General features: G+C 68.6%; 55 protein-coding genes and 2 pseudogenes (1 of these 57 only partly in view). 35 read left to right on the top strand and 22 right to left on the bottom strand.

Annotated elements, in window-relative coordinates; translation table 11 throughout:
* On the top strand, positions 1-190 hold the end of the coding sequence (locus ABD225_RS08080) for a thermonuclease family protein (protein ID WP_344083305.1). It extends 905 nt beyond the left edge of the window; 190 of the gene's 1,095 nt are visible here — the last part of the coding sequence; its start codon lies beyond the left edge, outside the window; it ends in the stop codon at positions 188-190.
* Between the two features lie 45 nt (positions 191-235).
* Here ABD225_RS08080 and ABD225_RS08075 read toward each other — a convergent pair whose 3' ends face one another.
* Positions 236-862 carry a hypothetical protein gene (locus ABD225_RS08075; RefSeq protein WP_344083303.1) on the bottom strand — a complete coding sequence of 209 codons (627 nt, stop codon included), beginning with the start codon at positions 860-862 and terminating at the stop codon, positions 236-238.
* Positions 863-1,058: 196 nt separating this feature from the next.
* On the opposite strand from ABD225_RS08075, the gene ABD225_RS08070 reads away from it, so the two are divergent.
* The 3 genes from ABD225_RS08070 (at position 1,059) to ABD225_RS08060 (ending at position 2,900) form a co-directional block, all read left to right on the top strand.
* On the top strand, positions 1,059-1,613 hold the full coding sequence (locus tag ABD225_RS08070; RefSeq protein ID WP_344083345.1) for a DUF6318 family protein: 555 nt from the start codon (positions 1,059-1,061) through the stop codon (positions 1,611-1,613).
* A 406-nt stretch (positions 1,614-2,019) separates the two neighbouring features.
* The gene (locus tag ABD225_RS08065; protein ID WP_344083301.1) at positions 2,020-2,487 is read left to right on the top strand and encodes a hypothetical protein; all 468 of its coding nucleotides are present in this window, start codon (positions 2,020-2,022) and stop codon (positions 2,485-2,487) included.
* 74 nt (positions 2,488-2,561) lie between these two features.
* Complete coding sequence (locus tag ABD225_RS08060; RefSeq protein ID WP_344083299.1) at positions 2,562-2,900, top strand: thioredoxin family protein; 339 nt, start codon at positions 2,562-2,564, stop codon at positions 2,898-2,900.
* Between the two features lie 22 nt (positions 2,901-2,922).
* On the opposite strand, the gene ABD225_RS08055 is transcribed toward ABD225_RS08060, so the two are convergent.
* From ABD225_RS08055 to ABD225_RS08045, 3 genes are all read right to left on the bottom strand, one after another.
* Positions 2,923-4,503: an LLM class flavin-dependent oxidoreductase gene (locus ABD225_RS08055; protein ID WP_344083297.1), complete on the bottom strand. Its 1,581-nt coding sequence runs from the start codon at positions 4,501-4,503 to the stop codon at positions 2,923-2,925.
* A gap of 69 nt (positions 4,504-4,572) precedes the next feature.
* Positions 4,573-5,049: an SRPBCC domain-containing protein gene (locus ABD225_RS08050; protein WP_344083295.1), complete on the bottom strand. Its 477-nt coding sequence runs from the start codon at positions 5,047-5,049 to the stop codon at positions 4,573-4,575.
* Positions 5,046-5,405, bottom strand: a complete 360-nt coding sequence (locus ABD225_RS08045) for an ArsR/SmtB family transcription factor (RefSeq protein WP_344083293.1) — start codon at positions 5,403-5,405, stop codon at positions 5,046-5,048. Before ABD225_RS08045 ends, ABD225_RS08050 begins: the two co-directional genes overlap by 4 nt.
* A gap of 159 nt (positions 5,406-5,564) precedes the next feature.
* Between ABD225_RS08045 and ABD225_RS08040 the strand changes: the two genes are divergently transcribed.
* The 4 genes from ABD225_RS08040 (at position 5,565) to ABD225_RS08025 (ending at position 8,148) form a co-directional block, all read left to right on the top strand.
* Positions 5,565-5,990, top strand: coding sequence for a VOC family protein (locus tag ABD225_RS08040; protein WP_344083291.1), 426 nt, complete (start codon positions 5,565-5,567; stop codon positions 5,988-5,990).
* A gap of 65 nt (positions 5,991-6,055) precedes the next feature.
* Complete coding sequence (locus ABD225_RS08035) at positions 6,056-6,961, top strand: hypothetical protein (RefSeq protein WP_344083289.1); 906 nt, start codon at positions 6,056-6,058, stop codon at positions 6,959-6,961.
* 184 nt (positions 6,962-7,145) lie between these two features.
* Positions 7,146-7,505: a DsrE family protein gene (locus ABD225_RS08030; RefSeq protein WP_344083287.1), complete on the top strand. Its 360-nt coding sequence runs from the start codon at positions 7,146-7,148 to the stop codon at positions 7,503-7,505.
* A 10-nt stretch (positions 7,506-7,515) separates the two neighbouring features.
* Positions 7,516-8,148 (top strand): carboxymuconolactone decarboxylase family protein, encoded by a 633-nt coding sequence (locus ABD225_RS08025; protein WP_344083285.1) that lies wholly within the window; start codon positions 7,516-7,518, stop codon positions 8,146-8,148.
* 86 nt (positions 8,149-8,234) lie between these two features.
* Here ABD225_RS08025 and ABD225_RS08020 read toward each other — a convergent pair whose 3' ends face one another.
* The 5 genes from ABD225_RS08020 to ABD225_RS08000 form a co-directional block, all read right to left on the bottom strand.
* On the bottom strand, positions 8,235-10,046 hold the full coding sequence (locus tag ABD225_RS08020) for a DUF2207 domain-containing protein (protein WP_344083283.1): 1,812 nt from the start codon (positions 10,044-10,046) through the stop codon (positions 8,235-8,237).
* 258 nt (positions 10,047-10,304) lie between these two features.
* A complete protein-coding gene (locus ABD225_RS08015) occupies positions 10,305-11,669 on the bottom strand; it encodes a M20/M25/M40 family metallo-hydrolase (RefSeq protein WP_344083281.1) in 1,365 nt (454 codons plus the stop codon).
* Between the two features lie 11 nt (positions 11,670-11,680).
* Positions 11,681-12,826, bottom strand: a complete 1,146-nt coding sequence (locus tag ABD225_RS08010; protein ID WP_344083279.1) for an alpha/beta hydrolase-fold protein — start codon at positions 12,824-12,826, stop codon at positions 11,681-11,683.
* Positions 12,823-13,764, bottom strand: coding sequence for a hypothetical protein (locus tag ABD225_RS08005; RefSeq protein ID WP_344083277.1), 942 nt, complete (start codon positions 13,762-13,764; stop codon positions 12,823-12,825). The genes ABD225_RS08010 and ABD225_RS08005 overlap by 4 nt, the downstream gene beginning before the upstream one ends.
* 9 nt (positions 13,765-13,773) lie before the next feature.
* Positions 13,774-14,997, bottom strand: coding sequence for an ATP-grasp domain-containing protein (locus ABD225_RS08000; RefSeq protein ID WP_344083275.1), 1,224 nt, complete (start codon positions 14,995-14,997; stop codon positions 13,774-13,776).
* A 158-nt stretch (positions 14,998-15,155) separates the two neighbouring features.
* On the opposite strand from ABD225_RS08000, the gene ABD225_RS07995 reads away from it, so the two are divergent.
* The 3 genes from ABD225_RS07995 (at position 15,156) to ABD225_RS07985 (ending at position 20,274) form a co-directional block, all read left to right on the top strand.
* A complete protein-coding gene (locus ABD225_RS07995; RefSeq protein WP_344083273.1) occupies positions 15,156-18,248 on the top strand; it encodes a hypothetical protein in 3,093 nt (1,030 codons plus the stop codon).
* Positions 18,249-18,316: 68 nt separating this feature from the next.
* Positions 18,317-19,219 (top strand): ABC transporter ATP-binding protein, encoded by a 903-nt coding sequence (locus ABD225_RS07990; protein WP_344083271.1) that lies wholly within the window; start codon positions 18,317-18,319, stop codon positions 19,217-19,219.
* Positions 19,216-20,274 (top strand): ABC transporter permease, encoded by a 1,059-nt coding sequence (locus ABD225_RS07985; RefSeq protein WP_344083269.1) that lies wholly within the window; start codon positions 19,216-19,218, stop codon positions 20,272-20,274. The genes ABD225_RS07990 and ABD225_RS07985 overlap by 4 nt, the downstream gene beginning before the upstream one ends.
* A gap of 18 nt (positions 20,275-20,292) precedes the next feature.
* Here ABD225_RS07985 and ABD225_RS07980 read toward each other — a convergent pair whose 3' ends face one another.
* On the bottom strand, positions 20,293-21,303 hold the full coding sequence (locus ABD225_RS07980) for a lactonase family protein (RefSeq protein WP_344083267.1): 1,011 nt from the start codon (positions 21,301-21,303) through the stop codon (positions 20,293-20,295).
* A gap of 93 nt (positions 21,304-21,396) precedes the next feature.
* Between ABD225_RS07980 and ABD225_RS07975 the strand changes: the two genes are divergently transcribed.
* From ABD225_RS07975 to ABD225_RS07930, 10 genes are all read left to right on the top strand, one after another.
* Entirely contained in the window at positions 21,397-22,371 is a 975-nt protein-coding gene (locus ABD225_RS07975; RefSeq protein ID WP_344083265.1) for an FHA domain-containing protein, read from the top strand.
* Positions 22,372-22,379: 8 nt separating this feature from the next.
* Positions 22,380-22,847 carry an FHA domain-containing protein FhaB/FipA gene (locus tag ABD225_RS07970; protein ID WP_344083263.1) on the top strand — a complete coding sequence of 156 codons (468 nt, stop codon included), beginning with the start codon at positions 22,380-22,382 and terminating at the stop codon, positions 22,845-22,847.
* Positions 22,848-22,849: 2 nt separating this feature from the next.
* Positions 22,850-24,241, top strand: a complete 1,392-nt coding sequence (locus ABD225_RS07965; protein WP_344083261.1) for a Stp1/IreP family PP2C-type Ser/Thr phosphatase — start codon at positions 22,850-22,852, stop codon at positions 24,239-24,241.
* Positions 24,238-25,608 (top strand): FtsW/RodA/SpoVE family cell cycle protein, encoded by a 1,371-nt coding sequence (locus tag ABD225_RS07960; RefSeq protein WP_344083259.1) that lies wholly within the window; start codon positions 24,238-24,240, stop codon positions 25,606-25,608. Before ABD225_RS07965 ends, ABD225_RS07960 begins: the two co-directional genes overlap by 4 nt.
* Positions 25,605-27,062, top strand: a complete 1,458-nt coding sequence (locus ABD225_RS07955; RefSeq protein ID WP_344083257.1) for a peptidoglycan D,D-transpeptidase FtsI family protein — start codon at positions 25,605-25,607, stop codon at positions 27,060-27,062. Before ABD225_RS07960 ends, ABD225_RS07955 begins: the two co-directional genes overlap by 4 nt.
* A gap of 31 nt (positions 27,063-27,093) precedes the next feature.
* Complete coding sequence (pknB, locus tag ABD225_RS07950) at positions 27,094-28,977, top strand: Stk1 family PASTA domain-containing Ser/Thr kinase (RefSeq protein ID WP_344083255.1); 1,884 nt, start codon at positions 27,094-27,096, stop codon at positions 28,975-28,977.
* Positions 28,978-28,980: 3 nt separating this feature from the next.
* Entirely contained in the window at positions 28,981-29,136 is a 156-nt protein-coding gene (locus ABD225_RS07945) for a hypothetical protein (RefSeq protein WP_344083253.1), read from the top strand.
* A gap of 58 nt (positions 29,137-29,194) precedes the next feature.
* Complete coding sequence (locus ABD225_RS07940) at positions 29,195-29,851, top strand: aminodeoxychorismate/anthranilate synthase component II (protein ID WP_344083251.1); 657 nt, start codon at positions 29,195-29,197, stop codon at positions 29,849-29,851.
* 16 nt (positions 29,852-29,867) lie between these two features.
* The gene (locus ABD225_RS07935; RefSeq protein WP_344083249.1) at positions 29,868-30,653 is read left to right on the top strand and encodes a DUF881 domain-containing protein; all 786 of its coding nucleotides are present in this window, start codon (positions 29,868-29,870) and stop codon (positions 30,651-30,653) included.
* A gap of 95 nt (positions 30,654-30,748) precedes the next feature.
* The gene (locus tag ABD225_RS07930) at positions 30,749-31,003 is read left to right on the top strand and encodes a cell division protein CrgA (RefSeq protein WP_344083247.1); all 255 of its coding nucleotides are present in this window, start codon (positions 30,749-30,751) and stop codon (positions 31,001-31,003) included.
* 168 nt (positions 31,004-31,171) lie between these two features.
* Here the strand turns inward: ABD225_RS07930 and ABD225_RS07925 are convergent, their stop codons facing one another.
* Positions 31,172-31,864 carry a rhomboid family intramembrane serine protease gene (locus ABD225_RS07925; protein WP_344083245.1) on the bottom strand — a complete coding sequence of 231 codons (693 nt, stop codon included), beginning with the start codon at positions 31,862-31,864 and terminating at the stop codon, positions 31,172-31,174.
* Between the two features lie 204 nt (positions 31,865-32,068).
* Positions 32,069-32,584: a peptidylprolyl isomerase gene (locus ABD225_RS07920; RefSeq protein ID WP_344083243.1), complete on the bottom strand. Its 516-nt coding sequence runs from the start codon at positions 32,582-32,584 to the stop codon at positions 32,069-32,071.
* A gap of 120 nt (positions 32,585-32,704) precedes the next feature.
* Here ABD225_RS07920 and ABD225_RS07915 point away from each other — a divergent pair, with 120 nt between their 5' ends.
* Entirely contained in the window at positions 32,705-33,679 is a 975-nt protein-coding gene (locus tag ABD225_RS07915) for a hypothetical protein (protein WP_344083241.1), read from the top strand.
* A 207-nt stretch (positions 33,680-33,886) separates the two neighbouring features.
* Here ABD225_RS07915 and ABD225_RS07910 read toward each other — a convergent pair whose 3' ends face one another.
* Both ABD225_RS07910 and ABD225_RS07905 read right to left on the bottom strand, forming a co-directional pair.
* Positions 33,887-34,828: a TIGR01777 family oxidoreductase gene (locus ABD225_RS07910; protein ID WP_344083239.1), complete on the bottom strand. Its 942-nt coding sequence runs from the start codon at positions 34,826-34,828 to the stop codon at positions 33,887-33,889.
* Positions 34,825-35,496, bottom strand: a complete 672-nt coding sequence (locus tag ABD225_RS07905) for a TetR/AcrR family transcriptional regulator (RefSeq protein ID WP_344083237.1) — start codon at positions 35,494-35,496, stop codon at positions 34,825-34,827. The genes ABD225_RS07910 and ABD225_RS07905 overlap by 4 nt, the downstream gene beginning before the upstream one ends.
* Before the next feature lie 148 nt (positions 35,497-35,644).
* Here ABD225_RS07905 and ABD225_RS07900 point away from each other — a divergent pair, with 148 nt between their 5' ends.
* The gene (locus ABD225_RS07900; protein WP_344083235.1) at positions 35,645-36,196 is read left to right on the top strand and encodes a PspC domain-containing protein; all 552 of its coding nucleotides are present in this window, start codon (positions 35,645-35,647) and stop codon (positions 36,194-36,196) included.
* Positions 36,197-36,362: 166 nt separating this feature from the next.
* Here ABD225_RS07900 and icmF read toward each other — a convergent pair whose 3' ends face one another.
* A complete protein-coding gene (gene icmF, locus ABD225_RS07895; RefSeq protein WP_344083233.1) occupies positions 36,363-39,593 on the bottom strand; it encodes a fused isobutyryl-CoA mutase/GTPase IcmF in 3,231 nt (1,076 codons plus the stop codon).
* Between the two features lie 130 nt (positions 39,594-39,723).
* Between icmF and ABD225_RS07890 the strand changes: the two genes are divergently transcribed.
* Both ABD225_RS07890 and ABD225_RS07885 read left to right on the top strand, forming a co-directional pair.
* Positions 39,724-40,206: a MarR family winged helix-turn-helix transcriptional regulator gene (locus ABD225_RS07890; RefSeq protein ID WP_344083231.1), complete on the top strand. Its 483-nt coding sequence runs from the start codon at positions 39,724-39,726 to the stop codon at positions 40,204-40,206.
* A 48-nt stretch (positions 40,207-40,254) separates the two neighbouring features.
* Positions 40,255-40,854: a DinB family protein gene (locus tag ABD225_RS07885; RefSeq protein WP_344083229.1), complete on the top strand. Its 600-nt coding sequence runs from the start codon at positions 40,255-40,257 to the stop codon at positions 40,852-40,854.
* A gap of 59 nt (positions 40,855-40,913) precedes the next feature.
* Here the strand turns inward: ABD225_RS07885 and ABD225_RS07880 are convergent, their stop codons facing one another.
* The 4 genes from ABD225_RS07880 to ABD225_RS07865 form a co-directional block, all read right to left on the bottom strand.
* On the bottom strand, positions 40,914-41,366 hold the full coding sequence (locus tag ABD225_RS07880) for a hypothetical protein (protein WP_344083227.1): 453 nt from the start codon (positions 41,364-41,366) through the stop codon (positions 40,914-40,916).
* Between the two features lie 104 nt (positions 41,367-41,470).
* Complete coding sequence (locus tag ABD225_RS07875) at positions 41,471-41,959, bottom strand: hypothetical protein (RefSeq protein WP_344083225.1); 489 nt, start codon at positions 41,957-41,959, stop codon at positions 41,471-41,473.
* Positions 41,925-42,536 (bottom strand): RNA polymerase sigma factor, encoded by a 612-nt coding sequence (locus ABD225_RS07870; RefSeq protein ID WP_344083223.1) that lies wholly within the window; start codon positions 42,534-42,536, stop codon positions 41,925-41,927. Before ABD225_RS07870 ends, ABD225_RS07875 begins: the two co-directional genes overlap by 35 nt.
* Before the next feature lie 288 nt (positions 42,537-42,824).
* Positions 42,825-44,252, bottom strand: coding sequence for a S8 family peptidase (locus ABD225_RS07865; protein WP_344083221.1), 1,428 nt, complete (start codon positions 44,250-44,252; stop codon positions 42,825-42,827).
* 30 nt (positions 44,253-44,282) lie between these two features.
* On the opposite strand from ABD225_RS07865, the gene ABD225_RS07860 reads away from it, so the two are divergent.
* Positions 44,283-47,045, top strand: a complete 2,763-nt coding sequence (locus ABD225_RS07860) for a CHAT domain-containing protein (protein WP_344083219.1) — start codon at positions 44,283-44,285, stop codon at positions 47,043-47,045.
* A 389-nt stretch (positions 47,046-47,434) separates the two neighbouring features.
* On the opposite strand, the gene ABD225_RS18830 is transcribed toward ABD225_RS07860, so the two are convergent.
* On the bottom strand, positions 47,435-47,638 hold the full coding sequence (locus ABD225_RS18830; RefSeq protein ID WP_486348474.1) for a VapC50 family PIN domain-containing toxin: 204 nt from the start codon (positions 47,636-47,638) through the stop codon (positions 47,435-47,437).
* Between ABD225_RS18830 and ABD225_RS07850 the strand changes: the two genes are divergently transcribed.
* From ABD225_RS07850 to ABD225_RS07830, 5 genes are all read left to right on the top strand, one after another.
* A complete protein-coding gene (locus ABD225_RS07850) occupies positions 47,579-47,734 on the top strand; it encodes a hypothetical protein (protein WP_344083216.1) in 156 nt (51 codons plus the stop codon). The two genes, ABD225_RS18830 and ABD225_RS07850, sit on opposite strands and share 60 nt — an antisense overlap.
* 302 nt (positions 47,735-48,036) lie before the next feature.
* Positions 48,037-48,780, top strand: coding sequence for an IclR family transcriptional regulator (locus ABD225_RS07845; RefSeq protein ID WP_344083214.1), 744 nt, complete (start codon positions 48,037-48,039; stop codon positions 48,778-48,780).
* A 78-nt stretch (positions 48,781-48,858) separates the two neighbouring features.
* Entirely contained in the window at positions 48,859-49,845 is a 987-nt protein-coding gene (locus tag ABD225_RS07840) for a thiamine pyrophosphate-dependent dehydrogenase E1 component subunit alpha (protein ID WP_344083212.1), read from the top strand.
* Positions 49,846-49,862: 17 nt separating this feature from the next.
* Positions 49,863-50,945 carry an alpha-ketoacid dehydrogenase subunit beta gene (locus tag ABD225_RS07835; protein WP_344083210.1) on the top strand — a complete coding sequence of 361 codons (1,083 nt, stop codon included), beginning with the start codon at positions 49,863-49,865 and terminating at the stop codon, positions 50,943-50,945.
* The gene (locus tag ABD225_RS07830) at positions 50,942-51,175 is read left to right on the top strand and encodes a lipoyl domain-containing protein (RefSeq protein WP_344083208.1); all 234 of its coding nucleotides are present in this window, start codon (positions 50,942-50,944) and stop codon (positions 51,173-51,175) included. Before ABD225_RS07835 ends, ABD225_RS07830 begins: the two co-directional genes overlap by 4 nt.
* 67 nt (positions 51,176-51,242) lie before the next feature.
* Here ABD225_RS07830 and ABD225_RS07825 read toward each other — a convergent pair whose 3' ends face one another.
* Positions 51,243-51,401: a hypothetical protein gene (locus tag ABD225_RS07825; protein WP_344083206.1), complete on the bottom strand. Its 159-nt coding sequence runs from the start codon at positions 51,399-51,401 to the stop codon at positions 51,243-51,245.
* A 47-nt stretch (positions 51,402-51,448) separates the two neighbouring features.
* A pseudogene (locus ABD225_RS18695) lies at positions 51,449-51,703 on the bottom strand (hypothetical protein); the annotation flags it as partial.
* Positions 51,704-52,026: 323 nt separating this feature from the next.
* Between ABD225_RS18695 and ABD225_RS07820 the strand changes: the two are divergent.
* From ABD225_RS07820 to ABD225_RS07805, 4 genes and pseudogenes are all read left to right on the top strand, one after another.
* Complete coding sequence (locus tag ABD225_RS07820) at positions 52,027-52,764, top strand: hypothetical protein (protein WP_344083204.1); 738 nt, start codon at positions 52,027-52,029, stop codon at positions 52,762-52,764.
* 4 nt (positions 52,765-52,768) lie between these two features.
* Positions 52,769-54,460 (top strand): sensor histidine kinase, encoded by a 1,692-nt coding sequence (locus ABD225_RS07815; protein WP_344083202.1) that lies wholly within the window; start codon positions 52,769-52,771, stop codon positions 54,458-54,460.
* Entirely contained in the window at positions 54,457-55,107 is a 651-nt protein-coding gene (locus ABD225_RS07810) for a response regulator (protein ID WP_344083200.1), read from the top strand. Before ABD225_RS07815 ends, ABD225_RS07810 begins: the two co-directional genes overlap by 4 nt.
* A 159-nt stretch (positions 55,108-55,266) precedes the next feature.
* A pseudogene (locus tag ABD225_RS07805) lies at positions 55,267-56,448 on the top strand (IS256 family transposase); the annotation flags it as partial.

The following is a 56,448-nucleotide window of genomic DNA, read 5'->3' as shown; positions in this document are numbered from 1 at the left end:
GACGACGCCGCAACCGAAGTCGAACACCTGCAATATCAAGGGCAATATCGCCAGGGACGGCGAGAAGATCTATCACGTTCCAGGACAGCGCTATTACGACGATGCGGAGATCGACCCGAGCAAGGGCGAGCGGTGGTTCTGCTCCGAATCCGAGGCCGTCGCGGCCGGGTGGCGCAAGGCGAAGGTGTAGCGCGGCATACGCACCCGCGGGGGGCTTGGTCAGCAGACCCCGTCGTCAGCTGCGACGGACGCTGCGGATGAAGGCGACGACGAAGACCAGAGCGATGGCGAGCGCCGAGATGGCGACGGTTCGGGGAGCGTCGGTTCGGCCATACTCGAAGGCCGGGCGCGGCATCAGGTGGGTCGGGTCGGCGGGGTCGTAGACGAAGGGCGCACCGACCGTCGCGACGACGCCCGGCGAGTTGGCGCCGGCATAGCGCGCGGTGATCCGCTCGCCGCCGACCTCGATCGTGACGCGTTGATAGCAGCCACGGCCCGAGCACGGGACGAACCCGACCGCCGCCGCCTCCGCGGGCCGATCCGGGAGGCTGTGCGCCCCGAGCGCGGCCGCGCCGGCGATGCTGCCGAGGGCGCCGGCGATGAGGAGGATGACGATGCTGAGGGCGACGAGCAGCATATTGTGCGTCGGCTCGCCGTTCGCCAGGCTTCCGCGGGCCCAGATCGGGGGGCGCCACCAGAGGTATGCCAGCAGCGCCACCCCCGGCGCCACGCCGACATATGCCGGTATGGTCTTGTCCGCCCACGGCGGGACGATCCTGGTCGTGTAGGCGAGCGCTGCCAGCGTCCCGAGGGCGGCATAGCCCACCGCGGCCCCGCGTCCGAGGCGGTCCGAGCGTCGCATGGGGCGATCCTGTCAGGCCCGGCCTGTGGATAAGTCGTCCTTCCGGTGGCGGAAACGCGCGTTGTCGGTGAAGGTGTAGGTCGAACGTTGCGTGGCGGGCCCGGGAGCCCGCGACTCGGAGGGACCCTTGATGATGCGTATGACGCCCACCCCCCCGGCCCGTGCGGCCGCCGTGGCCGCGCTCGCTGCCGGCCTGGTGGCCGGCTGCAATAGCAGCGACGATCCCAGCACGACCACGTCCCCCTCGAGTTCGACGACGTCGTCGACAACCAGCAGCACTACGTCGTCGTCCAGCAGCACGTCGTCGTCCAGCTCCACCACGTCCGCGTACGTCCCCGTCAAGCCCACCTTCCCGCCTGCGGCGAAGAAGCAAACGGACGCCGGGGCGGTGGCCTTCGTCGAGTACTACTGGGCGGCGACCAACTACGCCCTGACAAAGCCTGATCCCGACCTGCTGGTCGGACTGTCAGCCCCGTCGTGCGATGCGTGTGAAGCGACCGTGACCGGTGCGCGCGAGCTCGTTGCCGATAACCACAGGTATACGAACAGCACCTTGACCGTAGAAAGTACGGAGTTCATTTTCAACAGCAAGGGAAGCGCTGCAATTCTCACTCGCGTGGACTTCCTCCCCACAACTGTCGTGGACGAGAAGGGCAAGGTGCTGCAGTCCCTGCCGCGGGAGTTGGCGACGCGCGTAGTCAACCTCAAGTGGACCGACCAGTGGCAGGTAGATTCCGTTGCGGCGGGCTAGCGGAGTTTTCGCGGCTTGGGTGATCTTCGTTCTTGGCGTCGTCATTCCTGAAACGGCACGGGCTGAGGATTGCCTTCCGCCGCGTTGCACCGAGACCGACACCGGGGCGATCACAGCGACTGCCCTGATTTCGATGGGCAGCGGCGGCGGGGGTGTTCAAGGAGCAGCGCCCGGTGTCCGTTACGAATATGAGACGTCGACACACTGCCCTGGCACTAACGCGCATCAGGTCGACCAAGATCAACTTTGCACTAGGGCCCTTACCATGTGCGCTGCAAACTCCCCAGAAAACGGGCTAGGTCCAGCAACGTATGTTTTTCGGCGAATTCGCTCAACATCGATGCCTTGGGACAATATTGGTTGGACGTGTTGGCCACGATTGGTTCCAGGCCCCAGGACACCAACAATGGACATGATCGAAGCGGCCTTTCACCGGACCCCGTTCGCCGAACCGGGGGTGAGCGTTCAACCGGTGAATGGCCGCACCCTGATCAGGCTCGACAACTGGTTCGCGATGGCCTGGAGCGAGGCGGGCTACGAGCCGGAGGAGATCGACACGCTCAACCCGGCAAACTGGTTCGACCTCGAGGTCCGCATCAAGCCGCTCTTCGACTCGGTCACCTACGACTTCGGCGATGGCACCAGCATGGGACCTACCACCAGCCTGGGCGGCACCTACCCCACCGGCGACATCGTCAAGGCCTACACAACATCCGGCACCTACGGTGTCCACGCCGAAACCGTGCTCAAGGGTCAGGTGTCGATCCAAGGATCGGAATGGATCGACATACCCGGACAAGCCGACCTCACCGGACCCACCACCGACCTCGCCGTCCTCACCGCCAAGAACGAGCTGTACCTCCCCGGCAACTGACACCGATTCCCCCGTTCCTCGGCGACAGACCCCCCCGGCCCGGAATCCAGCTGCTGGTCAGGCATGCTCGGGCGATGGGCGAGTACTTGGAGCAGCAGCCGAGCCGCGACGAGATCGACGCGCTGGCCGGGCCGGCCGTGGTGGCCTTCGGCACGAACTGGTGCGGCTCCTGCCTGGGTGCCGAGCGCCATATCAAGCCCGCCCTCGCCGAACACCCCGAGCTCCCGGTCATCTGGGACGAGGACGGCCCAGGTCGCCCGCTGGGCCGGTCGTTCCGCGTGAAGCTGTGGCCCACGCTGATCTTCCTGCGCGACGGGCAGGAACTCGCCCGCGTCGTGCGCCCGACCAACCGGGCGACTCTGGACGACGCGCTTGCCACCATCACCACGCCGACCGCGGACCCGCCCGACTGAACAGCCGCGCCCGCTGGCGCTGTCAGCCGAACCCGTGCTCGGCGAGGGGCGCGAGGAGCTGGCGCTCCTCATACGACAAGTGCGACAGCAGCGCGTCAGTCAGCAGGTCCAGCGCGGCGCTCAGATCGTCCAAGGCCGTGGTGTCGCCGTCTGCGGTGACCACGCACACCAACGCCTCGTCCAGCCGATCAAGCAGGTCGTGGATCACCACGTGCTCCTCCTCCAGCCGGTCGATCACAGGCGCCAGCTCCGGCTCAGCGCGCCGCAGGTGCGGGAAAATGCCGCGGTCCTCCAGCGTGTGGTGGCCGGTCAGGACCCGGCAGTAGGCCGCGCAATAGGCTCCCAGCGTCCAGTTGTTCTGCCGCATCGTCATCGTGTTGATCGCCGACCGGGCCGACCCGACGGTCATCGACCCGCGCCGCACCTGCGCGACGATGTCGCGCACCTGGGTCAGCTCCGCGCGCAGGTGGTCGTGCACGTCGACAAGGTGCTGCGCGGTCGCCTCCTCGTGCGCGGTGTAGTCGCGTTTGCGCATCGCGTATACCGGCCGGTCCCCCTCCTCCCACGCCCGCTCGCTCGCGAGCCGCTCGCCCGAGTCGGGCGTTGCCGCCACTCGGAGACCGGTATGCCGCCCGCCTACCCCCTCCTGCTCGCTCGCGGACGGCGCCGAATCGACTTGTGTGACAACGCTTTCGGGAGTGACGGCCGCGGTAGGAGCAGACTGCATACGGGTGCGCTCGGCCGCCACCAACTCACGCACCCTCGGCGCGACCTCCTGGGCGAACGAGGCGAGCGCCTGGGGATCGTCGCTGCCGAGGAGATAGGTCGACATCCCTTGGGAGAGAGTGAGTTCGGCCAGTTGCTCGGCCCAGTCGGTGGGACTGCCGCGCAGGAAATCCCTTGAGCTGCCGAACGATCCGACGATGTTGTAGGCGCGCCGCACCGACTCCGGCGCCCGGCCGGCGGCGATCGCCGCCTCGTCGATGGCGGCATTCATGGCGGGGAGGGCGGGCGGATCGGCATACCCCATGCTCGGGATCCACACATCGGCGAGGCGGGCGGTGACGCGGAGCATGCGCGGCTTGTAGGCACCGAGCCAGATCGGAATGTCATGTGCTGGAACGGGACCCGCGCGCAAGCCCTGCACTGGATAGTGCTCGCCGGTATGCCGCACCGAACCGCCCCGCCAGAACGCCCTGATCACCTCGATCGCCTCGATGAGTGCGTCGACGGCTTCCTTCGGCGCGCGCCGCGGCCCACCAGCAGCGGCAATGCCGTCCCAGAAGGCGCCCGCGCCGAGACCGAGTTCGGTCCGGCCGTTGGTGAGCAGATCGAGGGTCGCAGCGGCCTTGGCGAGCACGACCGGCGGACGCAGTGGCAGGCTGGTGACATTGGGGCACAAGCGAATCGACGTCGTCCGCGCGCCGATGACCGACAGGAGGGTCCACATATCGGCCTGCTGCGCGGCATACGGGTGATCCTGGATCGTCACCAGCTCGAGCCCGAGCACGTCGGCGAGTTGCGCGTTCTCCAGGAGCTGATCCAGGTGCGCGGCATCGGGCGTCAGGAACGCCCCGAACTCCAGCTCGTGCCCATAATCCATGCTCCCATCATTCCCGCTCCCCGCCGCGCCAGGCGACGACGGCGCCCGCCGATAGGGAGGGTTGTAACCTCAGACCTTTCCGTCCGCCAAGAGGTCGTCGAGGGCGGCATACCCATCGTTGACGCCGGTCTCCATGCCGGAGGCGAGCCAGGCGTCGCGGCCCTCGAACGAGTCGACGAGGGACCAGGCGTGCAGGCGCGTCATACCGTCGCCGAGGTCCTCGAAGACCATGGTCTCCAGCGCGACCTCCTCGGGCATGCCCTCGAAGGTGAAGGTCTGCACGATCCGGGACTCGCTGATCTCGTGGAAGCAGCCGTGGAAGCCGAGTTCGACGCCGTCGGTGCGATCGACATACCGCCAGTTGCCGCCGCTGCGGGCATCCCAGTAGTCGACCTCCATCGTCCGCCGCGCCGGGCCCATCCACAGCGGCACGAGCTCGGGGTCGGTGTGGGCGCGCACGAGTTGCGCGGGGGTGGCGCGGAAGTCGCGGTAGATGTGGATGGCCGGGATGGTGGGGTCGGCTTCGATGCGGGCGGGCTCGCTCATGATGATTTCTCCTGGGGTTGGGGTATGACGTTTCCGTCCTGATCCAGTTGCTCCAGCAAGGCGTCGAGCCGCTGATAGCGCTCCTCCGCCTGCTGCTGATACTTCTCAATCCACTTCGTCATCAGGTCGAAGACCTCCGCTTCGAGGTGCACCGTACGGCGCTGTGCCGCAGCAGTTTTGGTCACCAGGCCGGCGCCCTCGAGCACCTTGAGGTGCTTCGAGATCGCCTGCACGGAGATGTCGTATGGCGCAGCCAGCTCGCCCACCGTCGCGTCACCGACCGCGAGGCGCGCCACGATGTCGCGTCGCGTCGGGTCGGCCAGCGCGCCGAAGACGAGCGTCAGGTGATCCGCCATTTCTCCTCCTCAACCACGTGGTTGATTAACCATGCCACGAGGCTGGCGGGCTTGTCAACCATTCGGTTGATTAAATGGCGTAGGGGCGTTGTCGGTGGGGCGGCATACGCTGCGATGAGCGGCCCCGACAGCGGACCCACAACGCGAAGGAGCGCGACGATGACCGTCTCCGTCAACCCCTACCTGAACTTCGCCGGCAACAGCCGCGAGGCAATGGAGTACTACCAGTCGATCTTCGGCGGCGAGCTGCGAGTCCTGAGCTTCGCCGACTTCGGCATGACCGACATGCCCGCCGACGGCACGATGCATGCCGCCCTCATCGGCCCGCACATCACGATCATGGCCAGCGACGCCATGCCCGGAGCCGAGGCGACGTGGAATGGCACCCGCAACTACATCGCGTTCATGGGCGACGAGCTCGACCTGATGACGGGCTGGTACGACAAGCTCGCCGCGGACGGCAGGGGCGGTCAGCCGCTGGCGGCCCAGGCGTGGGGCGACATCTATGGGGATGTGAAGGACAAGTTCGGCATTGAGTGGATGTTCAACATCAGCCAGAACACCGGCGGCGACCTGCCGAGCTGAGGGGCTGTCGGTGGGCCCTGCAAGGCTTGGTCACATCCCGTTTTCCGAGCCGAGGAGGTCCCCCGATGAGGACGTATGACGTGTGCTTCCCCACCGCGGCTGGCTCGCCGACAGGCGGCGGGCCGGCGCAGGTGGCGGACGGGCCGGCAGTTAGCGGGCCGGCGCGAGCGGCAAATGAGGCGGTGGAGCAGTCCGCCGGTGAGAGCGAGCAGGTGCCGCTCGATGCGGCGGCACTCGGCGACTTCCTGCTCGCCTGGCAGACGCTGATCTATCGCGTAACGCGGGAGGCCGCTGATCTCGCGGACCTCGGCCGGATGGTCCGGCCGATCGAGGCGCTGAGTCAGGTCCGGGCCACGTGGCACTGGCCGGGCGAGATGTGGCTGCACGTCGGTGACCCGACGACTTTGCCGATCGATCCGCTTGAGGGCAAGGTCGATCGCACTATGGCCGGCATCATCGCGGGCCTCGCCGCGAATCGCCGGCCGACGGGAATCACCAACCCCATCGCCGACGCCGTCGACAACCTGATCCGGACGCTGACGCGGCTGGCCCCGGAGGTCATCATCGGATTGCCGGACGGCTCGGCCGCGCGACTGCGGACTTCCCACCTCAGTCGTGAGCCGTGGCGCCAAAGCCGCACCGAACCGGTGCGGACAGCGCTCGTCACGGGTCGGCTGGAGATGGCCGATCTGCATACTGCTCGGTTCCGGGTCCGGGACCGGGAAGGCACTCCGTATGACGTCACGGAGGTCCCCGAACCCGACCAGGCCGCGCGGCTGGTCGGCACCCTGGTCGCAGTCCGCGGAGTGCTTCAGCCGGGGACCGGGACTCAGCACCACCGGATCGAGCAGGGTCGCATCCAACCCGCCGAATCAGCCCGCGCGGGATCGGCGCGGCCGGCGCCGGATCCGCTCGACCTCACCGACGAGCAGTGGCGCCAGTTCCTGGCCGATCACGGCAGCGAGTTCTGACGGCCTCAATCGCGGCCGGTGTGAGCGCGGTCGTCGAGGGGTTGGCCGAACTCCTCGGGCTCAGACCGGCAGAGTGTGAGCCCGGCCGTGGTGACGTCATTGCCCAAAGTCCTGCGGAACGCGGCGGTGAGACCTAGCCTGTCGAAAGAGTGTCCAGGGTCGGACACCGGGACAGGAGGGGTCCATGTCAAAAGTAGCCATCTCACTAACCACTGGTCTCGAGGACGCGGAGAAGGTCACGGTCGCCTTCCTGGTCGCCGTCGGAGCGGCCGAAGGTGGTCGCGACACCTTGATCTTCCTCACCAAGGAGGCCGTTCGGCTCGCAATCGACGGCTTCGCCCGCGCCACCGCCTGCGACGGCTGCCCGCCGCTGACCGACCTGATGGCCCGCTTTGCGGCGGCTGGCGGTCGCTATATCGCCTGCGGAGTCTGCGTGCAGGCTAAGGGGATTGACGCCTCAACGCTGGTCGCCAACGCTGAGGTGGCCGGGACCGTGCAACTCTGGGAGTGGATCGGCGACGGCGCGACCACCTTCAGTTTCTAAGGGTGGCGCCGTGGCCGACATCCCGAACTACGAGCGCACTTTCGCTGGCCGCCCCGACGCATATGCCGCCTGGCGCGCCCTCGCGGCGGCCATCTCCGGCGGCATGGACCATCGCACCTACGAGATCGCCACCGTCGCCGCGGCGCGGGCGCTGCGCAGCACCTACTGCAGCCTCGCGCACGGCGAGGTGCTGCTCGAGAGATATGCCGATCGCGACGGGCTGCGGGCCCTCCTCGCCGCGGCCGACGGAGTGGGCGTCAAGGCGGATGTTCGACGGACCGAGCGCACCACCGGGCCGGATGGCACCGAAGCCGACGGCTCGACATCTTTCGCCACAGCGTCCACCAGCCCGATGGTGACGCCTGACGCCAAAGCGTTGGTCGCCGATCGGGATGCCGCCATCGCGGCCTTCGCGGCCCGCGTGGCCCGGGACGCGCCACATATCGACGACACCGAACGCGAGGCGCTTCGAGCGCACGGACTGAGCGATGCGGACATCTTCGACGTCATCTTGGCCGTGGCGGCCCGCTGCTTCTTCAGCACCGTGCTCGATGCGACGGGCACGCGGGCTGATGCGGCATACCGCGAGCGCCTGCCCGCCGACCTGGTGACCGAGCTGACCTGCGGTCGCGAGCCGTTGTGATCCGCCGTTGAGTACGACGATCGGCGGCGAAGACGCCGCCGATCGTCGTACTGAAGAACCAGCCCGGGGACACGCGCGGCTCGGTGTCACCAGGAGCCGCCGCCACCTCCGCCCCCGCCACCGCCGGAGGAGCCAGAGCCGGAACTGCCGGACGAGGAGGAGTTGCTGACCGAGCTGGAAAGGGAGTCGCCGAAGGAGGAGCCGGTGGGGAAGGAGTCGTAGAAGGACGGCCCGGAATACCACACGGGCGTGGCCGGGATGCGGCCCTCGCGGGCGAGCTCGGCGCATACCTGCTGCCAGCGGTCGGCAAGGCCGAACATGATCGCCCACGGCAGGTAGGCGCTGAAAATGTCCTGGCCCTCCTCGAACTGCAACTGCCCCGCCTCGGCCGTGGCGATATAGCGCTTGAAGCCGACAACCTGGTCGGTCAGCGCTCGCGCCTCCGCCGTCCGATAGCCATAAGCGCGGCGGAAGGCGGCATAGAACAGACCCACCGCAATGAGCCCGCCCGGCAGGAGCCAGATCGCACCCGCCGGCGCGAACTTGATGACCATGACCAGGGTGATCGCCAGGGCCACGAAAGCGCCGAGGACGGCATACAGCCCAGAGCGCGGCGAGCCACCCTTCTCCCGAAAGTCGGTCGCCTGCTTCGAGATGTCCTTGGTCAGGGCGGACGCGGCGGCGGCGAAGCGCTTGGCGTCTTCGGTGTCCGGCTCATCGAGCACCAGGGCACCGCCGTCACCGAGAAGCGCCGTCGCGAAGGCGCGGCGATAGTCATCGGGAGCGGCCGCCAAATCGACGAGTCGCGCGGTGCGCTGCATCCCTGCGGTGGCCTTGAACTTCTTGTCGTTCTGCGGCACCGCATCGATGTGGAGCACGCCGCGATGCGCCAGCTCGGCGAGCGTCGCGGCGGCTCCCCGGGGTGCCGCGCTCGAGGACAGCAGGCGACCACCCACGGCGGGCGGCAGGTCCGGCGGGTTGAAGCGGACCGGGATGGCGTCCTCGTCGATGTCGTCGATGACCACCGGCGCATCCGGGTCGACCACGCCGGGGGGCGTCCCGGCATACCGCCGATCGCGGTTCGCCCGGGTCATCCCGACCGCGGCCAAGATCGACAGCAGGACGGCAAGAAGGCTGCCACCGATCGTCAGCGGACCGAGGTGAGCGCGGCGCAGGAAGGTGCCCGCGGGCTCGATGATCGGCTGCGCGTTGCGCACCGAGTCGGCCGGCAACTGCACCGAAATCGTCACGCCCTCACCCGCCTCGAGCCCCGTAGCGATCGCCTTGGCGCGTCCGCCGTCGATCGTGCCCTCGCACGATTGCGTCGACCCGACCGGCCCCTGGTAACAACTGACCGAGTTGGGCGCTGCTGGCCCCGTGACCTGGACCTCCACGCGATCGAGGTCGGCATCCCAGGCATTGCCCGTGGCATTCCAATAGAGCTCGGGCACGCCACCGACGGTGCGTAGCGCACCCGCGATGGTGTAACGGATCTCGTAGGTCGCGCTGGTTCCGCTGATGGTTTCGTCCGGATCGCCGACCTTCAGCTCGATCCAGTCGTGGCGAAAACCCGAGTGGTGCGTGGACTTCTCGACATCGTCGGGCGCATCGGAGGACCGCACCCGGATGTCCGAGATGTCGTAGCGCACATCCCGGTCGCTGCCGTCGCCGAAAGGCTGCCGGGTGATCAGTTCGCGATAGATCCCGTGCCGCCCACTGGAAGCGAACTCGTACTCGATGTGCTCGGTGACATCGACTCTGCCGTCTGGCCGCACGACATACTCGATCCCGAAAAGCCGGACGTGGTCCCCCACCTCCGCGCTCGCCGGCCCGGCCAGCCCGAGCGTCACGAGGACGGCGAGCAGCACGCCCACCATCCGGCCCATGCGTCCGATCACGTGATCCCCCTTGTGTAGCGGTCGGTCCACGATGTCACGGACGTCGGGGTCGCGCGGCGGGTTCCGGCCGGGCACTCAGCGCACGTTAGTCAACTGTGCATACCTTGCAAAGTGTCCACAGTTGACTAAGTCGTCCTGGGCCCTGTTGCGAAAGTCGTGGACGGGTCCCCGCGAAGTATCGGAGCTGGGTCCCACGCTCTGCGTGGGCGGGACGAGCGTGGGTCCCACGCTCTGCGTGGGCGAACTTCGTGGGGTGTCCTAGCAGAAGTTGGGCAAACCGGCCAGGAAGAGCGCCAGCGCGAGGGCCAGACGCTCGATCTCGGCGGGATCGACGGACTCGTCGGTGGCGTGGATGCGCGAGGCCGGTTCCTCGACGCCGAGCAGCATGATCTCGGCCTGCGGGAGCAGGTCCGCGAGCGCCACCGTGAGGGGGATCGACCCACCTTGACCGGTGGTCACCGGTTCCCGGCCGTATGCCGCCCGCATCGCCTCGCGCATCGCGTCATATGCCGGCCCATCCGTGACCGCCGCGAAGCCGCGTCCCAGCGTCAGCGGCTCGATCTCGACGAGGCCGTATGGCGTGTGCCGCCGCAGGTGCTCGACCAGAAGGTGTTGCGCTGCAGCGGGATCCATCGTTGCCGGCACGCGCAGGTTGACGATCGCCGACGCCTCACCCTGGACCGCGGCCGTGACGCGCGCGGTCGGCGGCGCGTCGATGGCGAGCACGGTCGCCGCCGGCCGCGCCCACAGCAGGTCGCCAATCGCGCCCTCCCCCAATGGCCCCACGCCCGGCAGAAGCGCTGCATCGCTAAGGAACCGCTGCTCGTCGTATGCCGCCCCCTCCCACACCCCACCCGCGTCGAGTCCGTCGATGGTGGTCTCCCCCGACGGCGAGCGCAGCGACGCCAACGTGGTGAGTAGAGCCTGCAGCGCGTCCGGCGCCGCGCCGCCGAACATCCCGGAGTGAGCAGCGTGGTCCATCGTCCGCACAGTGATCCGCACCGAGCCGGTGCCGCGCAGCGAGGTGGTCAGCGTCGGCAGCCCGGCCTCGATATTTCCCGTGTCGGCCATGACAATCACGTCCGCAGACACCAGATCAGGTTGTGCGGCAGCGAGTTTCGCCATCCCGCCCGTGGATTGTTCCTCGGAGCCCTCGATGACGACGGCCACCTCGACCGGCCACGACCCGCAGACCTCGCGCACCGCCGTCAACGCCAACAGCGTCGCCACGAGATTGCCCTTGCAGTCCGCCGCCCCGCGGCCGAAGAGACGACCATCCCGAGCAGTCAGCGTCCACGGATCCGACGTCCACGCCTCCACGTCGCCGACCGGCACGACATCGTGATGGGTGTAGAGCAGCACCCGCGGCGCCCCGGGGAGGGGGACCCGCCCGCATACGGCCAGCGACCCGTCGGAAGCCGGCAGCACCGCGGCCGGCACACCCGCCGCGCGCACCAGGTCGGCAACCAGCTCCGCCGCCCGCACACATTCCGCCGGATCTTCGATACGCGCGTCAAAGACCGAGCGGCACGCGACCAGGCGCGACAGGTCGGCGAGAGCGGACGGCATACCCGCTGACACGGCGGCACTGAGCCGATCCCGCACGGCCGCAAGGTCATTCACGAGCGCGGCCCCTATTCGTAGACATACTTCTGCGGTCCGGGATAGAGCCAGGTCAGCGCCGACTGCAGCCGGTCGCGCCAGTTGTCCCAGTTGTGGCCGTCGCGATTTTCCTCGTATTTCACCGTGATCCCGGCCTCCCGGAAGACCGAGACCATCGAGCGATTCGGCGTGATCAGCGGCTCGTAGATGCCGCACGACATATACATCCGGTCGGTGAAACGGGTCGGCTTCGCGCGATAGCGGTTGACGAATTTCACCACCGGATCGAAATAGGGCCCGCCGCCATGGTCCTGCCCGATGTCGGTGAAGACCAGCGAGGCCGACTGGATGAGCAGCGAGCCAAAGACACCGGGATAGCGGTAAGCCGTCGACACCGACGCGACGCCGCCGAAGCTGGAGCCCATGAGGCAGCGCGACACCGGGCTCTCCATCAGCGGATAGCGCGACTCCAGGTCGGGCAACAGCTCGCGCGCCATGAACCGGGCGTGCGGCGCATAGTTCGGATATTCGCGCAGCCGGTCGCCCGGCGGCACGAAGGCCACGATCATCGGCGCGATGTCCAAGCGGTGAATCAGGTTGTCCAGCACCGTTTTCATGGCCGCGAACTGGACATACTCCGGCCCGTCGTGCACGACGAGCAGCGGATAGCGCAGCACCCGGTTGAAGCGCGCCGGGGTGTAGATGAGCATCCCCTGATCGCGCCGCAGCGCCTTGCTCCGGATGCGATGGTCGGTCAGTTCACCCGGCCGCGCCTCCGGATCGGGCAGCGCCCAGGAGGGCACGTGATAGCCCTCGCCGGCGCACACCGAACTCGAGCCCATCGGCGAATGCGCGACGCGCGGGTTGAGTGGATCGTTGAAGCGTTCGTAGTGCTCGCCGCGGCGAGTTTCCAGTTGGTACTCCACGCGCGAGCCGGCCGGCAGGTCGCAGGTGGCCGCCCACAGATCGGTCCCGGCGAGCTGCTTCATCGGCAGCGGATCGGGCAGGCCGACGACGCGATGCCGCACGAAGACCTCGTCCGCATCCCCGCGGAACAAGAAGGTCGCGTTCTGCCCCTCGATGATCGGCGAGCGGTATTTGTCGACGAACTGGGTGACCAATTCCCCGGACAGATCGCCGCGCTCGCGCAACCGGTTGATGGCCAGTTTGCGCCTCATGCGCTCTCCTCCCCGGATCGCACGAGCCCGTCGGCGCCCACCCGACGCGCCGCGGCCGGGAGTATGCCGTCCGGTCCGATGTCCAGGACCATCCCGTCGTCGAGGAGCACGCACTCGGCCGGCTCAAAGCGCAGCGCCAGCAAACCGAGCCGGTCGACCTCGTCCATCTTCAGCCGCCGCCGGGCGTGCGGGAAGGCGACCACCTGGCGCACCCGCCCCAATCCGGTGTCAAAGAGTTCGGTCTCGCGAGCACCCTGCGGGCCATAGTCATGGAAGATCGCGATCCGTTCGGTCATCGCCATGGCGCCGGCCGACCAGGCGATGACGGGGACCTCCGGCGGCACGGTGACGGCGAACAGGCGCAGCACACTCGTCAGCGTCCGGATATTGCCACCGGGGAAAACCCATGCGACACAGTCATTTTGCAGCGTCCGGATCTCGGCCCGATGCCACGCCACGACCTCACTGGTGTTAACACCGCCCTCAACCTCCAGCTCCTGATAGAGCAGTTCCAGCTCGGCGAGATACCACTCATCGATCGCCCGCACCCCGCCCATCGCGTCCTGCAGAGCGCGGAAGGCCGCGGAGTGCCGGGCCCGCGCCGGGTGCGAGGGGATCTGCCGCTGCACGGCATACAAGCCGGTCATCGCGTGGTCGAGCCGGATCCGGTAAAGGCCCGTCAACTCATCATGGCGATCGCGGAATCGGCTTGCCGCGCGGGCGAATTCGCGATCCTTGGTCAGGACGTCGGTGAGCCGGTGATACAGGCGCAGCCCCCGCATGCGGTGATCCAAGGCGGCATCGAGTTCGGCGATATCGTCCTCGCGCTCCTCCCAGCCGGCGTTGACGACGGCGAGCGGACCGGTTGTGTCGAGGGAGCGCAAAGCGGAGGTGGCACGGACCGTAAAGCGTTGCGGCCCGAGAAGAATCGTGCGCACGAGTCCGGATCAGCCGGCATACACGTGGATCGTGCGACCCACATCGTCGAGCATCGCGCGCAGCGTGTCGTAGTCCGGATGACGCATCCGCACATAGGCATTCGCCATATAGCCGGCCTCGACGCCTTGCGTCATGTGGCCGACGTGGGGGAAGTGCGTGTCGATGATCCATTCGCCATAGCGACCGAAGATGTCATCAATGCCGGAGTATCCGCTGATGACCCCATCGCGGTCGGGCCGCAGCGCAACGATGCCCGCCGAATAGGGCCGCCCCATCGGCCGCTCAGCCGTCCCGTGCGCCTGGACGTGCGCCCACTCGCGATAGACGTCGACCTCATTGGCCGCAGAGTAGAGATCCCAGGCCCCAACTCCCGGCGGGCGTGCCCCAATCTCACTGAAGCGCAAGCCTTTTGGCCCGTAGAACCACTCCATGTGCGTCGCGGACGTGCCGATATCGAAGGCCTCGATGACCCGCTGGCCGAGCTCGGCGACCTCACCATAGAAGGACGAATCGGCCATCCGGTTCGTCGTGATGAACTGCGGGCTGATCCAGCGGGTGCGCATCGCCTCGAGCACATTGGGGTAGTAGTGCGTGGTCCAGTCGTGCACGACCTGGTTGTCGCGGCAGATCGTGTCGTAGAAGCCCTCGTGCCCCTCGACGAACTCCTCGACAGCGATCGACGTCGCCCCGTGCGCGCCGAAAAGCGTTATGGCGTGGGCGAGTTCGGTGTCATTGTCGACCCGCATGGTGTCCTGCGCCCCAGCGCCGGCGCGCGGCTTCAGGATCAGCGGATAGCCGATCTTTGCGGCGAAATCCCAGATCGCGTCGGCCGTGTCAGCGGCCGTGGAGGCCGCCGTCGGCACCCCCACCTTGCGCAGCGCCTCCTTCATCGACGGCTTGTCGCGGCACAGCCAGGTCGCGTGCACCGACGTCCCCGGAATCCCGGTCGCCTCCCGAACCTGCGCGGCCGCCATCGTGTGCGATTCGATCGTCGCCTCCAGCCGGTCCACCCACAATTTCGACTGGATGAACTTCACGGCGTCGGTCATCTCGCGCACATTCGTGACATTGGAGACCTTGTAATAACCGAGCATCGACTCGCGCACCTCGGGGTCGAGCGACCACTCATCAGACTCGCCGATGCCGATGACATTCGCCCCCACCCCGGCCAGCGCGGTGACGAAGCGGCGCTGGTTGTTCGGGAAGGCCGGTTCGACGAAGACGATATTCATGGCCCCGACCCTAGCCCCCGAGCCGTCGTATGCCGACCCGCCCGCCTCAGTGCGTCCCGAACCGAGCCCCGGCCCAGCACCTCGGCGTATCACCAGCCCGCTCACGCTCTCTATTGGCCAAAGGCCCCAAAGGGACCGGCTTGCCCTGGGAGGCAGAGATGAAGCGCGTGCCCCGCACCCCGCACGAACTCGGCATGGTCGCGCTGCTTGCTCAATTGCGGCGCAATGCTGGGCGCGGGATGGTGGTCGGCCTGTTGGCCCTGCCCCTCCTTGCGGTCCACGCACCCCGGCGTTCGGACTGGATCATCGGCGCGACCCTGGCAGTCACCGCGGCCATCCAGACCGGCCTGGCGATATACAAAGCCGCCCATATCGGCCGACTTGTGGACGCCGAACGCACCACGCCCAGCCGAGCTACTGGCCCCGTGGACGTCTTTGGCCGCGGGTTGTCCTCGGGTGCCCTGGCGGCGATTGCCCTGTCCGTCACCGGCATCGTGCTCGCCGCGTCGGGACTAGCCAATCTCTGGCCACTGCCGCGCGCCTCCAGCATCCTGGACGCCCGCCCGTGGCCGCAGGTCCTCCTCATCGGTCTGCTCCTGGCCGGCATCGGCGGCCTGGGCATCACCCTCGCGACCAGCCGCACGCTGCGGGGTCACACGGGCGCGGAGAGCGCGGACCACGACGTGAGCTTCCTGGCCACCGAGCCGGCCTCCATGCCCGCCCATCTCCCGGAGCCCACGGCCCCGTACGGCCCGTATGCCGGTCTCGCCATCGCCTGCTCGGGTGGCGGCATCCGGGCGGCGGCCTTCTGTCTCGGCGGCCTCCAGCGGCTGATGCGCGGGGGCATCTACGACAAGGCCGACCGGGTCTACGCGATCTCCGGCGGCAGCTATATCGCCACGGCGATGCATCTGGCGCGCCGCAACTCCGACCCCATCCCCGTCGGCGCGCCCGCGCCCTTCGCCCCCGACTCGCCCGAAATGGACTGGGTCCGGCGCCATTCCTCCTGGATCACACCGAACGCGACAACCCGGACCCGCGGAGTCCTCGCCCTGGCCTACGGCATCCTCACCACGCTCGCGCATGTCGCCGCCCTGATCTGGATCGTCACGGCCTATGGCATCTGGACCCTCAGCCGACTGCCCGAGCAGCGGGTGGCGAGCTTCAACCAGACCGTTGCGTCCTTCGATGTCTCCCCCACCTTGGCTGGCATTCTCGCAGGCCTCGCGGGCACGGCGTTGCTCTGGCTGGTCGTATCGAATGCGGTGCTGAAGTATCGACGCAGGCGCCTCGCCACCCTTGCCCCCACGGCCACTCTGCTCTCGCTTGCGGCGGCAATTGCCTTGACCCTCACCGTGATTCCCGCGCTCGTCGTGCTGACGCACAATGCGACGATCAGCAATCAGCCGACGGCCACCATCGCCAAGACCCTGCGCCTGACCGGCCTAGTCCCCCACGACCTCTGCCAGCAAGCCATCCGCGAGGACTTCGTTCGCGAGGCCCAGATCGCGTGGCACCGCGTCGTGAAACCCGCTGAGCAGGAATCGATTCCGTTCTCTTTCGGAGCCTGCGGCGAGAACTACGAGGACGACGCCGCGCTGTATCCCGCGATCGCGGGCGCACCGCTGGCCACGACGACCGGCAGCAAGCACCGGCCCGCGGCGAGCCTGGCAACCCCCGACCCGCCGGACTGCGGGATCGTGACCGGCCCCCTACCGCACTACTGCGATGTCAATCGAGACACCACCGGCGGCTGGGCCACCCGGCTGGCCGGACTCACCGGCGCCCTCACCGCGCTCCTCGCTCTCTGGCGCAAACGCACTCCCGCAGAAGCAAGTTCGCGCACCGACAAGCTCACCGCCTTCATCCACAAGTACATCCTCCCGTGGTCCGCCCTCGCCGTCGCCGTCGCGATCGTCGCGATCGTCGGGATGCGGATGGGCCGGACCCTGAGTGTCGAGATCGGTCGCCTGGACCAGTGGCGGACGTATGCCGTCCCCCTCGGGGTGTATGTCGTGGGTCGCCTCGTCGGCGACGCCACCATCACCTCATTGCACCCGTTCTATCGCGAGCGCCTCGCCGATGCTTTCCTCGTCCGGCGCAATGCCACCGGCGTGGTCGAGCCAATTCCGTTGTGGGACACCCCCATCGACCCTGGCCTGGATGCCGACACAAACACCGACGCCGAGGCCACCGGGCCGCAGTTGTCGATCCTGTGCGCCGCGAATGTTAGCGATCCGGACTTCATACCCACCCAACGCTCGTGCACGACCTTCCGCTTCGAGACCGGGCGGCGCACCCACGGCTCCGAGCGGCCCCGCGCCTATATCGGCGTCACGGACTCCCGACTCCCTCAGGAGGGACGCGGGGCCAATCGCCTGCGTGATGGAGCCCGGCCCATCCCGATTAGCCCCACGGCATACTCCCAAGCCGCGGACCCGGCAGGGCGCGACACCACGCTCGCGTCCGCGATGGCCGCCTCCGGCGCGGCCTTCTCGCCGATCGTCGGGCGCAAGCAGTCGCTCGTCGCGCCCTATCGCATCCTGCTCACGCTGGCCAACGGCCGGCTCGGGGTCTGGCTGCCGAACCCCTATGTCGCACTGGTGAATTCATCGAGTCCTGACGCTCACCCACCCTTGCCCACGTCCGGTTTCCTCGCCACCGCCTGGGAGCGCATCATCCACAAGCCGGGTCCCTTCCGCATCTTCAAGGAAGCCAGCGGCCTGCAGTCGATCACCGACTCGCGCATCTATATCTCCGACGGCGGCCACTTCGACAACACCGGCCTCGTCGAGGCGCTTCGTGACCGGCCTCGCCGGCTGATCCTCTTCGAAGCATCCGCCGATCCGGCCGGCAGCGCCGACGCGTTGACCGATGCGATCACGACAGCCCGGATGGACCTCGGGCTGGTCATCACCGCAGGCAAGGGCGGCGTGGGCCCGATCTGCACACCGGCTCCGACCACCGAGAATCCGCGGCCCCGCGCGGAGCGGGCGTGGGTGCACCTGCAAGCGCGCCGCGAGGGCTACCAGGACGTCTGCACGGACATCTATGTCGTCAAGAATGTGCTCTCCACGGGCGGGGACATCGAGCTCGACGCCTACCAACTCGACCACCCCGACTTCCCCGTCACCGGCACGACGAACCAGTTCTATGGCGAGTACGACTTCGAGGCCTACCGCCAACTCGGCTGGCGCAATACGCACGCCCTCCTGACCGAGGGCGTCCAGCCCGACCAGCTCACCGGCTGAGTCGGGATCGTCCGCATACCGGGATGCAGGGGTCGCGGCAGGCGGCGAGACGTGGTCTGATCACACCCATGACCAACGTCATTGAGACGCGGGGGCTGGTCAAGAGGTATGGGGACCTCACAGCCGTCGATCACGTCGATATCACTGTCCCCCAAGGAACGTTCTTCGGCCTCCTCGGGCCCAATGGCGCCGGCAAGACCACGACGCTGGAGATGATCGAAGGCATCCGCGAACCCGATGAGGGCGAAGCGCTGATCTTCGGCGAGAAGGTGTGGCCGCGCAATCGCGCCCTCCTGCCGCGCATCGGCGTCCAACTCCAGGCGTCCGCCTTTTTCGAGCGGCTCACCGTCGAGGAGCAGCTGCGCTGCTTCGCCGAGTTGTATGCCGTGCCCCTCACCCGGATCGAGGAGATGATCGGCCTCGTCGGTCTGCAAGAGAAGCGAAAGGTCCGCACCGAGGACCTGTCCGGCGGGCAGAAGCAGCGCCTGTCGATCGCCTGCTCGCTCATCCACGACCCGGAGATCGTCTTCCTCGACGAGCCGACCGCGGCGCTGGACCCGCAGGCGCGACGCAACCTCTGGGATGTCCTGCGCGCGATCAACGAGCAGGGCCGCACCGTCGTCCTCACGACGCACTACATGGACGAGGCCGAGATCCTCTGCGATCAGATCGCGATCATCGACCGGGGCCAGATCCTCACCACGGACACCCCGCGGAACCTCATCACCGGTCTGGGGGCGGCATACCGCATCCTCCTCACCGAGGGCGCCCTCAGCGAGGAGGAGGCGCAGCGGCTGCCGGGCGTCGACAGCGCGAGTCTTGAGAACGGCACCTTGGCCCTGAGCACGCACGAACCCTCGCCGGTGCTGACCGCCCTGGCCGAACGCGATGCGCTGCAGGGCCTGCAGGTCACCTCCGCCACCTTGGAGGACGTCTTCCTCACCCTGACCGGACGGGAGTACCGCGCATGAACGGCTTCACCGCGCTCGCTCGCGCCCAGTGGAAGGGCTTTTGGCGGGACAAGCAAAACTGGTTCTGGCTGATGGCCTTCCCGCTGATGTTCCTCGTGCTTTTTGGCTTCCTCTTTCGCGATGCCGGGTCCAGCAAGAACACGCTGACCCAGGTCGGCTCGGTCGCGATCATCGACCAACTTCCCCCCGAGGCGAAGACCCAATTCGACAACCTCTTCGAGGTCACCAAGACCACCGATGCCGCCGCGGCGCTGGCGGAGGTCCGCAAGGGCGATGTCGATGCCGCCGTCGAGCAGCGCGGCAATGACCTGATCGTGCATTACAGCCAGGCCGACCAGGTCGCGGCCGCCACCGTCCGCGGCACGCTCGGCGCCTTCGTCGACGGCGCCAATGTGGCGGTCTCCGGCAAGCCGCCGACCTTCACCCTGACCGCCACGGCGGTCGAGGACGACTCGCTCAAACCGATCCAGTTCATCGCGCCCGGTCTGCTCGGCTGGGCGGTGGCGATGGGGGCGACCTTCAATGCGGCCATGCCCTTCGTCACCTGGCGCACGAACAAGCTGCTGCGCCGGATCCGCCTGACCCCGGTGCGCACCGAAGCCCTCGTCGCCTCGCGGCTGCTCGTCTCGGTCGCCGTGGCGCTGGTGCAGATGGTGGTCTTCCTGGCCGTCGGGGTCGGGCTGTTCGACCTGAAGCTCAGTGGGTCGTGGTGGATGGCGATTCCGTTATTACTGTGCGCGACGCTGGCGTTCATGGCGATCGGCCTGATCGCCGGCGCGATCTCGAAGACCGCCGAAGCCGCCTCGGGCATCGTCAACGTCATCATCTTGCCGATGGCCTTCCTGTCCGGCTCCTTCATCCCGCTGGACCAGGCGCCGAGTTGGCTGCAAACGATCTCGAAGTTCCTGCCTCTCGGTCAGCTCAATGAGGGCCTGCTCGACACGATGGTGCGCGGCGAGGGACCAGGATCGGCGCTGCTGCCGATGGCGGTCCTGCTCGGATTCGCCGTGGTTTTCGGCCTGATCGCTGCGCGGCTCTTCCGGTGGGAGGACTGAGGCCGTCGCGGGTCGGGGTCAGGTCAGGATGCGCACCCAGTTCGCCGCAGCGCCGATCGGGGCGCGGTCGAGCAGGGTGAGCGAGCCGTCCGCCTCGACCCGCGAGAGGGCGGCGTGGGTGGAGCGCTCGCCGACGGCGACGGCATACTCCCCATCCGCGGTCACCGCGAAGCCCCGCGGCTGCGCCTCGGTGGGTGTGTATGCCGTGGGCTCGCCCAGCGTGCCCCCCTCGCCGAGCGCCGTGCTCGTGATGATCGAACTGGACCGCTCGGAGCTGAGCAGCCACGGGCCGGCCCGGTGCACATCGGCTCCCCAGATCAGCGGCTCGGTCTTCGGGTCCAGGCCGTAGGCACTCGGCGCGAGGCCCGAGTCGGGGACCACGACGTCGACCGCCTCGGCGCGCGTGAGCGGGCCGTCGGCCGAGCGGGCATAGCGGATCACCTCGCCGCTGAACTCCGTCACGAGATAGGCGTTCGCGCCGTCCAGGATGAGGTGCCGAGGACCGGACCCGCGCGGCGCCTCGGCGACCAGCGGCTCCATCGGCGCGAGCACGCCATCGGCGGAGAGGGTGAACTGGGCGATCAGGTCCTCGCCGAGGGAGACGGCATACACACAGGTGCCGTCGACGACGATGCAGTGCAGATTGCGATAGGAGAACTCGCCCACGGGCTCGCCGATCACCCCGTCAGTGACCGGCCAGACCCAGGCGTGCCCCACGGCATACGAGACCCCGAGCAGGAACCGGCCCTCGTGCGCGAGAGAGAGATAGGTCAGCGAGCCGCCGGCCGGGCGGCGGCGCACCTCGGTGAGCTCGCCGCTCGCACGGTCCAGCCGCAGGGTCGCGATGCCCGCGGGATCGCCCTTGTACGCGGCATACACCAGCCCCGTCGCTTGGTCGACGGCGAAGGTGCCGCAGCCGGGCAACTGACCGGACGTGGCCAGCGGGACCAGGCGGCCCTGCGCCCGGTCCAGGGAAAGGGCGCTGATCGTGCCATCGCCGGCGTTCGCCGTCAGGACCAGTTCGTTCATGCCCCCACCCTAGGAAGAAGGGCCGACAGACGGAATGGAACGGGCCGTCAGTCCGGGCCGTTACGATCGTCACCGGAGTGGAAGGAGGTGCCCGTGGGGCGACTGCAACGGATCGAAGGCAAGCTGGAGCGCGCGATCAACGGGGTCTTCGCCAAGGCCTTCCGCGCCGAGGTGCAGCCGGTCGAGATCGCCAGCGCGGTGCGGCGGGCCATGGACGATGGCGCGACCTCGCTGGCCAAGGGCCGCACCTTTGTGCCGACCCGCTATCTCGTCGACCTCTCCGAAACCGACTATGACCGGCTGACGGCCTATGAGGATGACCTGCGCGACGAATTGCTGGCCGCCGCCGAGGAGCACGCCGAGAGCCAGCGCTATCAAGCCAAGGCCGACTTCGGTCTGCGCTTCCGCAAAGACACCGGCCTCGAAACCGGGCTCTTCCGGATCACCGCCGAGGACCAGCCGCAGCACGCCCACCGAGACGGCCAGGTCGGCGAGCGCTCAACCCGCCGCCCGCGGCCGGAGCGCCACGACGAGCAGCGGGACGAGGCGCGGGGCGAGCGGCGTTCGGTGGTCCCAGAGCCTGAGCAGGCGCCACTAGCGCCCGTTCCGGCGCGCGCCGCACGGCCGGCCGAGTCGCCCTGGAGCGATGGCACCCACGAGCCGGATTTTGAGTATGACGCCCGCACCGCCCGCCAGGGCGGCGACCCGTTGGAGACGATCACCTCCCGCGAGCCGGCGGCGCCGGCCACCCCGCCGCGCCCCCTGCAGGCCGCCGACCGGCCATGGCTGGAAATCGACGGCGATCGCTATCCGTTGATCGGGCCGGTGACCGTGCTCGGCCGGGACACCGACGCCAATATCGTGCTCGCGGATGCCAATATCTCGCGGCGACACTGCGAGGTCCGGGTCACCTCCGACGGCCCGCACCTGATCGCCCGGGTCAAGGATCTCGACTCGACCAATGGCACCTGGGTCAATGGCGAGCGCACGCGCTCGATGCGCCTCAGCCCTGGCGACCGGATCACGATCGGCCAAACGAGCCTGATCTATCGCGCCGGACGGCGGTGACCTGACGCGTGAGCGAACTGACCCTCACCGTCTTGCGCTTCAGCTTGCTGATCCTGCTGTGGCTCTTCGTGTTCAGCCTGGCGGCGGTGCTGCGCGGCGACCTCTTCGGCACCCGCGTCGTCAACCGGGTCAGCGCCTCCGGTGGCGGCCGACCGGCGCCCACGCCGCGAGACCGCCGCGCGCCAGCCGTCGACAATCTCGTGGTGACCTCCGGGCCGCTGGCGGGGACCCGCATACCCCTGGGCAGCACCGACATCCTCATCGGCCGCAATCCGGGGTGCCATCTCGTGCTCGATGACGACTTCTCGTCGGGCCAGCACGCGCGCATCTTCCCCGCAGCCAACGGCTGGGGCGTTGAGGATCTCGGCTCGACCAATGGCACCTTCGTCAACGGCCAGCGCATCGACGAGGCCGTCCAGTTCGAGCCCGGCAGCCAAGTGCGCGTCGGCCGCACCACGATCGAGCTGCAGAAGTAGCCGTGCCTTTCGCCCTGAACTATGCCGCCCGGTCCGATGTCGGACTGGTGCGTTCGGAGAACCAGGACTCGGCCTATGCCGGGCAGCACCTCCTGGTCGTCGCCGACGGCATGGGCGGGCACGCGGGCGGGGATATCGCGTCCTCGACCGCCATCGGCTATCTCGTCGAATTGGACGAGGAATCGCTGAACAGCAACGAGACCGGCGACGAGCTCGCCCGCGCGATCGCGAAGGCCAATGCCGAATTGCAGCGGATCGCCACCGCGCGTCCGGAACTGCAAGGCATGGGCACGACCGTCACGGCGCTGCTGCGCTCGCGGCATACCCTCGTCGTCGCGCACATCGGCGACTCGCGCGCCTATCTGCTGCGCGGCGGCGAGCTCGCGCAGATCACCACCGATCACACCTTCGTCCAGACGCTCGTGGACTCCGGCCGGATCAGCGCCGATGAGGCCGCCAGCCACCCGCAGCGCTCGCTCGTGACCCGGGTCCTGACCGGCAATCCGAGCGACCGGCCGGATCTCGGCGCCCGCGAGGGGCGAATCGGCGACCGTTATCTCTTGTGTTCCGACGGCCTGTCCGGCTTCGTCGCGCACGACACGATCGCCGAGATCCTCGCCGCTGGCGCAGCGCCGGCTGAGACCGCCGACCGGCTCGTCGAGCTCGCCTTGCGCGCGGGCGCTCCCGACAATGTGACGGTCATCGTCGCGGACATCGTCGACCTCACCACCGGTGTGCTCCCGCCGGTGAGCCCCCAGATCGTCGGCGCCGCGACCCAGAGCCCGGCGGGCACCCGCGCCCTGCGGGAGACCCCGGCCGCGAAGGCCGCCGCGCTGCGCCCGACGCTCGGCCTGGACGAGGAGAGCGAGTCCGTCGAACGCCTCGCCTTGGCCGAGGAAGAAACCAGTTCGCGGACCCGGCGGGCCATCAAATGGCTCGGGGCTCTCGCGGCGGCGGCCATCCTCATCGCCGGCGGAGCAGCCGCGCTCTATGCCTGGTCGCAGAAGCAGTTCTTCGTGGGCAATGCCGGAGGGAAGGTCGCGGTCTTCCAGGGCGTGACCAGCGATCTCGGGCCGATCTCGTTGTCCACGCCGATCGAGACCACCGATATCTCCGTCAGTGACCTGCCGGACTTCTGGCGCCAACAGGTCGAGGACTCGATCACCGCCAAGGACCGCGCCGACGCGGACAGCCGCATTGTGACCATCCGCGCCGAGGCGATCGCCTGCGTCCAGGCCCGCAGCCGGGGCGCCGAGTGCGGGGCGACGAGCGACTCAACCAGTTCGACCTCCACCAGCACCTCGCCCAGCAGCACCTCGCCGAGCAGCAGTCCGTCCAGCAACCCCTCGAGCCTGAGCGTCACGTCCACGCCGTCGGGGACGAGCCGCTCATGAGCATCGTCACCTCCTGGCGCCCGCGCCGCGGCCGCAATGTCGAATTGCTGCTGCTGATCTTCGCCGTCGCCATTGTCGTGCTCGCCTATGTCTCGGTCGAAGGCGCCACCCACGGCACCATCCCGGCCAATCTCGCGACCATGGCCGGTGGCTTGCTGGCCATCGCCGTCGCCTTCCACCTGGTTTTGCGCTTCACCGCCTCGTATGCCGATCCGCTGCTCCTGCCGATCGCCACCCTGCTCAACGGGCTCGGTCTGGTGATGATCCACCGGCTCGATATCGCCGAGGGCCGATCGATCACCGGCGGGATGGCGCTGCGGCAACTGACGTGGAGCGCGCTCGCGGTCGGCATTGCCATCGCCGGCCTGCTGTGGCTGAGGGACCATCGCACGCTGCGGAAGTACACCTTCCTCGCTGGCGCTTGCGGTGTTGCCCTGCTGCTGCTGCCGCTGCTGCCCTTCGTCGGCCGCGAGGTCAATGGCGCCCGCATCTGGATCGGCATCGGCCCCTTCACCTTCCAGCCGGGCGAGATCGCCAAGATCGCCCTCGCGATCTTCTTCGCCGGCTATCTCGTGCGCACCCGCGATGTCCTCTCGATCGCCGGCCCGAAGTTCCTGGGTATGCAGCTGCCCCGCGGCCGCGACCTCGGCCCGATCCTCGTGATGTGGCTGCTCAGCTTGGCCGTGCTGTTCTTCCAAAAGGATCTCGGCAGCGCCCTGCTCTTCTTCGGCCTCTTCGTGGCCATGTTGTATGTCGCCACCGAGCGGATCGGGTGGATCACCATTGGACTGCTGCTCGCCGGTGGCGGCGCGGTCATCGCGTGGATGCTCTTCGGGCACGTGCAGACCCGGGTGCTGTTGTGGCTGCATACCTGGACCCCGGAGGCCTTGGCCGCCTCCGACCAGCTCGCCAAAGGCCTGATGGGGATGGCCGCCGGCGGGCTCTTCGGCACCGGCCTAGGCCGCGGTCGCCCGGATATCACCTATTTCGCGGAGTCCGACTTCATCGTCTCCAGCTTCGGCGAGGAACTCGGGATGACCGGGCTGTTCGCCATCCTCATGCTCTACATCCTGCTCGTCGAGCGGGGCCTGCGGATCGCGATCGGGGTGCGGGACGGCTTCGGCAAATTGCTCGCCGCCGGGCTGGCCTTCTCGGTCGCGCTGCAGGTCTTCGTCGTCGTCGGCGGCGTCACCCGGGTCATCCCGCTGACCGGTCTGACGATGCCTTTCCTGTCCTCCGGCGGCTCCAGCCTGCTCGCGAACTGGACCCTCGTCGCGCTGCTCCTGCGGATCAGTGACCAGGCACGCCAGCCGCTGACCGATATGGCCGCGACGGGCCCGATCCCCACGGTCGGAGCGCGCCGATGAACGCCCCGATCCGCCGCCTCTCAGTCCTCGCGACGATGCTCTTCGCGATGCTCCTGCTGTCCACGACCTGGATCCAGTTCGCAAAAGCCCGCGAAATCAACGCCAAGCCCGACAACCGGCGCACGCTGCTCGCGTCATACAACCGGGAGCGAGGCTCGATCATCGTCGCCGGCGAGGCGATCGCCCGATCGTCGGCGAGCACCGACGAGCTGAAGTGGGAGCGCAGCTATCCCCTCGGGGAGCTCTATGCCCATGTCACCGGCTACTACTCCTTTATCTATGGCGCCGGCGGCGGCATCGAGGGCGCCGACGACGATCTGCTCTCCGGCCGCTCCGACAAGCTCTTCTATCGCCGGGTCTCCGATCTGCTCACCGGCAAGGCACCGGTCGGCGCGAGCCTGGAGCTGACGATCAATCCGGCCGCCCAGCAGGCCGCCGACAAGGCGCTCGGCGACCAGCGGGGCGCGGTCGTGGCCTTGGATCCCAAGACCGGCGCGATCCTCGCGATGGTCAGCCACCCGTCATACGACCCAGCACTGCTCGCCTCCCACAACCTGGGCGCGGTAGAGAAGAACTGGCTGCGGTTGCTCAAAGACGAGGGCAACCCGATGATCAATCGCGCCATCGCGGGCAACCTCTATCCGCCCGGCTCGACCTTCAAGCTCGTGACCGCCGCGGCGGCCCTGGAGAGCGGCGACTACACCCAGGATTCGCGCATCCCCGGCCCAGCCGCCCTCACGCTGCCCGGCGTCGAGAAGCCGCTGCCCAATCACGACGGTCAGGCGTGCGGGGCGAATGACGAAACGACGCTCCTGCACGCGCTGGAGATCTCGTGCAATACCGCCTTCGCGGCGCTCGGGATGAAGCTCGGCCCGGACGCGCTGCAGGAGCAGGCGGCCAAGTTCGGCTTCGGCAAGGTCCTGAATGTGCCCATGCGGGTGACGGCGAGCAGCGTGCCCACGGGCATGAACGAGCCGAATACCGCGCAGGCCGCGATCGGGCAGTATGACGTGCGCACCACCCCCCTGCAGATGGCCATGGTCGCGGCGGCGATCGGCAATGGCGGCGAGGTGATGTCGCCTTATCTCGTGCGCCGGGTGCTCGGTTCCCAGCTGCAGACCATCGACGAGGCCTCGCCGAAGAGCCTTGGCGAGGCGGTGTCGACAAGCACGGCCCGCCAGTTGACGACCATGATGGAGGCGGTGGTCAGTCAGGGGACCGGCCGCGCGGCGCAGATCGGAGGAGTGCAGGTGGCCGGCAAGACCGGGACGGCGCAGCACAAGGTGGGGGCGGCCCCGCACGCCTGGTTCGTCTCGTTCGCCCCCGCGTCCGACCCGAAGGTCGCCGTCGCCGTCGTCGTCGAGGACGGCGGCTCGGCGGGCAGTGAAGCCGCCGGTGGTTCGGTCGCCGGACCCATCGCCAAGGCCGTGATGGAAGCGGTGATTTCGTCATGATCCACTCCCCAACCTCCCGCAAGGAGGCGCCATGACCACCCCCGTGCCCACCCTCTTGGGGGGCCGCTATGAAGTCGGTGACCTCATCGCCCGCGGTGGGATGGCCGAGGTCCACCACGGCTATGACACCCGCCTCGGACGCAGCGTCGCGATCAAGATCCTGCGCAGCGACCACGTCCGCGACGCCCACTTCCTGGGCCGCTTCCGCCGCGAAGCTCAGTCCGTCGCCGGGCTGAACCACCGCAATATCGTCGCGGTCTACGACTCCGGCGAGGATCAGCAGACGGAGATCGGCGGGGCGAAGATTCCGGTCCCGTGGATCGTCATGGAGTATGTCGACGGCTTCACCCTGCGCGAACTGCTCACCTCCAATGGCCCGCTCCCGGCGCAAGAGGCGGCCCGGATCACCGAGAGCGTCCTCGACGCGCTGGCATACAGCCACGACATGGGGATGGTGCACCGCGACATCAAGCCGGCCAATGTCATGGTCGCGCGCGATGGCACGGTCAAGGTCATGGACTTCGGCATCGCCCGGGCGGTCGCCGACACGCAGGCGACGATGACCCAGACCTCCTCGGTCATGGGCACGGCGCAATACATCTCCCCGGAGCAGGCCGAGGGCCTGGTCGTCGACTCGCGCTCCGACCTCTATTCGACCGGCTGCCTGCTCTTCGAATTGCTCACCGGCCGCACGCCCTTCGTCGGCGAGCCGGTCTCGCTGACCTATCAGCACGTCAGCAAGCCGCCGCCGCTGCCGTCGCAGTTCAACGGCGCGGTGCCGGAGGCGCTGGATGCCGCCGTCGCGCTCGCCCTGGTCAAGGACCGCGACCGGCGTTACCAAGTCGCCGAGGACTTCCGCGACGACCTGCGCAGCTTCCGCCTCGGGCGCCCGGTCAGCTCCGCCGCATACGCCGCCTTGCGCGCCGACGCCCCGACTGCGGTTGTCGCGCCGGCCACCGAGGTGCCCTCCGCGCGGCCGGTGGCCGACGCCCCGCCGCCGGTGTATGCCGATCCACCCCGCCGCGGGATGGGCGCGCTCGCGATTGTGTCGCTGCTGCTCATCGCCGTCGGCGTGCTGGGTTTCGCGGTGAAGACCTATCTGGATGCCCAGCCGAAATACCTCACGGTGCCGGCGGTCGTGAACAAGAGCGTGGAGACGGCAACAGCGGAACTGAAATCGGCTGGCTTCGATGTCTCGACGGTTTATCGACCCTCTCGCGAGGTGACCAAGGACAAGGTCATCGAGCAGGATCCGCGCGGCGGCACCGAACGGGTGGCCGGCACCCAAGTCAATATCGTCGTCTCCGGTGGCCCGGCGAGCACCCGCGTGCCCTCGGTGACCGGGAAATCGCTGGATGAGGCCAAGGAGTTGATCACCCAGGCCGGCCTCGACGTCGGCAATGTCACGACGATCGATGCGCCCGGACGAGCAAAGGATGTCGTGGTCAAAACGACCCCCTCGGCATATGCCGATGCCGCCGAGGGCGATGTCGTCGACCTAACGATCGCGTCCGGCCAGGTGTCACTGCCTGATCTGAAGGGCAAGACCCAGGACGAGGCGCGCAATGCGCTGGCCACACTCCGATTGCCGGTCAAGACCGAGACCCGCGAAAGCGATCAGCGCGAGAACACCGTGCTCGAGACGGATCCGCTGCCCGGCAAGGTCGATGTCGGCACGACCGTGACGCTGGTGCTGGCCAAGCCGCGGGCCGTGACCTCGACGACCACGGTCACGACGACAACCGAGCCGAGCAGCACCTCGACGAGCCCCTCGACGTCGACCTCACCCGACACGATCGAGACGCCCCCGACCACGCAGACCTCGGGCGGCAATCGCACGCCGGAAACGCCGCCGCCGGCCCGCGAGTCGTCCGCGACCAGCACAAATCCGCCGACCGAGCTGCCGAGGCCCTGACCGGTGACCTGGACGCTGACGGTGGTCACCCCGATCATGGCGGGCCAGAGCGCGACGATCACGCTGACCTACGATCCTGGCTACGGCAACAACTTCTCGCTCAGCGGCACAACCCCCGCCGGCTGCACCTTCAGCGGCATCTGTTGCGGCGGGGAGTAGTCCACCCCGGTCCTGGCGTCGCATCAGCTGCTCGCCGACGCTGACCTACCATCAAGTCGTGGCCCGGATCCTGATCGTCGACAATTACGACAGCTTCGTTTTCACGATTGTCGGCTATCTGCAGCAGTTGGGTGCCGACACCACGGTCGTGCGCAATGATGCGATCGCACCGGCCGATGGCGCGGATTTCGACGGCGTCTTGATCTCCCCCGGGCCGGGGACGCCCGAGGAGGCTGGGGTGTCGATGGCGATGATCGAGGCCTGCGGTGAGCGCGCGCAGCCGATGCTCGGGGTGTGTCTAGGCCACCAGGCTCTCGGCGTCGTGGCGGGGGCCACGGTCGGGCGGGCGCCGGAGTTGCTGCACGGCAAGACCTCGCAGGTGCTGCACGACGGCACCGGCGTCCTCGACGGCTTGCCGCAACCCTTCACGGCGACCCGCTATCACTCGCTGACGATCGACCCGCCGACCCTGCCCGACGCACTCATCGCGAACGGGCATACCTCCTCCGGCATCATCATGGCCGTTCGGCACCGCGACCTGCCGCTGCACGGCGTCCAGTTCCACCCCGAGAGCGTGCTCACCCAGGGTGGGCACCGCCTGCTGGCCAATTGGCTGGCCGTATGCGGTGACCCCGCGGCCGTGGATGCCGCCGAGGGACTCAGCCCATTGGTGCGCGACGGAGCGGGGATCGCCCGGATCGTCGCGGCAGGCTAGCGGGACGGCATACGTCATGAGCCAGCAGGAGCAGGCGACGGATGCGCCGGGGGTGAAGGGCCCGCGCTGGCTGATGCTGACCCGGGCCCCGAGTCGTTGGTCGCTGCTCGTTCCGGTCGTCGGCGTGCTTGCCGGGGTGCTTTTCACTAGTTCCAGCCAGGCGTCGCGCGGCACCGACCTGCGCTCCGAGGTGCAGGGTCTGCCCCAATTGATCATGGCCCGGCAGCACGCGAATGCTGATCGCGGCCGGCAACTGGCCGCCGTGCAGGCCGAGATCGACCGGCTCAGCGAGGCCGCGGCGCCCGGCAGTTCCCGGTTGAAAACGCTCGGCGAGCGGGCCGACGCCCTCGCGCCCGTGGCCGGCACAGTCCCGGTGCACGGCGAGACTCTCACCGTTGCCCTCAATGATTCGCCGATGCCCGTCGATCAACTCCCGGAATGGGCGACGGTCGACGACATCGTGGTGCACCAGCAGGATGTGCAAGCGGTGGTCAACGCCCTGTGGCGTGGCGGCGCCGAGGCGATGACGATCATGGACCAGCGCGTCATCGCCACGAGCGCGGTCCGGTGCGTCGGGAACACGCTGATCCTGCAGGGCCGGGTCTATAGCCCGCCCTTTGTTATCAGCGCCATCGGGGATCCCGACGCGCTCGAGGCGGCCCTGGCCGCCGACCCGACGATCACCCGCTATCAGGAGTATGTCGCCGCGCTCGGCCTCGGGTATGCCGTCGAGCGCACGGGGGTCAAGACCTTCCCCGCCTTCACCGGCCCGCTCGCCCGGACCGCCGCCAAGGCTGCCTGAGCCGTCCCCGGCTGGCGGCGTGGGTGTCGGGGCGGCGCGTCGGCTCGATTACCCTTGGTGCCAGTTCGAGCAGACCACTTTGGGAGTGATCACCCGTGCCGGAGTCCAAGGGCCGCGACCAGGCCGCATACGTCCCGCCGCCGCAGAAGCGGGCGCAGAAGGTCAAGACCGGCAATGCCGCGTGGTTCACCCCCGTCATGCTCGGTTTGATGATCGTTGGCCTGCTGTGGGTGGTCACGTTCTACATCACGCGGCAGCAATATCCCGTGCCCTCACTCGGGCAGTGGAATCTCGGCATCGGCTTCGCGCTCATCCTCGCCGGCTTCGCGATGACGACGCGCTGGAAGTAGCCAGCGCACCATCGACGACGCGGCCGAAGGGTATGCCGAGGCGCCCTCTCGTCCTCCCGCCTCCCCGACCCGTTAACCGCCGGTAATCACACGGCTGTCATTCATCAACAGCTGGGGAAAACCCCGTGGATAACCCACTTCGGGGGATAACTCTGTGGATAACTTGCGTCAGCCGAGGAAATAGCGCGCGGCGCCGAGGGCGGCCAGCCCGGCGGTGACCGCAGCCGATCCGGCATACGCCGCCGCGGCATTGCCGCGGACCTTGGCGAAGAGCGCGGCCAGAACCAAGCCGGTCACGAAGCCGCCAATATGCGCCTGCCAGGCAATCGTGTTCGGGTAAAGAATCGGCAGTGCAGCGTTCAAGGCGAGCGTCACGGCGATGCCGCCAGTGCTGCGACCCAAGGCTCGGTTGAGCACGATGAGAGCGGCGAAGAGGCCGAAGATCGCGCCGGAAGCACCGACGACGGCGCCCATGGAGTTCACGGGGTTGACCAGGACGAAGGCAACGCTCCCGCCGAGCGCGCTGATCAGATAGAGCAGCAGGAAGCGAGCGCGGCCGAGCAGCCCTTCGAGATAGGGCCCGAGCATCCACAAGGCGAGCATGTTGAAGCCGATGTGGATCAGCGGCCCGTGCAGAAAGGCTGAGGTCAGGAAGCGCCACGGCTCGTGCCAGCCGATGCCCGGCGCGAGGGCGAAGCGCTGGAAAATCTCCGTGCCCATCGAGGACCGTTGCAAGAGCCAGATGAGCACGCACGACACCAGCAGAGTCAGCGTGACAACGGGCGTCTGGCCGCCCTGGCGACCACCAAGGACAGTGCGCGTCGTCGGATGCTCACGCGCCGACTGTGCAACGCACGACACACACTGGATCCCGACCGCGGCCGGACGTTGGCACTCCGGGCAAGTCGGATTGCCGCACCGCTGACAGCGCACATAGGCCACGCGGTCGGGATGGCGCGGGCAGACGGGCAAGGCCGCGGGGGCACCGGATCCGGCATACGGCTCGGTCATCCGGCGCCCCCGGGGCGCGCTGTGTCTCTCACGCAGCGAAGAACGGTCGAGAACTCAGGAGAGTTCGACCGACTCGATGACGACGGGCTCGATCGGGCGGTCGCCGGGCGCGGTGCGGACCGCGGCGATCGCGTCGACGACCTGCTTGCTGGTCTCGTCGGTGACCTCACCGAAGATCGTGTGCTTGCCATTGAGCCACGGGGTCGGCTCGACCGTGATGAAGAACTGCGAGCCATTGGTGCCGCGGCCCATGCGCTTGCCGGCGTTGGCCATGGCGAGCAGGTAGGGACGGTCGAAGGCGAGTTCGGGGTGAATCTCGTCGTCGAAGGTGTAGCCCGGGCCGCCGATGCCCTGGCCGAGCGGGCAGCCGCCCTGAATCATGAAGCCGGGGATGACGCGGTGGAAGCCGAGGCCGTCATAGAACTTCGCGGGGCTCTTGCGGCCAGCGTCGTCGGTGTAGTCCTTCTCGCCCGAGGCGAGGCCGGTGAAATTGGCGACGGTCTTGGGGGCGTGGTTCTCGAGCAGGTTGATCTCGATGTCGCCCAGGTTCGTGTGCAGGATGGCCTTCATGGCGTCCAGTCTGTCACGGGCCGGCAGATCACTTCTTCGACCGACCCCTAGACGCGGCCCCGCGGCCCAAGACAAGGCAGGATGGGCTCAGTAGACATCACGTCCCACCGAGGAGGACCCATGTTGTGCAATCCGCCATCGAAGGCTGACAAGGCCAAGGCCGCTGTCGCCGATGCCATGAGTGCCGCTGCCGACCGCGCCGCCGAGGCACGCGCCGAGGCCGCGTCGGTTTCGGCCGCAGGCGCCGGATCTGTGGTCGACCACTCCGCCGACGCGCGGGCTGCGGCCGCCGCGCGCGCCGCCGACCTGCGCGAGCGCGCAGGTGCCCAGGCGGCATACCTCATGGACACGGCCAAGCCCGCCGTGGACCGCGCCCGCGAGCGCGCCCAGCACGGGTATGACGCGGCCGCCCCCCACGTCGAAAGTGCCCGCAGCACTCTGGTCGACGAGGTGCTGCCGAAGGTCGCCGGGGCGCTTGCCTCGGTCGCCGCCGGTGCGCTCGCCGCCAAGGACAGCGCCGCCGAGACCGCGCAGCGGGCCCCCGAGGCGTATGCCGTCCTCAAGGGCGACGCGCGCGCCAAGCGCAAGCGCTCGTTCGCCCCGTGGCTGCTGCTCGCCGGCCTGGCCGGTGGCGCGGCCTATGTCCTCTCCCGCCGCAAGAGCCCGGCGGCGGACCCGTGGGCCGTGCCCGCGGGTGACCCGTATGCCGCCCGCTCCCCCCTCGCCGACACCGGCTCCGGGGAGAGCCTGAAGGACAAGGCCGCCTCGGTCGCCGCGGCGGCCAAGGACAAGGCCGCCGAGGTCAAGGAGGCCGCGGCCGATAAGGCAGCCGACCTGAAGGACAAGGCGGCGGAGGCCAAGGACGCCGTCACCGACAAGGCCGCGGACATCAAGGAGACAGCCTCGGACAAGGCTGACGACCTCAAGGACCAGGCCGGGGACCGTGCCGACGACCTCGCAGATGCCGTCGATGAGGCTCGGCAGGACGCCGAGGGTCAGGTCTCGGAGGCCGCCGATGCCGCGACCGACGCGCTCGACGACGCGGCCGACCGGGTCGAGGGTGCCGCACAGGACGCGCAGGACAAGCTGGACTGATCCGCATACTCGCGGGCACATGGAGGCGCCGACCCTGCCCGGGTCGGCGCCTCTGGCGTGTCTCGGGCCGCGAGCGGAGCGGGGTTTCTGAGCGGGAGCGCGGTTTCTGCCGAGCGGAGCGGGGTTTCTGAGTGGGAGCGGGGATATAGCCCCGCTCCCGCTCACAAAGCCCGCTCGGCTTGGGGGTGGGGCTGTGGCGACGGCCGCTCAGCCGAGCTGGACCGGGAGCAGGCCGCGGGGGGTGTGGGCCGCGATATCGGCGAGGGCGGCGTCGAGATCGGGGAAGCGGAAGGCGTACCCGGTTCCCCGCAGCACACCGGGGTCAACCCAGCGGCTCTTAAGGACCAGCTCTGGCTCGGTGCGGATGACGCGGCCACCGAAGCCGAGCATCCGCGCTCCCAGGGGTATGCCGAGTCGCGGGCGAGCCGAGTCGCCCAGCCCGAGCGGTGAGCCGAAGTGGGTGCGCACCGCCGCCATCAGCTCGCGGTTGGGCACGGCGTGCGGGGAGGCGAGGTTCACTGGTCCCGCAATGTCGTGGTCGATGAGGTGGCGGATTGCGCCATAGATGTCATCGATGTGAATCCAGGAGACGATTTGGTCGCCATCACCCTGCGTGCCGCCGAAACCGATGCGGGCCAGGTTGATCAGCGGGCTGAGGGCGCCGCCGCCGGTGCCCAGGGTGATCGCCGTGCGCAGGGCGACCTTGCGGATGGGGGTTGGGGCGGCATACAACTCCTGCTCCCAGGCGCGCGCGACAGCAACCGAGAAGCCGCTCCCCAGCTCGCCCTCGACCTCGTCCTGCGGACGATCGCGGGCGTCGCGATAGATCGTGCCAGTGCTCGAATTAAGCCACACGGCAGGGGGATTCGAGCACTTCGCCAGGGAAGCGCCGAGGTCCTTGGTCGTTTCCGTCCGCGAACGAAGGATCTCGTCGGCGGTGCGCTTGGTGTAGCGGCAGCTCACCGAACGCCCGGCGAGGTTGATCAATGCCTCGCTGCCCTCGAGCACCGACGTCAGGTCGCTGCCCCACCGCGCGTCGGCGTCACGGCCGCGTCCGATCGTGCGAACGGTGAAGCCATCAGCCTCGAAGGCGCGCACGAGATGCCGCCCGATGAAGCCACCGGCTCCCGCAATGACAATGCTGCTCATGCCCGGCCACCCACGGCATCCACCAGGCCGGTCAGATCCTTGACGAATCCCTTCGCGACGGGCGTCCCCGCGAGGCGAATCGCCTTGCCCAGCAAGGGCGCCACGCGCTCCACGAGCACCCGTGTCCGCTCCTGTCCCGGCGAGTCGTCGACGACCCAGTGCAGCGTGACCCCGAGGTATGCCAGCCACAACAGCCGGGGCAGTTGCTCTCCGAGTCGCCCGCCCACCTTGCCGCGACTCGTGGTGGTGACCTCGCGCATCAGGCTGATCGCCGCCTCGCGCGCTGGCGCGGAATCGGGCGCGAACGGACTGACCCCCGAGCTGGTTCGGAGGGCCGATTGCACCAGCGTGGAGCCGAAGGAGTGGAAGGGCGCCATCGTGTCCAGGCCGGCGTGCAGGACGAGGGCGAGGTTCTCGGCGAGCGGTGCGCCGGGTCGCAATCTGCCGACCAGACGCTCCCGATGCTCGGCCTGGATGCGGACATACAACTCCTGCACGAGGGCCTCTTTGCCGTCGAAGTAGTAGTAGGCATTCCCTTGCGAGACACCGGCTTCGGTGGCGATCAGGCGCATGGTCGTGGCGTCATACCCCCGCTCCCGGAAGAGCCGAAGAGCTGTCTCGACGACGAGCTCGCGGGTGCGTTCGGACTTGCGCTCAACAGTCGGCATAAAGGCAGGTTACAGTATTTTGAACACGTTCAACTCGACTCGTGTTTGGGCATCACCACTGCAGCCCTGACCGGATCAGGGCTGCTCGGGGGTCCGGTCAGGGGTGGACCCAATGGCCCGCTTCGCGGCCCGGCGCGACAGTAGAGACATGACCACAGCAGCCAGCACCCGGACCGGCCTCGACCGCTTCTTCGAGGCAACCTCGAACTCCTCCTTCCGTCGCCGCGACGACAAGATGGTCGCCGGCGTCTGCAGCGCCGTCGCCGCCCGATTGGGCGTCGCCCCCAAGTTCGTGCGCCTCGCCGCGGTCGTTCTGGCCTTCGTCAGCCCGATGCTCGCGGTCTACCTGCTCGCGTGGATCCTGCTGCCGGACAGCAGCGGCCGCACCGTGATCGAGCGGGCCGTCCGGGGCGGGCAGACCTCGGCGATCGCCCTCACCGTGGTCGGTGGCCTGCTCGCCGCCAGCGATCTCGGGATCCGCGTCAAGGTCTGGCCGATGCTCGTCCTCGGCGCCGTGATCGCCGCCTTCGCGCTGGCCGCGCGCCGCCGCGGCGCGGCTCGTGGCCACCACAGCGCGGCTCAGCCGGCATACCCCTCCCCCTACGGCGACAGCTATGCCCAGCACCCGACTAGCTACTCGCCCTACGCCCAGCAGCCCCCGGCATCCGGCAACACACCCCAGGACGCCCCGCGCTGGTGAGGCCCCGGCATACGGCGGCCCGCATCCCGACCCCGCAGGAGGCGCGTCGCCCGCCGAGGCCAAGTCAGCACCGGTACGTCGAATCCGCACACCTTGGAAGGTGTGCGGATTCGACTTTCTTCTGTTAGCAGAGGTTAGGAGACCCCCGCCGGCCAAGGCCGAGCCGTCAGACGTTGCGGCGGTACTGGCCGCCGACCTCGAAGAAGGCGGTGCTGATCTGGCCGAGGGAGGCGACCTTGACGGTCTCCATGAGTTCCTCGAAGAGGTTGCCGCCGGAGGTGGCGACGTGGCGCAGGCGCTCCAGCGCCGGCTCGGCCTCGCCCTGGTGTCGGGTCTGGAAGTCGCGCAGGCGAGTCAGCTGGGACTGCTTCTCCTCTTCGGTGCCGCGCGCCAACTCCACGCTCTGGGTGTCATGGCTGTGGTCGTCGGAAAGGAAGGTGTTGACGCCGACGATCGGCAGGGAGCCGTCGTGCTTCTTGTGCTCATAGAGCATCGACTCGTCCTGGATCTTGCCGCGCTGATAGCCGGTCTCCATCGCGCCGAGCACGCCGCCGCGGTCGGCGATCCGCTCGAACTCGGTGAGCACGGCCTCCTCAACGAGGTCGGTGAGCTCCTCGATGATGAACGACCCCTGCAGCGGGTTCTCGTTGATCGACAGCCCCCACTCCTGATCGATGATCAGCTGGATCGCCAACGCCCGGCGCACGCTGTGCGCAGTCGGCGTCGTGATGGCCTCGTCAAAAGCATTGGTGTGCAGCGAGTTTGCGTTGTCGTACAGCGCGCACAACGCCTGCAAGGTTGTGCGGATGTCGTTGAAGTCCATCTCCTGCGCGTGCAGCGAGCGGCCAGAGGTCTGCACGTGATACTTCAGCTTCTGGGCGCGCTCGCCGGCGCCATACTTCTCTTTCATCGCCACCGCCCAGATGCGCCGGGCGACGCGGCCGATGACCGAATACTCCGCGTCCATGCCATTGGAGAAGAAGAAGGACAGGTTCGGCGCGAAGTCGTCGATCTTCATCCCGCGGGCGAGATAGGCCTCGACATAGGTGAAGCCATTGGCGAGCGTGAAGGCGAGCTGGCTGATGGGGTTCGCGCCGGCCTCGGCGATGTGATAGCCGCTGATCGAGACCGAATAGAAGTTGCGCACCTGGTTGGCGATGAAGAACTCCTGGATGTCCGCCATCGCCCGCAGCGCGAACTCGGTGGAGAAGATGCAGGTGTTCTGCCCCTGGTCCTCCTTGAGGATGTCGGCCTGCACCGTGCCACGCACCGTGGACAGCGCGCGCGCCCGAACCTCTTCTGCCTCAGCGGCATCCGGCTCCCGGCCCTCCTCCTCACGGAAAGCGTCGAGCTGCTGATCGATGGCGGTGTTGAGGAACATCGCGAGGATCGTCGGCGCCGGACCGTTGATCGTCATCGACACCGACGTCGTCGGCGAGCACAGGTCGAAACCGCCATAGAGCACCTTCATGTCATCCAGCGTCGCGACCGAGACACCGGAGGTGCCGACCTTGCCATAGACATCGGGACGCGGGTCGGGGTCGCGACCATAGAGCGTCACGGAGTCAAAGGCGGTGGACAGCCGCGTCGCCGGCTGCCCGGCGGAGAGCAGCTTGAAGCGCCGGTTGGTGCGCGCCGGATCGCCTTCTCCCGCAAACATTCTCGCGGGATTCTCTTCCTTGCGCTTGAACGGGAAGACGCCCGCGGTGAACGGGAAATAGCCGGGCAGGTTCTCGCTGCGCAGGAAGCGCACCAGCTCGCCGTGGTCGACATACCTCGGCAGCGCGACCCGCTTGATGTGCGAGCCCGAGAGGGTGGTGCGGGTCAGCGGGGTGCGGATCTCCTTGCCGCGCACGACATACACCTGCTCGTCCCCGGCGTATGCCGCCACCCGCTCCGGCCAGGCGGCGAGCAGTTCGCTGGTGCCCTCGGAGACGGCCGTCGCCGCCTCGGCGCGGACCGCCGCCACGGCATCGGCCGCGCCAGAGTCCTTCTCCCGCAACAATTCTTGCGTGACCGTGATCTGCTGCAGGGTCCGCGCTGCCGACGCCTGCGCGGCCGTCTCGGCGTGGTGATCGCGCACCGACGCGGCAATCTCCGCGAGATAGCGCTCGCGGCCCTTGGGCAGCACCGAGGTCAAGCCGGTCGAGGTCTTGGTCGAGGGGCTCGGGAGGATGCCGTCGAAGGCCGGCAAGCCCGCCTCGGTCAGCAGACCCTTGAGGTGCTGGTAGAGCGCGGTCACACCGTCATCGTCGAAGCGCGCCGCGGAGGTGCCGAAGACCGGCATGTCATCCCACGCGACGCCAAAGGCCTCGCGGTTGCGGATCATCTGCTTGGCGACATCGCGGCGCGCATCCTCGGCTCCGCGCCGCTCGAATTTGTTGATCGCCACGACATCCGCGTAATCGAGCATGTCGATCTTTTCGAGCTGGCTCGCGGCGCCGAACTCCGGCGTCATGACATAGAGCGACACATCGACGTGCTCGGTGATCGCCGCATCGCCCTGGCCGATGCCGGGGGTCTCCACGATGACCAGGTCGTATGCCGCGGCCTTGGCCGCCGCGATCATCGAGTCGATGCCCCGCGGCAGCACGCTGCCAGCCTCTCGGGTCGCGAGGCTGCGGAAGAAGACCACGCCCGGCTCGATGGAATTCATCCGGATCCGGTCGCCCAGCAGCGCCCCGCCGCCGCGTCGGCGCGTCGGGTCGATCGCCAGCACGGCCACCCGCAGCTTGTCCCCGGCGTCCCGGCGCAGGCGACGCACCAATTCATCGGTCAACGAGGACTTGCCCGAGCCGCCCGTGCCGGTGATGCCGAGCACCGGCACGCTGCGCCGAGCCCCTGCCTCAACCACCGCCGCCGCGAAGGCGTCATCGTGACCGGCCTCCAGGACTGTGATCGCCCGGGCGAGGGCCCGCTCCTCGCCCGCGAGCAGACCCTCAAGGTCGGCGCCGCTGGCCAGTTCGGTGTCGCACTCGGCGATAAGTTCGTTGATCATCCCCGGCAGGCCGAGCCGCTGCCCGTCCTGGGGGCTGAAGATGTGCGCGCCGACCTCGGCCAGTTGCGCGATCTCGGCGGGCACGATGACGCCGCCACCACCGCCATACACCTTGATGTGCCCGGCCCCGCGCGCGGCGAGCTCCTGCACCAGATAGGTGAAGTACTCGACGTGGCCACCTTGATAGCTGCTGATGGCGACGCCTTGGGCGTCCTCCTGGATCGCCGCCGTGACGATATCGGCGACGCTGCGGTCGTGACCGAGGTGGACCACCTCCGCGCCCTGACTCTGGAGCAGCCGGCGCATGATGTTGATCGCCGCGTCATGGCCGTCGAAGAGGCTGGCGGCCGTCACAAAGCGGACGGGATTCACGGGGACGTGCAGGGCGGGCTTAGTCACGGCGTACTCCCTCGGATTACGTGTACGTCCAATACTAGGACATCCATGCAAATCGGGAAAGAGCGGCAACGCCGCCCTCGGCGTGCTGCCGGCCCTCGTAGTTCATTGGACGTCCATGTAGTCTGGCCGCGTGGACACCATCGCGGAGGCCCGTCGGCAATGGACGGAGCACGGCTGGAGCGAGTCCGCCCTGGGCATGAGCGCCGTGACCTCGCTGATGCGCGCCCAGGCGATCATGCTGCGGCGCGTCGAGGCGGCGCTCAAGCCATTCGGGATCACTTTCGCGCGCTATGAGGTGCTCATGCTGCTGACCTTCAGCAGCCGCGGCTCCCTGCCGATGTCGGTCATTGGTGGCCGCCTGCAGGTGCATCAAAGCAGCGTGACCAATGCGGTTGATCGCCTGGAGCGCGCCGGATTGGTCCAGCGCACCATCCACCCCGATGACCGCCGCGCCTTCATCGTCACCATCACCGACGCGGGTCGAGCGATCGCCGCCGAGGCGACGACTGCCGTCAACGCCCAGGTCTTCGACTCGCCCGGCATCAGCGCCGCCCAGGCCGAGCGACTCGTCGACATCCTCGCGGCCCTGCGCGCCAACGCCGGCGATTTCTGATTCGCCGCGGCCAGCCTGCCGACCACAGCGACCCGGCAGACTGCTCGCATGGATGAGCGCGAGGAAGCAGCCCTGAAGGCGGAGTTGATTGCGCGGCTGGGCGATCTGCATACGGCCGTGCTCCAGAAACTCGACGGCCTCAGCGACTATGACCTGCGCCGGCCGCTGACGGCCACCGGCAGCAATCTGCTCGGCATCGTCAAGCACCTGGCGAGCATCGAGGCGGGCTACTTCGGAGACAGCTTCGGGCGTCCCTGGCCGAATCCGCTGCCCTGGTTTGCCGAGCGTGCCGCGATCAATGACGACATGTGGGCGACGCCGCAGGAGTCAGCGCAGGCGATCCGGGACTTCTACGCCCACGCCTGGGCGCATGCCCAGGAGACCTTCGCGGTCACCGCGCTGACCGACCGCGGCACAGTCGCGTGGTGGGCGCCCGAGCGGCGCCACCCCACGCTCGGGACATTGCTGGTGCATATGTCGATCGAGACCGCCCGGCACGCCGGTCACCTGGACATCCTGCGCGAACTAATCGATGAGAGCGCCGGCCGCTATGTCGGGGAGCCGAGTATGCCGACCCCCGAGGAGATCGACTGGGTCGCTTATCGCGCGAAGGTCCAGGCCGCGGCCGAGGAGTTCCTCCCGACGTGACCCGCGGGTAGGTCTGAGCTGTGGCCCCGTATGTGGTGCCAAAGCTCAGACCTTATTGCTCAGATCGTGAACCAGGGGGTGGCGAGGCGCCGCCGGCCGAAGTGGGCGAGTAGGCGCACCGGGCCGCTCGCGAGGTCCACGGCATACTCCCCGAACCGGTCGGCGGGAATCTCTTCCGCGGCCCCGTCGGCGCGCTGGGCGTACACCTGCGTCAACTCGTTCGCACCATCGGCGCTGACCACGACGCGCCGGCGACGGTAGCCCGCCGGCTCGACCTCCGCGCGCAGGGCGTCCTCGCCCGCGGCATACCGGTGCACCACGGCATCCCCGCGGGTGGCGACCGGCTCGGCCACCAAGTCGGCCAGGACGGCGTCGGCATTGGCCCAGTCGTGCAGGGCCGTGGCCGCCTGTGCGACACCCGGCGGCATCTGCGCCTCGGCGCGCACCAGATCGCCGAGGGAGTCGAGCAGCGCTCGGTCCTCGGGCGTCACGGCGAAGTGATCTGGCGCCATGTCCTCAATCCCAGTTATCGGAAAAGGCTTCAGAGGCACCAGGGTAGGGGCCAGTTCTGTGATCGTCCCGGGAATCGCCACCGCCCCGATGGGTGAACGTGGGGTCAGACCGTGAACCAGGCCGTATGCAGTGCGCCCCGCCGCCCGAGCCCGCCGAGCACCGCGATCACGCGCAGGGCACCCGAGGGGACGCTCGCGGCATACTGCCCAAAGCGGTCCGGGACCAGGTCCTGGCTGCGCCCGTCGGGGAATTGCAGGCTGACTTCTTTGACATCGGCCAAGCCGGCCGCGTCATCGACGCTGATCGACAGTTGGCGGCGCCGGAAGCCGGAGGGCTCGACCTCCGCCCGCACCTGCACGGTGCCGAGGTCGAAGGTGAAGGCGGCGTCGTCACCGCGCGTCAGCACGGGTGCAGCGCTCAGGTCGGCGAGCGTCTCATCGACGATCGCCCAATCGTGCAGCGCCTTGGCGGCCTCTTCGACATGCTGTGGGACGGCGTTTTCGCCGGACAGGATAGCCGCCAAGTGCGCCATCAGGACGCGCTCGCCGTCAGTGAAATCAAGGGGACCGAAGTCGTTCCGCTTGTCGGTCATGGGAGGTCGCCTCCTCGAGATGCCGGCGCAGCATGCTCAGGCACCGGATCCGGGTGGGGCCAATGGATCCAATCGGCATGTGCAGATCGGCAGAGATCTGCTGGTAGCTCTCGGATTCGATGACCAAGCGGCGCAGCAGTTCGCGGCAGCGCTCGGTCAACAAGGCATAGGCCGCCGCCACCTCGGTGATCGATTCGGCCCGAGTCAAGTGCTCCTCGGGTCCAGCCGAATCATCGACCAGGGTCACGGCGCTGACATCCATGGGTTCATAACGCGCCCGGGCCTTGATCAGGGCCAGGCATTCCCGCTTGGTGGTCGTCACGAGCCAGGCACCAACGCGAGAGGGATCGTTGATGCGCGTCAGGTTTTCGGCGAGCCGCAGCCAGACCGTCTGGGTCACGTCCGCGGCATCGGCATGCGACAAGCGGCACCGCAGAGCAACGGCATACACCAAGCGGGCATATCGATCGACCAGTTGCGCCCAGGCATTCTGGTCACCGTCTCGCGCAGCGAGGACCAACTCGGTGACGTCGTCGTCCACGGGGCGTTGCTGCGCCGCCGTGTTGCCACTCGTCATGGGGGTCTCCGGATTCGATACGAACTGCTGGCTGTGCGGGTGTTCCTGGTGTGCGACATGGCCCCTCCTTCCTGGTGGATAGCCCGTGATGCGGGCCGATTCATCCAGTCAGAGGAGCGCGGGGGGCACTTTGATACGGGGGACGGCGGACAATTCGGCATTCTCCCGCTCCGCCACCTCGCCCGCTAGCCCTTTCGGGCGCCACCTTGTACCCCTCAGTAACTTTCCTGTCGAGGGGTATGCCGTTCGGCTCGCCGCCGAGGGATGCCGCGGCTCAGCGACCGCGGCTCAGCGCTGGCGGAAGATCCAGGGGTTTAGGCGCAGCTTGGTCAGATCGGGCAGCTCGACGACGGGCGGGATGCGGAAGACGCGGCCGGGCGGCGGGTCCACGACGGGCGGGTCCGTGCGAGGGAACTGATCCGGCAGGGCGAGGAGGAAGCCGAAGTCGGGATTCGGCAGCCGGCCCTCGGCCCTGGTCCGCAGGACATCGACGGCTTCGACGGGCGTTAGGCCCGTTCCAAGCAACACCGCTAGTTCGCCAGCGACCTTGGGAGCGGCGAAGGAGGTGCCGGCCCAGATGGCCCAGGGGTTGGGGTCACCGTTCGGATCTGTGGGATCCATGACATAGGTGCTGAGCACGGGGACGGCGAGCGCGGAGAAGTCCACCCAGGGGCCGCGGTTCGACCAACCGACAGGGTCAAGATCCACCTCGAGGCCGCCGACCGCAATGACCATCTTGTGGGCCGCCGGGAGCATCGGAACCGTCGTCCCGCTGTTGCCAGCGGCCGCGACGACGACGACGTGATTGGGGATGTGGTGCAGGACGGCGGAAAGCGCCGGCGAGCCGAGGAGGTCGGGATCTTCGAACCCGAGGGAGATATTGATGACCTGGCAGCCGTCGTCGACCGCCTGCAGGATCATGTCCTTCAGCCGCCACGCACCGCCGAGGCCCCAGGAGTCGAGCGCGCGATACTGCCGGATTGTGGCGTCCGGGGCATGGCTGGCCACGATCCCCGTGACGAAGGTGCCGTGTCCTGCGCCGGGATCAAGGGTCGACTCATCGGCCTGGTTGAGCTTCGGCGCTCCGCCCTGCGGCGGGGTGACATTGTCGAACCAGCCGTCCGTGCGCGCGGGCGCGCCAGTGGATTCGAAGCCGCCATCGATCACGCCGATGACCACACCCGCGCCGCGACCCGTGCCCGTGGGCCGCGATGAGCTGTAGGTCGTGCGGTCGGCCTCGCCGCTGGCGCCTTGCGGTTTGATGGGTTTGAAGACGATGGCTTCATAGGTGACGTCATCGAAGCCGATCGAGAGCGGCGCCTGCCCGAGCGGCATATCGGCCACGAGCGTTCGCACGAGGGTGTAGAGCGGCTCGGCGGCCAGCCCGGTCCCCCGCAGCAAGCTGACGCCGATCCGCTCGTCCCGCTCGATATCGTCAACCGACCAGCCGGCATCCGCCAGCTTCGGCAGCACGCGGTCTTCCTGCTCGGTGAGCACCTGGAGCCGGCCGCGCACGATCAGTCGCTGCGCATTGCGCACCAGGTCGATCGGCCCTTGCGGACCGGCCGAGTCGATTTCGTGGAGCCTCTCGATGAAGCGTTCATACCGCCGCAGGAACTCCAGGGTGAGCTTGGGATTCTGCGCGGCGAGCCGACGACTGCGGTCCCAGACCGCGCCGCGTGCGGTGTCGTCGTCCGAGGGTGGCTGTTGCGCCATGATTTCCTCCATCATCAGATCGGAGTAGCCGTGGGCAGCACCCCTTTGTCGCTAGAGGGCGATTCCGACCTGGTGATACATGCTCATCGGCTGCGTGAAGAGATCCTGGCGCATCCGGGCACGACACCGCCAGAGGCGGAGGCCTTCTTGGCGCGCTGCGAGGCGGCCGGAGCGCATGACGCGGCGGCTCTGGTGCACGGCGCGTTGGCCTCCGCATACCGCGAAGCGCAGCGCTATGCCGAGGCGATGACGTATGCCGATCGCGCCGTCACGGAGGGATCCCGGGGCGGCGATGACGACCTGGCTCGGGCCTTGGCTGTGCGGGCGATGGTCCATGTCGAGACCGGTGGTCGGGCCGAGGCGCAAGCGGATCTGGCGCGCGCGGGGGCCTTGAATGTCACCGATCCCACGGTGGCCTTGGGAAGTGCCGTGGTGGCCCATCACTGCGGGGACTATCGCCTGGCGCGGTCGGTCTTGGCCGATCTCGTGTCGCGCTCGGATGTTTCGCCGCTGCACCGGATGATGGCGCTGAACAATCTCGGCGACATCCTGCTGCTTGTCGATGACACCCGCTCCGCCTTGGGGTCATTCCGCGAGGCCCTGGAGATCGCGCAGTCCGTGTCGCCGCACCATGCGCCCTTTGTCGAGGTGGGCATCGGCTCGGCGCTTGCGCAACTCGGCGACCTCGGCGGCGCCCTCGCGGCCTTCCGGCGTGCCGAGACCGATCAGGTGCGGCTGACCGGCGTGGGCATGGACGCGGAGTACCACGCCGAGCTCGCGGCGCTTTTCGGGCGGTTACGCCTCCTGGCCGAAGCCCGAACGTATGCGCAACTGGCTCTCGACCACCTCTCGGCGGCGGCGCCATCGCTGATGATCATCGACGCGATGATGACTGCCGCGCGTCTGGCGCTGCTCGACGGGGATGAGGCGAGCGCCCGCGACCTATTGGCCCGGGCCGAGACGGGGTATGCCGCTCAGGGCCGCCCCGTGGGAGTCGCGATGGCCGCTCTCGAGCGGCTCGCGCTGGCTGTGCCGGGTGACGCGGCCGCCATCGCGGCGCACGCCGATGCCCTCGGTGCCGCCGGTATGACGCGGGCCGCCGCCCGCGGGTGGCTGCGGGCCGCGAGTGCGGCGTGGGAGTCGGGCGATGGGGAGGCTGCTCGTGCCTTGTGGGAGCGGTCGGCCGGCGCGGTGGGGGCCGAGGCGGTGGTGGTGCGGGAGGCTGGCGCACGCCACCAGCTATCGGTCGGCGCTGCGGAGGCGGCGCGGACGCAGGTGCGCGCGGCGCTCGCCGAGATCGACGCCCAATCGGCGCTCGCGGGTGCGCCCGATCTGCGGCATCGCATGGCGGCCGATCGGGCACGCTTTGAGTTGTTGCTGCGTCAGATCAACGAGTCTGATTCTGCCGCAGCACAATTGGACGCCATCCTGCGCGGGCGGCCACCTGCGGTGGGAGCCGTCGAGTTGTCCGAGGATGAGGAGCAGTTGCGTTCGCAATGGCGCGAACTATCCCGACGAATCGAGTCCGCGGACGAGAGCCCCGCCGACCTCGTGGCGCTTGGCGCGCGCCTGGCAGACACCGAACGCGCGCTGCGCGCCGGCGCGTGGGGGCGAGCCGGCGCTGGACGTGATGGCGCAGCGGGGCGCGGCGGCTTGGCGAGTGAAGCGTGTGGAACGGCGGATGGTCCGGCGGGCGGCGCAGCGGGGCGGGCGGCATACGGCCTGACCGAGCTGGCCGCGCACGTGGCCGGTCCGCTGCTCGTGCTGGTGCGCGTGGGCGAGGAGGCGGTGGCCTTCGGCCATGCGGTCGGTGTGACCACTCGCGTGGTGCTCGGCCCATGGCGGCAGGTCACCGAGGACTTGGCGCAACTCTCGCGGGGGCTGGCGCGGGTGGCGACGGGCGGGCGGGGCGGGGCGGCATACGCCGGGACGGTGGCGCTCGCCGCGGGCCTCGACGCAGCTCTGGGGGCGTGCCTGTCCGACACCGGCGACACCGAGTTGCTCGTATTGCTGGACCGCAGCATCGACTCCGCGCCGCTGACCGCGCTACCGCGGATCTGGCGGCGACCGGTGCGTTTTGCCTCGCTGGCCGTCACGGCGGGCCGGGTGGGCTCGGCACTCGCGCGGTCGCCGGTCGTCCTGGTCGCCGCCGGCCCGCGGCTGGACCACGCCGCCGCCGAGGCGGAGGGCGTGGGGGAGATCTGGGCTGAGGAGTCCGAGGTGGCCCGACCGGCTACAGGTATGCCGTTGCCGGTGCCCGACCCACGCTCAGCGTCGGCCGCAGCAGCCGATACCTATAGCCGGTCGGCCCAGGCTGCCACGGTTCGACGGACCACCAGTGCCGTGAGAGGGGACCTACTCGACGCCGACATCGTGCACGTCGCGGCCCACGCGAGCCTGCGGTGGGACAACCCGATGCAGTCCGTCATACACCTCGACGACGGGCCACTTGCCTTGACGGAGCTTGCGGCCGCGCGCGGGGGTGGGCCGCTGCGACTGCTATACCTCTCCGCGTGCTCGCTCGCGAGCGCGCCCACCGACGACGTGCTCGTCGGGGCCATGCCCATGCTCGCCGAGCACGTCGCGCACGAGGTGCTTGCCTCCTCCATCCCGCTCCCCGACGCCCACGCCCCGGGCATCGCGTATGCCGTCCACCGCGCCCTCCGCTCCGGCCGCTCCCCCGCCGCAGGCCTCGCCGACGCTCGCGGCGGCCTGGTCAGGGAAATGGACACGGTGGACAACTCTGCGTGGGCCGCCCTCGCCTGCCTTGCGGTGCATACGGCAGCGCCCTGAGCCGCCGCACTCACCGTCATCGTCCTTTCCGCGAAAACCCAGCGAACGAGCCAACTGACTGTCAGCAGGCGCTGCATGGCTGAGGAGCCACGCAAACGCGGCAAGGTCACGTCCGGCATCGTGACTGGGCTCGCGCTGCTCGCGGCCTTGGGACTTCACGTGCTGACCAAGCAAGCGGAGGCGAAGTACTACTACCACGTTGGTTCCTGCGTGACCGTCGATGGCTTTGACCAGGCCGACGTTGATTGCGCCGCCAAGGGCTTGCGCTTCCAGGTGGCGACGACCGTGGTCAATGCCGAACTCGACGTGTGTAACCGGGCGCGGTGGCCCGAACGGTTGAGACGCGATCACCACTGTCGGATGATTGGTTGGCGAAGCCTAGCCCTCGATCACCAGCGGTTTCTCGCCAGGTTGGGCCACCGTCGCCGCAGCTCGGACGAGAAGTCGCGCAGGCCGAGCCTGTCGAACGAGGCCATGAGTTGTAGCGGAGTCAGTCTCGGCCGAGCAGACTCCGTAGATTGCCGCCAAAGTGCGTGAACGACGGCCTCAGGGTAAAGATCGAGCTGGTCCAGGAGGAGGACATCCGGATGCACGGCTTCAAGGTGGTGGCGGTGCATCTCATCAGGCGGGAAGTCCTTGAGATTGAACGTGACGATGATTTGGCACTCGGAGTGCACAGCCGCCGCTAGCACGTGCCGGTCCTTGGGGTCGCATGCCTGGGTGATGGATAGGATCAGCACGCGTTATGCACTGACTTTCTCGGCCGTCCACGATGTGGCCCTTCGCGGTCCGGACAAATGACCCGGTATGCCGTCCGCCCACCCCCGCGCGCACCGCACCAAGCCGACGGGGCACCGGGGTGGCGTGGGTGGCTGAGGGTCGGCAGCGGTCGGTCGAGCCAGCCCCGCCCCTTGCCCCGACGCGCCGGCTCCTGCACAGTGAGTCCACGCCGCGCGGGCGGCGACCGGTCAACGACGACGGGAGGGTGGCCATGGCCGAACCCACGCTCATCGGCTCGGTCCAACGCGCCCTCCGGCTGATGGAGGCGGTGGCGGCCAGCGAGGATGCCGTGCCGGCCAAGAGTCTGGCTCGGATGGTCGGGCTGGCCCTGCCGACGACCTACCACCTGCTGCGCACGCTGGTCCACGAGGGCTACCTGCGCAAGCTCACCGACGGCTACGTGCTCGGACCATCCGCGATGGTCGCGTCACCGCCGGCGATGCAGGCCTTGCTGCCGCGAGTCCGGCCGGTCCTGAAGTCGCTGCGTGACGAGGTGGGCGGCGCCACCTACCTGTCGGTCTACAGCGACGGCGAGATCCGCTTGGTCGACATTGCCGATGGTCCCGACGCACCCTGCGTGGACCTGTGGGTGGGGGTCCAGGACTCGGGGCACGCCACCGCCTTCGGCAAGGCGATCCTCGCCGGACTGAGCGCCGAGCGCCGAGCCGACTACATCGCCCGGCACCAGCTGCACGATCTGACCCCCAACACGATCACCGACCGGCGGGCCCTGGCCCAGCGCCTCGAGGACCACGCCGACATCTGGGCCGACTCCGAGGAGTACCTCCTCGGGACCTCGTGTCTGGCGGCGCCGATCCGCGTCGGCGGTGTCGTCGGGGCAGTCGCGGTGTCACTGCCGGCCCGGCGACCCGGCCACGAGCAGCACGCGGCCGCGCTGCAGCGCGCGGCCCGACGGCTGGGCTGGGCGATGGCCGAATCGTCGATCACTCCCTGACTCACCATCTGAAATCAGCGCCCTGTCGCGGCAGCAGTCGCCGGTTGGACGATGTGGTCCTCGCTCAAGGAGGAGCCCATGAGTAGCCGCATCGATGCCGCTGTCCAGCGTGACCTGTACGACCAGATGGTCCTGATCCGCACCTACGAGGAAGCCATCCTGCGTGAGTACCACGCGGACAAGAAGCCGGCGTTCGACATCGGCGCCGGCCTCATCCCCGGCGAGATGCACCTCGCGGCCGGCCAGGAGCCGGTTGCGGCCGGCGTCTGCGCGCATCTGAGCCGCGGTGATGCGGTGACCGCGACGCACCGCCCGCACCATTTCGCCATCGCCCACGGCGTCGACCTCAACCGGATGACCGCCGAGATCTTCGGTCGCGTCGACGGTCTGGGGCGTGGTCGTGGTGGTCACATGCACCTTTTCGACCCGGACGCGCACTTCTCCTGTTCGGGCATCATCGCCGAGGGCTACCCGCCCGCAGCCGGTCAGGCGCTGGCCTTCAAGAAGCGCGGCACCGACCGCGTTGCCGTTGCCGTCACCGGTGAGGGAGCGGCCAACCAGGGCGCCTTCCACGAGACCCTCAACCTCGCGGCGCTGTGGAAGCTCCCCGTCATCTTCGTCGTCGAGGACAACGACTGGGGCATCTCGGTGCCGCGCAGCGCGTCGACCTCGGTGGCCAACAACGCCGAGCGGGCCGCGGCATACGGAATCCCGGGTGTGCGGGTCGAGGACAACGCGGTCGAGGCGGTCCACGAGGCCGCCGGCGAAGCAGTCGAGCGAGCCCGCAACGGTGGCGGCCCGACTTTGATCGAGGTGCACACCCTGCGCCTGTGGGGCCACTTCGAGGGTGACGCCCAGGGCTATCGAGCCGACCTCGAGGGCGTGCCCGGCAAGGACCCGATCCCGACCTACGAGGCCGTCCTGCGTGAGGCTGGCATCCTCGACGACGCTGCCGTCGCGATCACCCGGCGGGCCGCCTCCGACACGGTCGAGTCCGCGATCGCCTTCGCCAAGGCGAGTCCCGAACCGGACCCGTCCACCGTCCGTGACTACGTCTTCGCCTGAGCAGGAAGGGAATCGAGATGAGCATCGACACCACCCAACAGCCCGCCACGCAGGGCGACCCGGCGGAGCAGCCGGCGGCCGCCCCGGCCACCAAGCGGCTCAACACCGCCAAGGCCATGGTCGAGGCGATCGCGCGCGAGATGGAGCGTGACGAGGACGTCTTCGTGCTCGGCGAGGACGTCGGCGCCTACGGCGGCATCTTCTCCTCGACCACCGGGCTGCTCGACCGGTTCGGACCGGAGCGGGTCATGGACACCCCGATCTCCGAGACCGGATTCATCGGCGCGGCGATCGGTGCGGCCACCGAGGGGATGCGACCCATCGTCGAGCTGATGTTCGTCGACTTCTTCGGGGTCTGCATGGACCAGATCTACAACCACATGGCCAAGATCCACTTCGAGTCCGGCGGCAACGTCAAGGTGCCGATGGTGCTCATGACCGCGGTCGGCGGCGGCTACTCCGACGGTGCCCAGCACTCCCAGTGTCTGTGGGGCACCTTTGCCCACCTGCCCGGCATGAAGGTCGTCGTGCCGTCCAACCCGGCCGACGCGGCCGGACTGATGACCGCCGCGATCCGCGACGACAACCCGGTGGTCTTCATGTTCCACAAGGGCATCCAGGGACTCCCATGGATGGCCAAGAACAAGCGCTCCATCGGTCCCGTTCCGACCGGTGACCACGTCGTCGAGATCGGCAAGGCGGCCACCGCCCGACCCGGCTCGGACGTCACCGTCGTCACCCTGTCGTTATCGGTCCACCACGCTCTGGACGTCGCCGAGGAGCTCGCCGCCGACGGCATCGCCGACGTCGAGGTGATCGACCTGCGCAGCATCGTGCCGCTCGACACCGAGGCGATCATCGAGTCGGTGACCCGGACGGGCCACCTCGTGATCGTCGACGAGGACTACCAGTCGTTCGGGCTCTCGGGAGAGATCGCGGCCCGGATCGCCGAGCACGACCCGACCATCCTCAAGGCACCGATCAGCCGGGTGGCCGTGCCGGACGTGCCGATCCCCTACGCCCGCCCGCTGGAGTACGCCGCCCTGCCGACGCCCGCGCGGATCAAGGAAGCCATCATCGGTCAGGTGGCGCCGGCATGACCGATGTCGTCTTCCCGGTCATCTCCCAGTCCGACCCGGACGCGGAGGGAACGCTGGCCACGTGGTTCGCCGAGGACGGTGCCGTCGTGGCCGAGGGTGACCTGCTCGCCGAGGTCGCCGTCGACAAGGTCGACATGGAGCTCGTGGCGCCGGTCGCCGGCACGATCACGCTGATTGAGGACGAGGGCGCGGTGCTCCGGGCCGGCGCGCTCATCGCGACGATCGACTGACCGCTGCCCTCACCTGCCTGGTGTGCCTGAGACCGCGCTCCAGCGTGGTCTCAGGCACACAAGGCGGTCAGACCGGTACGCCGTTGAGGTCGGTTGCGACGACGCCCTCGCCCCAGGCGACCTTCGGCGTCGCGTAGAAGTTGACTCCTGCGGCGGTCCAGTGCGGCCCGAGGGCGCCGAGGCGTTGCAGGAAGGAGCGACGTCCTTGCGGTCGGCTCGCGACCACCCGGTCTCGAGGACTGCGGCTGCCCGGCGCAGGGCCATCCACAGCGCCTGTGCCTCACCCCGGATGGTCTCGGACCACAGCGCCGCCTCGACGCCGAGCACCGACTCCTGGGCAGGCCGCCCTCGACCGTCGTCGTCGGATCCCAGTCGTAGTAGCGCGGGACGTCGCAGTCGCCACTGCAGGCCCAGATCAGGCCGATCGGGGTCTCGGGGGAGTACTTCTGGTCGAGGTCGGACTTGAGCTCGAACGAAGGTCGACAGTGTGGGAAACGTCCAGCTCGAGGCAGCCACGGCCGAGAACATCCCGGAGGTCTCCACCGTGCCGCCGGGGAGCACCGTCTTGGACAGTGCCTACGTGACGCGAACAAGCTGACCATCCTCGTCTACGCGCCAATTCTCGCTTTGCCAGGACGGCCGCAAGACTGGGACCGTCGAGGCGAAGCATCACGCGTCTCACCGCCGGGAAGTCGTGCGCCTAAGCAGCGTTCAGCCCCTCGGACGGATGAGCGCTTTGTGTGAGGGTTTGGTGCGTAGAGATGGTGCAGGTGACCCATGTGTCGGTCTGTCTGATCGGGCGACGATGAGTCAGCCCGGGCGGACGGCCCGGCCGATAGGAGGACACCGGAATGACCGCACAGGACGTGGCCGCCGCCGTGGCGGGGCCGAACGAGACTCAAGTCCTGCCCACCCGGCCGCCGCTTTCCCGCGCGGCCCAACTTGCCGTAGCAGCGAGCCTGATCCTGGCCGGTTTCCTCAATGGAGGGACTCAGTTCGTCGGCCATCTCGTCATCGATGACGGCGGCGACTTCGGCGACCAGATCCGCTGGGGCGCTGAGCACCCCGTATTCCACGGCGTCGAGCAGTTTGCGCTCCTGGCGAGCATGCTGTTCCTGCCGGTCGCCGTCCTCGGACTCGCCCAGGTGACGCGGCACCGGGCGCCGAGGCTGACCGCGGTCGGGATTCTGCTCACCTTGTGGGGTTTCTGGGGTTTTCACAACATCCTCGCGCTGGGCTACACCGCCGGGACGATCGCGCCGCCCGCGCTCGGGGTCGATGCCGCGGTCCGGCTCAATGACGCCTTTCTGGAGCACCCCGGGGCCGTGTTCGGAGCGTTGGTGCCGCATCTGCTCGGCTCGTTGTTGGGCCTGATCCTGTTGGCGGCGGCGGGCTGGCGTGGCAGGAGCCTGCCGCGCATCCCGCTGGTCCTGCTGGTCGCGTTCCTGCTCTGGGACTTCCTCCTGCCGCCGGTCGGGCCGTTCGAGGCGCACCTGCTGCTGCTGGTCTCTTTCGGTTGGCTCGGAGTGCACGTGGCGCGGATGTCGTGGCGGGAGTGGAGCGGGACGGCGGAGCCGGGAACATACTGACCCCATGAGCGGGAGCACTCCGGCGAGGGTGGCGCCCTGGTCGGCGGCTGCGGCGACCATCGCCCTCTCCCTCGCCGCCGCGTGGGTCACCGGGACCGGGTCCGGCCGGGCGGCGGGGCTGCACGAGGTCGGTCTGAAGCTTCTGGTGATGCCGCTGCTGTGGGCCATCCCCGGGGCGCTCATCGCAGCGCTCGGCCCGCTGCTGCTCGGCTGGTCGATGATCGCGGTGGCGGCACTGTTCGCCCTCTCTGCCCTGGCCGGTGCGAGCCTGCAGGCCGGCGTCACCTCGGGCGCACCCTGGTGGATCTGGTATGCCGATCGGGCCTCGGCGCTGATCGTGCCGCTGACGTTGGTGGTGCTGCTGCTGCTGCCGGACGGACGACTGCCATCCGGGCGCTGGCGACCCTGGGCCACGGTTGCGGTCGGGCTTCAGGTCCTGGCCGTGGCCGCCTGGGCATCCCTGCAGGGGCCGGCGGCGGCACCGGACTCCTCGCTGCCGGCCTGGACGCGTGAGTTCGCGAATCCGGTCGGCCTCCTCCCCAGCGGATGGGGCGAGCCGCTGCAGAGCTGGGCCGAGATCGCGATCCAGGTGCCGTTCCTGCTCGTGCCGGTCGCGGTCTACGGGAAGCTGAGAGGCGCCCGCGGCGACACCCGCCGGCGGGTGGTCAGCGTCCTGCTCGCCGTCGTGGCCTTCACGCTCCTCGTCGTCGTAGGACGCTGGCTCTGGCCGGCCGGCGGCGATCTGCTCGACATCGTCGCAGGCGGGCTGCTGGCCCTGACCGTAACGGCGAGCGTGCTCCGCTTCCGCCTGGGCTGGGTGGACCGGGTCGTGGGCCGGCTGACCGTCTTCCTCGTGCTCGCAACAGTGCTCGCGCTCGGGTATGCCCTGGTCGTCTCCCTCGCGTCCACTGCCGGGTCGCAGGTCTCACCGGTCGCGGTCGGCCTCATCGCCGCCGCGGTCACCCTGGCCCTAGCCCCGGCCCGGGCCCGCCTCCATGACGCGGTCGACTGGGCCCTCTACGGCGACTCACGCGAGAGCGCCCGGGTGCGACGACTGACCGAAGAGCTCGCGTCCAGCCGGCACCAGCTCGTCACCGCACGGGAGGAGGAGCGGGTGCTGCTGCGACGTCAGCTCCACGACGGCCTCGGACCGACACTTGCAGGAGTCGCGATGCAGCTGCGCGACCTGGACCAGATCGTCCAAGAGGATCCCGACCTGGCACGGAGCAGACTGGACCGCCTGGCGCAGGCGACCCATCAGGCCCTGAACGAGGTCCGACAGATGAGCCGGCAGCTGCGCCCGCCGGCACTGGACGAGCTCGGGCTGGTCGGTGCCCTCGAAGAGGTCGCCGAGAGCCTGGGCCTCGACTGCGTGGTGGTCAGCGAAGACCTCGGCGTGCTCCCGCCTGGACCCGAGGCCGCCGCATACCGGATCGGGCGCGAAGCACTCACCAACGTCGCCCGCCACTCCGGATGCACTTCGGCGCAGCTGACGATCGCCCGACACCGCGACGGCCTACAACTCGAGGTGCGTGACCACGGTGCCGGGCGCAGCGGCCCAACCGGAGTGGGGACGCTGTCCATGCGGGAGCGGGCACACGAGCTCGGCGGGTCGCTCTCGATCGAGGACACCGACGGCGGAGGGACCACGGTTCGCGCCTGGCTGCCCCTCCCCGCGCAGGGAGGGACCCGATGAGCCCGATCCGGGTCGTCCTCGTCGACGACCACCCCATGTTCCGCGAGGGCGTGCGCTTCACGCTCCAACGAGCCGACGACATCGAGGTCGTCGCCGAGGCGGCAGACGGAGCCGCCGCCATCGCTGCCGTCGTCGACACCGCCCCAGACGTCGTCCTCATGGATCTCGCGATGCCGGGGATCGGCGGCCTCGAAGCGATCACGAGGATCCTCCACGACCACCCGAGCGTCGCCGTCCTGGTACTGACCATGTCCGAACACGACACAGCCCTCTTCGCCGCGCTGCGGGCCGGGGCACGCGGATACCTCGTCAAAGGTGCACCCGGTCAGGAGATCGTCTCGGCGATCCGCTCCGTCGCCGCAGGTCACGTCCTGATCGGCGCGCCCGTCGCGGCCCGCACCCTCGAGGTCCTCACCGACCCCGGCCCGCGCGGGTCCGCGGACCCAGAGCACGACTACGGACTCACCCAACGAGAGCATGAGGTACTCGCACTGCTGGCCCGCGGCATGACGAACCAACAGATCGCCGACAGACTCGTCATCTCACCGATCACCGCCCGCAACCACGTGAGCAACATCCTGACGAAACTCCAGGTACGCAGCCGCCGCGACGTGATCCGTCGCTTCGGACGCCACGAAGAACCCTGAGCACAGGCCCATGCCGGCAGCGTGAACAAAGACCGACCGGCGCACCAACGCGTTACGTGAGTCCTTTCAGCACCCCTCTGTGTCAAGAGGGGGACTGTCCGGTGAAAGGTGTTTCTGGCTCGACACGCCGACGAGGTCGGCGAGGAAGGCTGGTCACCGATGACCGAGGCAACATTGAAGGGCATGAGTTCGATGCCCAAGGAAGCGAAGAAGAGGACTTCAGCGAGAGCGACTCCTGGTGAGCGGGCGGCGGTGGCCGAGCTGGTCAAGGCCGCTCGGGCTCGTGGTGAGGAGCTGACCGGCCCGGAGGCCTGTTGAAGTCGATCACCGCCACTGTCCTGGAGGCGGCGCTCGAGGAGGAGATGACCGATCACCTCGGTCACGCCAAACACCAGGCTCCCGAGGGTGGTGCCGGCAACATCTGCAACGGCACCCGGGCCAAGACGGTGCTGACCGATACTGCTGGCGAGGTCACCATCGAGGTGCCGCGGGACCGGGCCGGCACGTTCGCTCCGGTGATCGTGAAGAAGCGGCAGCGTCGTCTCACTGATGTTGATGCGGTGGCAATCTCGTTGTACGCCAAGGGCCTGACCACGGGCGAGATCTCCGCGCACTTCGCCTGGGGGTACCTCCCGCTTGCGGGGGCGGTGTACGGCGCGAGCATCTGCAAGGACACCGTCTCGAGGATCACCGAGAAAGTGGTCGAGGAGATGCAGTCCTGGTCCAGCCGTCCGCTGCAACGGGTCTACGCGGCGATCTTCATCGACGCGATCTACGTCAAGGTCCGTGATGGGCAGGTCGGCAACCAGCCGTTCTACGCCGCGATCGGGGTCGACCTGGACGGCCGCCGTGACGTGCTCGGCCTGTGGGCCGGGCAGGGCGGCGGGGAGAGCGCGAAGTTCTGGATGAGCGTGCTCACCGACCTGAAGAACCGCGGCGTCCAGGACGTCTTCTTCATCGTCTGTGACGGCCTGAAAGGCCTGCCCGATTCGGTGAACGCGGTCTTCCCGCAGGCGATCGTGCAGGCATGCGTGATCCACCTGATCCGGGCCACCTTGCGGTACGCCTCGCGCAGGTACTGGGACCAGCTCGCCAAGGATCTGAAGAGCATCTACACCGCAGCCACGGCCCAGGCCGCCTGGGCGGCGTTCGAAGAGCTCGAGGAGAAGTGGGGCAAGACCTACCCCGCGATCCCGAAGATGTGGCGAGCAGCGTGGGAGGAGTTCACCCCGTTCCTGGACTACGACGTCGAGATCCGACGGGTCCTGTTCAGCACCAACGCGATCGTTATCTTGAGCCAGCTTCAGGGTGTCGTTGATGTAGCCGATGGCCTGGATCGGT

Origin of the sequence: Nostocoides veronense (assembly GCF_039531185.1) — a bacterium.
GTDB classification, from domain to species: Bacteria; Actinomycetota; Actinomycetes; order Actinomycetales; family Dermatophilaceae; genus Nostocoides_A; species Nostocoides_A veronense.
Note: the sequence above shows the minus strand (reverse complement) of the source record. Positions and strands in the feature narration are given on the sequence as shown.

Coding starts and splice junctions, on each gene's coding strand:
- ABD225_RS08075 (WP_344083303.1), bottom strand. CDS start 862: ATGCGACGCTCGGACCGCCTCGGACGCGGGGCCGCGGTGGGCTATGCC.
- ABD225_RS08065 (WP_344083301.1), top strand. CDS start 2,020: ATGGACATGATCGAAGCGGCCTTTCACCGGACCCCGTTCGCCGAACCG.
- ABD225_RS08060 (WP_344083299.1), top strand. CDS start 2,562: ATGGGCGAGTACTTGGAGCAGCAGCCGAGCCGCGACGAGATCGACGCG.
- ABD225_RS08055 (WP_344083297.1), bottom strand. CDS start 4,503: ATGGATTATGGGCACGAGCTGGAGTTCGGGGCGTTCCTGACGCCCGAT.
- ABD225_RS08050 (WP_344083295.1), bottom strand. CDS start 5,049: ATGAGCGAGCCCGCCCGCATCGAAGCCGACCCCACCATCCCGGCCATC.
- ABD225_RS08045 (WP_344083293.1), bottom strand. CDS start 5,405: ATGGCGGATCACCTGACGCTCGTCTTCGGCGCGCTGGCCGACCCGACG.
- ABD225_RS08040 (WP_344083291.1), top strand. CDS start 5,565: ATGACCGTCTCCGTCAACCCCTACCTGAACTTCGCCGGCAACAGCCGC.
- ABD225_RS08035 (WP_344083289.1), top strand. CDS start 6,056: ATGAGGACGTATGACGTGTGCTTCCCCACCGCGGCTGGCTCGCCGACA.
- ABD225_RS08030 (WP_344083287.1), top strand. CDS start 7,146: ATGTCAAAAGTAGCCATCTCACTAACCACTGGTCTCGAGGACGCGGAG.
- ABD225_RS08010 (WP_344083279.1), bottom strand. CDS start 12,826: ATGAGGCGCAAACTGGCCATCAACCGGTTGCGCGAGCGCGGCGATCTG.
- ABD225_RS08000 (WP_344083275.1), bottom strand. CDS start 14,997: ATGAATATCGTCTTCGTCGAACCGGCCTTCCCGAACAACCAGCGCCGC.
- ABD225_RS07995 (WP_344083273.1), top strand. CDS start 15,156: ATGAAGCGCGTGCCCCGCACCCCGCACGAACTCGGCATGGTCGCGCTG.
- ABD225_RS07990 (WP_344083271.1), top strand. CDS start 18,317: ATGACCAACGTCATTGAGACGCGGGGGCTGGTCAAGAGGTATGGGGAC.
- ABD225_RS07985 (WP_344083269.1), top strand. CDS start 19,216: ATGAACGGCTTCACCGCGCTCGCTCGCGCCCAGTGGAAGGGCTTTTGG.
- ABD225_RS07980 (WP_344083267.1), bottom strand. CDS start 21,303: ATGAACGAACTGGTCCTGACGGCGAACGCCGGCGATGGCACGATCAGC.
- ABD225_RS07960 (WP_344083259.1), top strand. CDS start 24,238: ATGAGCATCGTCACCTCCTGGCGCCCGCGCCGCGGCCGCAATGTCGAA.
- ABD225_RS07955 (WP_344083257.1), top strand. CDS start 25,605: ATGAACGCCCCGATCCGCCGCCTCTCAGTCCTCGCGACGATGCTCTTC.
- pknB (WP_344083255.1), top strand. CDS start 27,094: ATGACCACCCCCGTGCCCACCCTCTTGGGGGGCCGCTATGAAGTCGGT.
- ABD225_RS07935 (WP_344083249.1), top strand. CDS start 29,868: ATGAGCCAGCAGGAGCAGGCGACGGATGCGCCGGGGGTGAAGGGCCCG.
- ABD225_RS07920 (WP_344083243.1), bottom strand. CDS start 32,584: ATGAAGGCCATCCTGCACACGAACCTGGGCGACATCGAGATCAACCTG.
- ABD225_RS07915 (WP_344083241.1), top strand. CDS start 32,705: ATGTTGTGCAATCCGCCATCGAAGGCTGACAAGGCCAAGGCCGCTGTC.
- ABD225_RS07910 (WP_344083239.1), bottom strand. CDS start 34,828: ATGAGCAGCATTGTCATTGCGGGAGCCGGTGGCTTCATCGGGCGGCAT.
- ABD225_RS07905 (WP_344083237.1), bottom strand. CDS start 35,496: ATGCCGACTGTTGAGCGCAAGTCCGAACGCACCCGCGAGCTCGTCGTC.
- ABD225_RS07900 (WP_344083235.1), top strand. CDS start 35,645: ATGACCACAGCAGCCAGCACCCGGACCGGCCTCGACCGCTTCTTCGAG.
- ABD225_RS07885 (WP_344083229.1), top strand. CDS start 40,255: ATGGATGAGCGCGAGGAAGCAGCCCTGAAGGCGGAGTTGATTGCGCGG.
- ABD225_RS07880 (WP_344083227.1), bottom strand. CDS start 41,366: ATGGCGCCAGATCACTTCGCCGTGACGCCCGAGGACCGAGCGCTGCTC.
- ABD225_RS07875 (WP_344083225.1), bottom strand. CDS start 41,959: ATGACCGACAAGCGGAACGACTTCGGTCCCCTTGATTTCACTGACGGC.
- ABD225_RS07870 (WP_344083223.1), bottom strand. CDS start 42,536: ATGACGAGTGGCAACACGGCGGCGCAGCAACGCCCCGTGGACGACGAC.
- ABD225_RS07865 (WP_344083221.1), bottom strand. CDS start 44,252: ATGGCGCAACAGCCACCCTCGGACGACGACACCGCACGCGGCGCGGTC.
- ABD225_RS07845 (WP_344083214.1), top strand. CDS start 48,037: ATGGCCGAACCCACGCTCATCGGCTCGGTCCAACGCGCCCTCCGGCTG.
- ABD225_RS07840 (WP_344083212.1), top strand. CDS start 48,859: ATGAGTAGCCGCATCGATGCCGCTGTCCAGCGTGACCTGTACGACCAG.
- ABD225_RS07835 (WP_344083210.1), top strand. CDS start 49,863: ATGAGCATCGACACCACCCAACAGCCCGCCACGCAGGGCGACCCGGCG.
- ABD225_RS07830 (WP_344083208.1), top strand. CDS start 50,942: ATGACCGATGTCGTCTTCCCGGTCATCTCCCAGTCCGACCCGGACGCG.
- ABD225_RS07820 (WP_344083204.1), top strand. CDS start 52,027: ATGACCGCACAGGACGTGGCCGCCGCCGTGGCGGGGCCGAACGAGACT.
- ABD225_RS07815 (WP_344083202.1), top strand. CDS start 52,769: ATGAGCGGGAGCACTCCGGCGAGGGTGGCGCCCTGGTCGGCGGCTGCG.
- ABD225_RS07810 (WP_344083200.1), top strand. CDS start 54,457: ATGAGCCCGATCCGGGTCGTCCTCGTCGACGACCACCCCATGTTCCGC.